The following is a 52,370-nucleotide window of genomic DNA, read 5'->3' as shown; positions in this document are numbered from 1 at the left end:
CCGGGGCGCCGCCCCCGCGGCCGCCGCGGAAGCGCCCGCGGAGGCCCGGCCCCTCTCCCGCGTCGAGGCCCGCCGCGCCGCCCGCGCCGCCAAGGACAGCGTCGGCGTCGTCGCCAGCCGGGTCGTCGGCGAAATCTTCATCACCCTCGGCGTCGTCATGCTCCTCTTCGTCACCTACCAGCTGTGGTGGACGAACGTCCTCGCCGGTCAGGAGACCGACCGGGCCAAGGCGCAGATCGAGGACACCTGGGCCAAGGGCGACGCCGGCAAGAAGAAGGACGACAGCAAGCCGGGGGCGTTCGAGCCCGGCGAGGGCTTCGCCATCATGTACATCCCCAAGCTGGACGTCGTCGCCCCCATCGCCGAGGGCATCAGCAAGGCCAAGGTCCTCGACAAGGGCATGGTCGGCCACTACGGCGAGGGCAAGCTGAAGACGGCCATGCCCGCCGACGAGCAGGGCAACTTCGCCGTCGCCGGCCACCGCAACACGCACGGCGAACCGTTCCGCTACATCAACCAGCTGAACCCCGGCGACCCGATCGTCGTCGAGACCCAGGACGCGTACTACACCTACGAGATGGCCAGCATCCTGCCGCAGACCTCGCCGTCGAACATCTCGGTCATCGAACCGGTCCCGAAGGGCTCGGGCTTCACCAAGCCCGGCCGCTACATCACGCTGACCACCTGCACCCCCGAGTTCACCAGCACGTACCGCATGATCGTGTGGGGCAAGCTGGTCGAGGAACGCCCGCGCAGCAAGGGAAAGCCGGAAGCGCTCGTAGGCTGAGACCCCACACCTCCGGACGGGACGACGGGACGACCTAGTGGCACGCGCGCGCAACCGGATCGCCGGGCTCATCAGCGCCTTCGGCGAACTCCTCATCACAGCGGGCCTGGTGCTCGGACTGTTCGTCGTCTACTCGCTGTGGTGGACCAACGTCCTCGCCGACCGTGTCGCCGACAAGGACGGCGCCCAGGTCCGCGACCAGTGGGCCGACCAGGGCCCCGGCGCGCTCGACACCAAGGACGGCATCGGCTTCCTGCACGTCCCCGCCATGGACGACGACGAGGTCCTGGTGAAGCGGGGCACCGGCACCGACGTCCTCAACCACGGTGTCGCCGGCTACTACACCGACCCGATCAAGTCCGCGCTCCCGCAGGACAAGCAGGGCAACTTCACACTGGCCGCGCACCGGGACGGGCACGGCGCCAAGTTCCACAACATCCACAAGCTGAGGACCGGGGACCCGATCGTCTTCGAGACCAAGGACACCTGGTACGTCTACAAGGTCTACAAGACCCTGCCCGAGACGACGAAGTACAACGTCGACGTCCTCCAGCCCGTCCCCACGGAGTCGGGCAGGACCAAGCCCGGCCGCTACATCACGCTGACCACCTGCACCCCCATGTACACCTCGGACTACCGCTACATCGTCTGGGGCGAACTGGAGCGGGCGGAGAAGGTCGACCGCGACCGCACCCCGCCGGCGGAGCTGCGCTGAGGGGACACCCCGGAGCCGCGCTGAGGGGACACCGGGACACCGGATTCCGAGGCACCGGGAGAACGCGCCGAACGGGAGAGCCCCGGCATCCGTCCTGGATGCCGGGGCTCTCCCGTTCGCGTGCGCGGGACGACCGTCAGGCCGTCGGCCGTCGGGCCGTGCGGCCGTCAGCCGAAGAAGCCGCCGCCGCGGTTGTCTCCGCCGCCGCCACCCATCGTGACGACGGTGATCGGGTCGGTGGTGTTGACCATCGACCCCTCCGGCGGGTTGGTGCCGATGACCATGGCGTCCTCCTTGTCGGAGCCCTGCTGGACGACCGTCAGGCCCATGCCCTGGAGCTGGTCCCTGACCTCCTTGAACTTCTTGCCGCTCAGGCCCGTGGGGATCTGGACCTGGGTCTGCTGCGGGCCCTTGGAGACGCGGAGCTTGACCTCGGAGCCCTCGGCGGCCTTGACGTTGCCGTCGGGGGTCTGGGAGAGGACCTGGTCCTTGGGCTGGTCGGAGTCGACGTACTCGGTGACCACGACGAACTTGAGGTCCTTGAGCTGCTGCTCGGCCTGGGCGAGCTGGTTGCCGACGACCGGCGGAACCGTGACCTGGTTCTGCTTCGCGACGGTGATCGTCACCTCGGAGTTCTTCTCCGCCTTGGTGTTGCTCTGCGGGTTCTGGCTGAGGACCGTGCCCGGGTCCTCCTCCGACTCCTGCTGCTCGACCTTGACCTTGAAGCCCTTGCTCTCCAGGCGCTCCCGGGCGCGGTCCTCGGACTGCTCGACGACGTCCGGGACCTCCACGAGGGGGGCGCCCTCGGAGACGTACACCTGGACCGTGCCGCCGACGTCCATCTTGGCCACGTTGTCCGCGACGGGGGTCTGCCGGCAGATCAGGCCCTTGGGCTGGTCGCAGCGCTCGGTGCCGGCCTGCTGGACCTTCACCTGGGCGTTGCCCACGAGAGTCGTCGCCGACTTCATGTCCTGGCCGACCAGCTGGGGCACGGTGACCTGCTGCGTGCCCTCCTGCTTGTCGAAGAGCGAGACGCCGATGAAGATCGCGCCGACGAGCACCAGGATGCCCGCGAGGACCAGCAGGATCGTCGAGGTGTTCGACTTCTTCTGGCCGCCGCGACGGCGGTCCGGGCGGTCGTCGTAGCCGTAGCCGCCGCCGTCGTCCGCGTTGATCGGGGGCATCATCGACGTCTGGCCGGCCGGGTCGGCCTGACGCAGGGCCGTGGTCGGCTGGTCCTCCGGCGGATAGCCGCCGTAGCCCCCGCCGTACGCGGGCGCGCCCGCCATGCCCATCCCCATGCCCATCGCGGCGGCCGCGGCGACCGGCTGGCCGTCGAGGCAGGCCTCGATGTCCGCGCGCATCTCGTCGGCGGACTGGTAGCGGTAGTCGGGGTCCTTGACCAGCGCCTTCAGGACGATGGCGTCCATCTCGGGCGTGATCTCGCCGTCGAAGTTGCTCGGCGGCTGCGGCTCCTCGCGGACGTGCTGGTACGCGACTGCGACCGGGGAGTCCCCGATGAACGGAGGCCGGACCGTGAGGAGCTCGTACAGCAGGCAGCCCGTCGAGTACAGGTCGGAGCGGGCGTCGACCTGCTCGCCCTTGGCCTGCTCGGGGGAGAGGTACTGGGCCGTGCCGATCACCGCGGCGGTCTGCGTCATGGTCATGCCCGCGTCGCCCATGGCGCGCGCGATGCCGAAGTCCATGACCTTGACCTGGCCGGTGCGCGTCAGCATGACGTTCGCCGGCTTGATGTCGCGGTGCACGATGCCGGCGCGGTGCGAGTACTCCAGCGCCTGGAGGATGCCGACCGTCATCTCGAGAGTGCGCTCGGGCAGCAGCTTGCGCCCGGAGTGCAACAGCTCACGCAGGGTCGACCCGTCGACGTACTCCATCACGATGTACGGGATGGAGACCCCGTCGACGTAGTCCTCGCCGGTGTCGTACACGGCGACGATCGCCGGGTGGTTCAGCGAGGCGGCGGACTGTGCCTCACGGCGGAACCGGGCCTGGAAGGACGGGTCGCGGGCCAGGTCGACCCGCAGCGTCTTCACGGCGACGGTGCGGCCGAGCCGGGTGTCCTGGGCGAGGTACACCTCGGCCATGCCACCACGGCCGAGCACCGAGCCCAGCTCGTACCGGCCGCCGAGGCGACGCGGCTCTTCCATAGCTAATCCAGCCCTCTCCGTCTGTCCCGACCGCACCCATGGGTGGTCCGGCGGTGTGTGCTGTTCGCGGATACGGTACCGGCCCCGGGAATGTCTTCCGCCCGGGGCCGCCAGCTGATACCCGACCGGTACCTGGCTCGTACCGCGTCCTGAGGTCAGCCCCGGCTCTTCACGACCGCCTTCATGACGGCCTTCGCGATCGGGGCCGCCAGACCACCACCGCTGATGTCCTCGCGGTCCGTGCCCGCCGAGTCCTCGACGATCACGGCGACCGCCACGGGGGAGCCCTCGGAGGTCTTCGCGTACGAGATGAACCACGCGTACGGACGCTTGGCGTTCTTCTCGCCGTGCTGGGCCGTACCCGTCTTGCCGCCGACCTTCACGCCGTCCATGTTCAGGTCGGCCTTGCCGCCGGTGCCGTTGGAGACGACGTTCTCCATCATCTCCTGGAGCAGCTGCGCGTTCTTCGGAGAGACCGGCTGGCTCATCTCCTCCGGCTCGTTCTTCTTGATCAGATCGAGGTTCGGGGCGCGCAGCTCGTCGATCATGTACGGCTTCATCAGCTTGCCGTCGTTCGCGATGGCCGCCGTGACCATCGCCATCTGGAGCGGGGTCGTCGCCGTGTTGAACTGGCCGATCGAGGAGAGCGCGTTGCCGCCGCGGTCGGCCTTCTTGTCGTAGACGGAGGCGGCGGAGCGGACCGGGGTGAACTGCTCGGCGTTGAAACCGAACTTCTCGGCCATCTCGACCATCTTGTCGCGGCCGACGTCGTCGCCGAGCTTCGCGAAGACCGAGTTGCAGGAGATCCGCAGCGCCTCGTTCAGGCTCGCGTTCGCACAGCCGCCGGAGTGGTTCTTCATCGGCTTGGTCGACAGCGGGATCTTCCAGCCCTCGGGGGTCTGGGTCGCCCCGTTGATGTCGGTGACCTTGCCGTTCTCCAGCGCGGCGGCGGCGGTCACGACCTTGAAGACGGAGCCGGGCGGGTAGATCTCACGGATCGCGCGGTTCAGCTTCGGCTTGTTCTTGTCGTTCTCCAGCGCGACCCACGCCTTCTCGTCCTTGCCGGAGTAGCCGGCGAACGAGGAGGGGTCGTACGACGGCGTCGACGCCATCGCCAGGATCTTGCCGGTCTTCGGCTCGATCGCCACGACGGCACCGGTCTTGCTCCCGAGACCCTCGAACGCGGCCTTCTGCGCCGCGCCGTTCAGGGTGGTGACGACGTCGCCGCCCTTCTTCTTCTCGCCGGTGAACATCGCCAGCGTCCGGTCGAAGAACAGCCGGTCGTCGTTGCCGGTGAGGATGCCGTCCTCGATCTTCTCGATCTGGTTGGCGTCGTAGGCCTGCGAGGCGTAGCCGGTGACGGGGGCCCACATGGGGCCGTTGAGGTAGGTCCGCTTGTACTTGTAGAACTTGTCGCCCGAGTCGGCGGAGCCCGTGACGGGCTTGCCGTCGACGATGATGTTCCCGCGCTCGTTCGAGTACCGCTCGATCTGCACACGCCGGTTCTTGGGATGTGCGTTCAGCTCATCGGCGCGAACGAACTGGAGCCAGTTGTCCCGCAGCAGCAGGGCGAGGACGAGCAGGCCGCAGAAGATCGCGACCCGCCGCAGCGGCTTGTTCACGGACGGACCACCTGGGTCATCTCGGCGTCGGGGGACGGGGCGGGCGCGGGCGCGGGACGGCGCGCGGTGTCGCTGATCCGGATCAGGATGCCGATCAGGGCCCAGTTGGCGATCACGGAGGATCCGCCGTACGCGAGGAACGGCATCGTCATACCGGTGAGGGGGATGAGGCCCATCACACCGCCGGCGACGACGAAGACCTGCAGCGCGAAAGCGCCGGAGAGGCCCATCGCGAGCAGCTTGCCGAACGGGTCGCGGGCCGCGAGGGCGGTGCGGACACCGCGCTCGATGATCAGCCCGTAGAGGAGCAGGAAGACCATCACACCGGCCAGACCGAGCTCCTCGCCGACCGTGGCGAAGATGAAGTCGGAGTTGGCGGCGAACTGGATCAGATCGGAGTTGCCCTGGCCGAGGCCGGTGCCGAGGATGCCGCCCGAACCGAACGACATCAGCACCTGCGTCATCTGGTCACAGGCGTTGAGCATGTTCTGGTCGGTGGCCGTCTCCAGGCAGCCGAACGGGTCGAGCCAGGCGGCGACACGGGACTGCACGTGGCTGGCCGTGGAGCCCACCACCACCGCGCCGGCCACGGCCATCAGCAAACCCATGACGATCCAGCTGGTCCGCTCCGTCGCCACGTACAGCATGATCACGAACATGCCGAAGAAGAGGAGCGAGGTACCGAGGTCGTTCTCGAAGACCAGGATGAGGAGGCTGACCGCCCAGATCGTGATGATCGGGCCGAGGTCACGGCCACGGGGCAGGTAGAGCCCCATGAAGCGGCGGCTGGCCAGGGCCAGCGCGTCGCGCTTCACCATCAGGTAGCCGGAGAAGAACACCGCGAGGACCAGCTTCGCGAACTCACCGGGCTGGATCGAGAAGCCGCCGACCCGGATCCAGATCTTGGCGCCGAAGACGTCCGCACCGAGGCCCGGGACGAGCGGCAGCAGCAGCAGGACGAGAGAGGCCGCCATGGAGATGTAGGTGTAGCGCTGCAGGACCCGGTGGTCCTTGAGCAGCAGCAGCACGCCCACGAACATGGCGACGCCGATCGCCGAGTACAGCATCTGGCTCGGGGCGTCCGGGCTGAAGGAGCCGTAGTTGCGCTTCGCCGCGGCGATCAGCCGCGGCGACTGGTCCAGGCGCCAGATCAGCACCAGGCCCATGCCGTTGAGCAGGGTGGCGAGGGGCAGGAGCAGCGGGTCGGAGTACGGGGCCCACTTGCGCACCACGAGGTGGGCGACGCCTGCGAGGAGTGCGAGGCCGAGGCCGTAGCCGAGCATGCCGGCCGGGACCTTGCCGTCGATGGCCAAGCCCACGTTGAGGTACGCGAACACCGGGATGATGACGGCGAAGCCCAGCAGCGCCAGTTCGGTGTTGCGGCGGCTCGGCGCCTCGATCGCGCCGATGGTGGTCGTGTTGGTGACAACGCTCATGGTGGTGAAAGGCCCCCTACGGGTGCTTACTGCTTGCCGCAGTTCGAGGCCAGCTTCTGCTCCTCGGCGGTGAGGCTGGGACCCGGGGAGGGAGCGGCTGTGGTGGGCTTGGAGTCGGGGGTGGCGGGCTCGCCGGGCTTCTGGGTCGGCGGCTTGGCCGCGCGGTCGGCGGCGGCCTTCTCGGCGGCCTCGCGGCGCTGCTCGGTCTTCTTGCAGGCCGTGGCCTGCACCGAGAGCTCGGCGATCTTCGTCTGGGCCTTGCCGAGGCTGCCGCCCGCGATCGTGTCCTCGACCTGCTTCTGCTGGTAGGCGGGCAGGTACTTGAGTTCGATCTCGGGGTGGTCCTTCTCGACCTTCGAGAGCGAGATCCACGCCAGGTCCTGGCTGATGCCCTGGTACAGCGCGACGTGCTGGTCCTTGGCGCCCACGAAGTACTGCGTCTGCGTCCAGCGCCAGCCGCCGTAGAGCCCGCCGCCGGCGACGGCGAGGATCAGGAGGAGGAAGAAGGAGCGCTTGAGCCACTTGCGGCCGGTGCGCGGCTTCTCGAAGTCGTCGTCCGTGTACGACTCGAAGGAGCCCTGCGGCGGCATGCCGCCGTACCCGTGGTCGTCTCCGCTGCCGGGCGGGCCGAAGCCGCCGGCGGGCGGCTGCTGGTGCGGGGCGGGGCGGCCGAGGCCGGAGGCGCGGCCGGCCGGGGTCTGCATGGCGCCGCCGTCGTTCAGCTGGGCGGCCTGGTTCTCGGCGACCGCGCCCACGATGACCGGGGTGTCGCTGAGGTGACCGGCGAGGGTGTCGCCGCCGTCGACGTCGAGGACGTCGGCGACGATCACCGTGATGTTGTCGGGGCCGCCGCCGCGCAGCGCGAGCTGGATCAGCTCCTGCACGGTCTCCTGGGGGCCCTGGTAGCTGGCGAGGGTGTCCTCGAGGGTCTGGTGCGAGACCACGCCGGACAGGCCGTCGGAGCAGATCAGGTAGCGGTCGCCGGCCCGGACCTCGCGGATGGAGAGGTCGGGTTCGACGTGGTCGCCGCTGCCGAGCGCGCGCATGAGGAGCGAGCGCTGCGGGTGGGTGGTGGCCTCTTCCTCGGTGATCCGGCCCTCGTCGACGAGGCGCTGGACCCAGGTGTGGTCCTGGGTGATCTGGGTGAGGACACCGTCGCGGAGCAGGTAGGCGCGCGAGTCGCCGACGTGCACGAGGCCGAGCCGCTGGCCCGTCCACAGCAGGGCGGTGAGCGTGGTGCCCATGCCCTCCAGCTGCGGGTCCTCCTCGACCATCATCCGGAGCTGGTCGTTGGCGCGCTGCACCGCCGTACCGAGCGAGGTGAGGATGTCGGAGCCGGGGACGTCGTCGTCGAGGGTGACCAGGGTGGAGATCACCTCGGAGGAGGCGACCTCGCCGGCGGCCTGGCCGCCCATGCCGTCGGCGATGGCGAGCAGTCGGGGCCCGGCGTAGCCCGAGTCCTCGTTGCCCTCGCGGATCATGCCCTTGTGCGAGCCCGCGGCGAATCGCAGGGACAGAGTCATGCGCACCTGCCCTGTCGACGCTGCATCGGGGTACAGCCGGTCTCGACCCACACTGCCCACCCTCCGGTCGCTCCGGTCACGCCGGTCGCTTCAGTCGCTCCGGTCGGGAGCGCGGCACGGCCTGTGGCGGGGACCGTCCCGGCTCGCTCGCTCCGCTCGTGCCTATTCATGATGTAGCACTACTTCCGAAGCTCGATGACGGTCTTGCCGATGCGGATCGGCGCGCCCAGCGGAATCGGCGTGGCGGTGGTGAGCCGGGTCCGGTCGAGGTAGGTGCCGTTCGTGGACCCGAGGTCCTCGACGATCCACTGGCCGTCGCGGTCCGGGTAGATCCGGGCGTGACGGCTGGAGGCGTAGTCGTCGTCCAGCACGATGGTCGAGTCGTGCGCCCGGCCCAGCGTGATCGTCTGGCCCTGGAGGGCGACGGTCGTGCCGGTGAGGGTGCCTTCGGACACGACCAGCTTGGTCGGTGCGCCGCGGCGCTGGCGGCCGCCCGCGCTCTGCTGGCCGCGCTGCTGCGGAGGAGCGGCGGCCTGGCGCGCGGCCTGCTGCGGCCGCGCCTCCTGGCGCCGCGAACCGCGCTGGGTGACCCGCGTACCGAAGAGGTCGCTGCGGATGACCTGGACGGCCACGATGACGAACAGCCACAGAACGGCCAGGAAACCCAACCGCATGACCGTCAGGGTCAGCTCTGACATTGCCCCCGCTTCACCCTTCGGCTTGCCGGTAAACGATGGTGGTGCTGCCCACGACGATCCGCGAGCCGTCGCGGAGCGTAGCGCGGGTGGTGTGCTGCCCGTCCACCACGATGCCGTTGGTGGATCCGAGATCCTGGATCGTCGAGGGCGTTCCGGTCCGGATCTCGCAGTGCCGGCGGGAGACGCCGGGATCGTCGATCCTCACGTCCGCGTCGGTGCTGCGGCCGAGGACCAGGGTCGGGCGGGAGATCTGGTGGCGGTTGCCGTTGATCTCGATCCAGCGGCGCGTCCCGGTGCCCGCACCGGTGCCGGGCACGGCGACGGGACCGCCCTGGGGGCGGCCGCCGGGCGCGGTCGGACGGTGGCCGGGAGCGGCGGGCGGCGGGGCGGCGGGCATGGGCGGGGCGCCGGCCGGGGGGTACCCGTAACCGCCGCGTCCCTGGCCCTGTCCCTGGCCCTGTCCCTGGCCCTGCTGCTGTCCCGCCGGGGGCTGCTGCTGTGACGTACTCGACGCCAGCGTGCGGCTCCGGACGCGGTACAGGCCGGTGTCGAGGTCCTCGGCCTTCTCCAGGTGGACCTTGATCGGGCCCATGAAGGTGTACCGCTGCTGCTTGGCGTAGTCCCTGACCAGGCCGGCGAGCTCGTCGCCGAGCTGGCCCGAGTACGGGCTGAGACGCTCGAAGTCCGGCGTGCTCAGCTCCACGATGAAGTCGTTGGGGACGACGGTCCGCTCGCGGTTCCAGATCGTCGCGTTGTTGTCGCACTCGCGCTGGAGCGCGCCGGCGATCTCGACGGGCTGGACCTCGGACTTGAAGACCTTGGCGAAGGTGCCGTTGACCAGACCTTCGAGGCGCTGCTCGAATCGCTTCAGGACTCCCATGGGGCACCTCCTCCGTCGTTGTCGTCCTGGTACTGCTTACTGATCGTATCCACGCGTCGGGAAATCGGCTGGTTCCCCTTCTCTGCCCTGTGGACGAGTGTCACCTCTCACAGGCTTCCCCCACGGATCGTAGAGGCGGCCTGTGGACAGTGTCCCGCACCCGGCGGCGGAACCGGGGCGCGGTCCCGAGGTCCGTGCGGGACGACGGTGCGGTCCATCCCCTTCGTCCCTCCTCCTCCACCCTTCTCCCCCGCCTCCCACGCCCGCTCCTTCCCTCCTTCCCCTCGTTCCTCCCTCCTCACCTTGTTCTGCACGAGCGGAGCCGAAACAACGGGTGTGAATCCACGGTCTCCGACGTGCTAATCTTCAGATGTCGCCAGGCACTCCCGCTGAAAAGCGAGAGGGTCCGGAGCACACCCAATGCGCGGGTGGCGGAATAGGCAGACGCGCTGGATTCAGGTTCCAGTGCCCGAAAGGGCGTGGGGGTTCAACTCCCCCCTCGCGCACCAGTCGAGACGGTCGGCATCGTGACACGATGCCGACCGTCTTGCTTTTTGCCCACAGGACGGGCCGGGGGTCTCCCGACCGAAGGACCTGCGGACCGAAGGCCCTTCAGGCCGTGAGGTGTGACGTACGCCGCTTCCGGTGCCCGCGAGGGCCAGGAGCGCGCCCCTGGCCCTCGGGAGTCCACCGGTGGTGCGGCGGGCCGTCAGACCGCCTCGGTGTCCACGTCCAGCTCGATGAGCGCCGCCGCGGCGAGGGCGTTGCGGTACGAGTCCTCCCGGGTCCCGCCCACGGCCTGGACGTAGCCGACCCGCTGACTGTTGCTGTGCACGTCGGCGCTGACGGCCTCGCCCGGCTCCACGTACATGCCGACGGAACGGCAGCCGGGGGCCGCCGCCGCCGCTTCGAGGCCCGTGACGCCGCGGAGACGGCCCGTCACGGGGGACGTGATGCGCAGCTCGGTCACCGCCCCGTCCGGAGTGAGGGCGGGGACGGCCGCGCCCGTCAGCTTCGCCACCACGACCTCGGCGGGGCGGAGACCGGACACGTAACCGATGGCCTGCTGCATGCCGGCGCCGACGAGGCGGGCGTTCGTCTCCAGGAGGCGGGGGCCGTCCTCGGTGAGGACGAACTCCAGGTGGAACGGTCCGAAGTCGTAGTCCAGCGCCCGCAGCGTGTCCCGTACGAAGTCCTCGGCGCCGGGGCAGGGGGGCTCGGCGGCGAAGCGCAGCGCCAGCTCCACGAAGTACGGCGGCTCGGTCATGACGCGGTCCGAGTAGCCGAAGACGGTCAGTTCGTCGGCGTCGACGAAGCCCTCCGCGCTGAACACCGGCCCGTTGAGGACCTCCTCGAACAGCAGGGTCCTGCGGGGGCGGACCCCGCGGCCGTACGACCGTGCCATGTGGTTACGGGCGACGGCGGCCACCTCCTCGTCGCTCTCGACCAGGGCGACGTCCCAACTCGACGCTCCGTCCACCGGCTTGACGACGCACGGATAGCCGATCGGCGAGGACGGGGCCTCCGCGTCGGCCGGCTGGGTGGCCCAGCGGACGTCCTCCACGCCCGCGCGTGCCATCGCGGCCCTGGCGGCGGACTTGTCGCGACGGATGGCCGCTCCGTCCGGGGCGGGCCCGGGGAGGCCGTACTGGCGGGCCACGCTCGCCGCGACGCCGACGAAGCTGTCCACGGAGCTGTGGACCGCGGCGACCTCGCCGCTCAGCGCCACGAGCATCCGGCCCACGTGCTCCGGGCTGCTGGTGTCCGTGATGAGCCAGGCGTCCACCAGGTCGTCGAAGGCCGATCCGTAGAACGAGCGGTCGGCCGCGACCACCGCGGTGCGGTGGCCACGCGCGCGTGCGGCGGCGAGGAACTGCTGACTCGGAGCGGTCAGCCGGTCGCCGGCCGACGCGAGCTCACGGGCGCCGCCGGGCAGGGTGTGGAGCTCGACTGAGACGAGCCATGAGTTTCCCACGAGAGGGTCCTTCTGGAGAGGGTGGGCGCAGGGCGCACCTGCGCCGTGGATGTGAACGCGGAGGGAAGGGCGCCGACGCGTGCGTCCGGCGCCGGTCATGCGAGGGCGAGCGGCAGCAGGGTGTCGGAGAGGGCGTCCGGGCGGTCCCCGAGCTGCGCGGCCGTCCGTTCCCACGCGTCGCGGTTGAGGACGGCCGCGGCCCCGTCGTCCGCGGCCGGCAGGCCCGCGCCCGTGACGAGGCCCCAGAGCAGCAGTACGCGCGCGCCCCGGCGGATCTTGGGCTGGAGGGTGCCGATGCCCAGGTGCACCTCGCGGACGCCCGCCGCGTACGCCTGCTCGATGGGCCGGTAGTAGAACAGCTCGAAGTACTCGGCGGCCGACGCGCCCCGGGAGTGGTCGAAGCCGTACGCCCGGGCGGCGATCTGGGTCGACGTGGTGAAGGTCAGGGCGCAGCCGACCATGGCGGGGCCGCGGCCGCAGGTGTGCACAGTGGCGTTGCGGCCGCAGGTCTCGGCCTGCTGCCGCATCAGCTCCGTCATCGCCTCGTCGGCGGCCTGGTGACCGTGGTGGCTCTGGTGGGAGGCGATCAGCGGGCCCATCGGGCGCCAGACGTCCCGGAACGCCTCGGCGCGGTAGGTGTAGCCGGCGTCGAGGAAGGTGCGCCGGTCCTTGCGGATCTGGCGGCGCTGGTTGCCGGTGGCGGCGGCCAGGTAGTCGTCGAAGCCGTCGCCGGGCAGGCTGATGGCGCAGTCGGCGGCGAGCAGTCTGGGCCGGGGCAGACGCGCGTACGGCAGCAGCCGCCGTGCGTCCTCCTCGCCGAGGTACAGCCACCACGCGTGGCCGCCGGCCTCGTCGGCCGCGAGTCGGTCGACCGCCGCGACCAGCTGGTCGAGCGCCCTGTCCGCGTGGGGATGGGCGCGGTCGAGCAGCAGCCGGTTGGCGTGGCCCCGCCGGTTCCCGACGAGCAGGACCGGTCCCTCAGGGGCGAGTCCGAGGTCGGGGAACACGGTGGAGGGCCGGTAGCGGCCGCTGCCCTCGCGCGCCACGAGATAGGCGCTCGCGGCGGCGACCAGCGCGCCCTCCTCGTCGCGGACGAGGACGTAGTACGCGCGCGCGTGCGGATCGAGTTCCTGGTAGGCGGCCCAGTCGTGTCCGGCGTAGAACGATCCGCCGGCGAGGGCGTCCCACTCGGCGAGCGGGACCTCCGCGAGGGTACGGGCCAGGGTGACGTTCATGCGGCGCACGCCCTCACCGGAGTGAGGACGACGGCGCGCCCCGTCCAGCTCGACCAGAAGCGCGCCGCGGGCACGGACGCGTGGTCGGCTCCCCAGCGCGAGGGATCGGCGAAGCCGGCGTACACCTCGCCGTCCCGTTCGAACTCGCCGGTGAACAGCACGAGATGGCCGCCCTTGCGGCCGTCCTCAGGGAAGCGGAACGAGCACGAGACGATCGACGGGGTGCCGGCCTCGGCGAGCTCCCGCAGGGGCTCGGGGTCGGTGAACGGCGAGGCGTGGCCCTGGAGTCCGTACTCGGCGGCCAGGCGGACCAGGCCCGCGTGCAGCCACCCCTTGGGGGTGTGCGCGCCGAGGGCGAGACCGTGGTGCAGCAGGGGGAGCCGGTCGGGCACGGCGAGGCCGTGGAAGTCGAGCAGCATGCGCAGGCACGCCAGCCCGCAGCACCGCTCCCCCCACTCGTGCGGGCCGTCCGACGGCCACACGGCGTCGGGATCCGCGATCTCCTCGGGGGTGAAGTGCTGTCCGAAGCGGCGCACGGCGAGCGGCTCCCGGAGGAGCGGTGTGCCCGGTGTGCGCGGGCGGTGGGGGGTCATGTGGCGCTCCCTGTGGCGGTCGGGGCGCCGACGGGAACTACCTCGTCGACGGGGTCGACCGGGGTGGACGGGTCGGTGGTCAGGCGGAGGCCGGCTCGGCGGGCGCAGGCGGCGGTGAGGACGCCGGCGACGGTGAACAGTGCGCCGAGCCAGAGCCAGCCGGCGGATCCGTGGTCGAGGACGACCAGGGAGAGGAGTCCCGGCGCGAGGCTCCGCATGATGCCCGGACCCAGTGCGAAGACGCTCTGGTAGGCGCCCTGCGCGGTGTCGGGGGCGAGTTCGAAGCCGAAGTAGAACCCGCTGGAGGACTGGGCCAGCTCGCCGAGCGTGAAGACGACGGCCCACAGGAGGAGGACCGGGACGACCGCCGTGACCGGGAGGTGCGCCGTCAGGAACATCAGGCCGCACGAGAGGGCGAGGAGCAGGCCGGCCCTGCGCGTCTGGCGGACGGCCGCGGGCAGCGTCGCCGCGCTGCGACCCGCTCTGACCTGCAGCAGCACGACGAGCACCGTGTTGACGAGCACCAGCAGCGAGACGGACCAGGCGGGGGCCTCGGTACGGGTGACGACCCACAGCGGAAGGGCGAAGGAGAGCGTGCTCACGTGCAGGGAGAGGAGCCCGTTCGCGGCGGTGACGGCCAGGTAGCCGCGGTCGCGCAGGGGGCGGGGCGCCCGCGCGGCGGCCGTCTCGGCGCCGGATCCGTCCCGCTTCAGCGGTGCCCGTGCGGGCACCCGGGAGATCAGCGCCGCGGCGACGAGGAAGAGCAGCGCGTTGCCCAGGATGAGGGTCCGGTACGCGGTCGGGGTGCCGAGGGACAGGGCGATGCCCGCGAGCAGGGTGCCGCAGCCGAGTCCGACGTTGGTGGCGGTGCGGAGCTGGGCGCGGGCGGTGAGCCGTTCGGCTGGCGGCGCGACGACGTGGATCAGGGCGCCGACCGTCCCCGAGATGCCCCGGTCGGCCACGCCGCTGATCACGGCGACCACCATGAAGCCCGTGAAGTCGTCCACGAACACGTAGCCCGTCATGGCCGCGGCCTGGAGGAGCAGCAGCCCCAGGTAGACCGGCTTGGCCCCGACGCGGTCCGCGAGCTTCCCGCACACCACCATGAGGGCGAGACCGACCGCCGTGGCGGTGCCGAGCCCGAGTGCGACCTGCCCCGAGGACAGGCCGATGACGCGGGTGAAGAAGAGGGCGCTTCCCGTGAGGTACAGGCCGCTGCCGACGGTGTTCACCAGGTTGGCCGCCGCGAAGCGCCGGAGTCCGGGGTCAGACGGCAGGAGTTCGAGGCTGCGCAGGGCGGCTCGCATCAGGACACGGTCCAGGGGGCGGGAGTCGCCCGCTTCACCGCCTCCGCCAGCAACCCGATCACGAGCTCGTCGTAGGAGATTCCCGCTTCGGCGCAGGAGACGGGAAGGTTGCTGTGGCGCTGGAGTCCGGGAATCGTGTTCGTCTCCAGCGCGTACGGGACGTCGTTCTCGTCGACCATGTAGTCGACGCGAATGGCACCCCGGCAGTCCAGGAACGCGTGCAGGGCTTCCGCGCCGCGGGCCATCTCCTTGACGGTGTGCGCCGGGAGGTCGTCGGGGACGCGGTACTCGATTTCCGGGGCGCCGGCGCCGCCGAGCTTGGTGGATTCGTCGTAGTACGCGGCGCTGGTGACGAATTCCAGCGGCGGCATGCACAGCAGGCCGTCGCCGGTGGGAATGACGCTGATCGTCATCGCCCGCCCGGTGATGAATTCCTCCAGGAAGCACCGGGTGAACCCGCGCTCCGTCATGTCCGCGAGGGCCGGGGCGAGTTCGTCGCTCCGCTCGATCAGGCGGAGTCCGACGCTGCTGCCGCCGTCCACGGCCTTCAGCATGGCGGGCAGCGGGAAGTCGGCGGCGACGACGGCGGTCCGCGGCGACAGGAGCTGCGAGCTGCGGGGCGTGGCGATGCCCAGGTGCGCGAAGACGGCCTTGGAGACCAGCTTGTCCATGCCGACGCTGCTGGCGAGGACACCGGACGAGGTGTAGGGCACCGAGAGGAAGTCCAGAAGACCCTGAATTCGGCCGTCTTCTCCGTAGGGACCGTGGACGTTGAGGAATGCCGCGTCGAATCCGGTGATCCGCGTGACGAAATCGGGGGCCGTCGGATCCAGGTGTTCGCAGTGCACGCCCGAGTCGGTCAGGGCTTCGAGGAGGGCGGTCAGCGACCACTGGGCCCGCGGCACCGTGCGCAGGTAGAGGGCGTCCTCCTGCGAAACCGGGCCGGCGACGACGGCCACACGTTTGCCGCGAAGCATCTCTCGGTCTCGGACAAGGTTCTGGGCAGGCATGAGGAAGTTCCATTCGATGCGCGTTGCACGTATCCGTTCCTCGCGAGTAAACCGCCTGGCCGGTCTCCTTCTCAAGATCAATACGGAGTGGGGGTGCGTTGCGCGTGAGTGTTCCGCGCACGGAGGGTGGTTGTTCGCCTCAAGTTCGGGCGGAGGGAGTCGACGGCGTCCTCGGGCGGCGGAATTCTCACGCTGCCCGTGGATGCGACGGTGAACTCGCTTTCCGTGCGCACGTGTTACGTCTCACCTGGAGCGTTGTCGCCCGGGAGGAGCGCCGGGCCGGCGGGAGGGCCTCGGTCGGTCCTGCGGGGGTCGCTCGGGTGGTGAGGGGTGAGGTGGCGATCGGCCGGAGAGGGTGGAGGCTTACCCAGTGTGACGATACGTAGTATGTCACGTCGGCTGTAACGGCACGCTTAGTCTGTTTTGACGCGGGATGCGACCCGTCCTGCGGGCCGCATCCCGCATGTCATGCGAGGGGCATGGTCAGGCCGCTCAGCGGCCCAGCGTCGCGTCGACCTGCGCCATGACGCGCTGGGTGTAACCCCGGGCGTCGGCGGCCACCTTCGGGTTCTCCTTCAGGAGGCGCTGCTGCCAGTCCGATTCGACCGTGTGCATCGTCTCCGAGACGGCGAAGGCGTTCCGGCAGGTCACATCCGCCGTGGCGGTCGCGATGGCCTCGGGCGACCTTCCGGCGCTCGCCGCCCAGCGCGGGTCGTCGTTCGCCGCCCACGGGTCCTTGTAGTCGAAGCCCTTGGTCTTCATGCACGAGGACCACTTGGCGAAGACCGCCAGCGTGCGCGGGTCGGTGAGCATGCTGTCCCAGGACCGGCGCTCCAGCTTGGTGATCGCGTCCTCGGAGGTGTCCAGGACGCCGGGCGTACGGGTACGTCCGACGAGCGCCTGATCGGTCTCCCCGGCGCAGCCCGCGGCGGGCACCGCCTTGCCGTTCACGGTGGGGGCCGCGGCCGTGCGGGCCGCCGCCTTCCCGGTCCGGCCGCCGGGGCCGTAGAGGGCCAGCTCGGCCTCCGGGCTCAGCTCCGCGTCGGCGCCGAGGGACCGGGCGCCCTGGGGGGCCGCCTGCGCGTCGTCGGGCCAGCCGTAGCCGTAGGCCGACACCTTCGCGAGGTCGTGGTCCCCGTACCGGACGTCCATGCCGTTCTTGGGCCCGGCGTGCGCGGCGGGCGCCGCCTCGGCCCACGACTGGGGGGCGGTGAACGGCGCCGCGACGCCGAAGCGGTCCAGGCAGGCCGCCGCCTTCTTGGCCTGGGCCGCGGAGAGAAGGGTGCGGTGAACGTCGTTGCCGTTCACCTGGTACGCGCGGATGGGCAGCGTCCAGGTGGACGGGTCCGCCGCCTTCGGGGCGACCTCCGGCGTCCGCCACAGCTCCGCCGCGGAAGCCGCGGCGACCTTCGGCGGCGTGGCGCCGAGCGCGCCCTCCTTCTCGTCGAAGGAGGCGATGGCGACGACCGAGGCACCGCTGAGGGCTGCCACGGCGAGTGCGGCGACGGTCGGCTTGAATGCCTTGCTCTTGCGCATGGACGAGGGCCTCTCGGTGATTTCCTGCTCGCTCAGCATCCCGAACCCATCCATTCGAACGAGGCGTTCTCGTTGTAGGTGTTCACCAGGTTCTTGTAGTTGTCCGCGGCGATGTCGTCGTAGATGCCCTTGAAGTAGCTGTTGAAGTGGACGCGGGCGATGCAGGCCCGCCCGTAGTCCTTGTGGTTGTGGGCCGACGCGGCGTTGTTCTTCACGCCCTGGTTGCTGCCGTCGCCGCGGTTCGGGCAGAAGAGGAACTTCAGGTAGCCGGGCGTGCCGTCATCCGCTCCGAAGTTCTCCTCGCTGTACCCGAACTTCGTCCACGAACCCTTGAAATTCGAGTGGTAGAACAGCTGGAACTTGAAGGTGTAGGCGTCCACGCAGTCATTGGGGGACACATTCCAGTCGTTCGCCTGGGCGGGGCTCGACATGAGTGCCGATGCGCAGGCGATCCCGATGGCGGCGGCGATGGACCGCTTTTTCAACTTGAGCAAGATTTCCCCCATTGACGGCAAACCGCCCTCCTCGTCGTATCGAGTGGGCGGAGATACGGGGGTCAATCTTTGATTCCTTATGCATCGATCGCCAGGAAGAAACCAGTCAACTCGCCGGGTGCGGTGACCGGAAACGATCATGGGGCGCGACTTTGGTCGTCGGGGGGCGCTACGAAAGAGAGGCGCCGGGGGCGGGGTCCGCTGCCTAAGGTGCGAGCGTGGACGAGATGGCGAAGTCGGGGAGTCGGGGTGCGGGCCGGATCGGGGCCCGGGTCGCCGACGTGTGGGCCTGGTTCCTGGTGCCCGGGCAGTGGTCGTGGCGCAGGACCACCGGGGAGGTGGCGCTCGCCGTGGTCGTGGCGCTGCTCGCCGCCGGGACCGAGGAGCTCCTGGGCGGCGAGGGGTGGCGGCTGGCCGCGGTCGCCGCCGGTGCAGCCGTGCTGTCGCTGGTGCGGCGGAGGCTCCCCGCGAGCACGCTGGTCGTGGCCGCCGGACTCACGCCCTTCGTGCCCGGTCTGGGGCCGCTGCTGCTGGTGGTCGGCTGGTCGTCCGGCCGGTACATCGTGGGTGCCGGGCACGCGCTGACCGCGTACATCGCCGCCTTCGTCCTGAACGTCGGGGGGACGCTCCTGGAGTCCTGGGACCGGCAGCGGATGCTCATCGTCGCCTTCCTCGCGACCCTCTACTACCTGGGCACCACGCTGGCCCCCGGGCTCGCCCACCGCTACTGGACCCAGCGGCGGACCCTGCTGCACGCGCTGCAGGAGCGCAACGCCCAACTGCTGCGCGAGCGGACCATGGTGGCCTGGCAGGCCCGGCTGTGGGAGCGGCAGCGGATCGCGCAGGACATGCACGACAGCCTCGGGCACCAACTGGCCCTGATCGCCGTGCACACGGGCGCCCTGGAGGTCGACCGGGAGCTCGGCGAGCGGCAGCGCGAGGTGGTCGGCGTCCTGCGGAACGCGTCGGTGACCGCGATGCACGAACTGCGGGAGGTCGTCGGGATACTCCGCGACGGCATCGAGGCCCCGAACGGCGCGGTGGCGCCCGCCCGGGTCGGGGACGAGACGGGCAGGGCCGCGCGGGGCATCGCGGGCATCGAGGGGCTCGTGGAGGCGGCGCGGGCGGCCGGCACCGCGGTCGGGCTGCGCCGGCTCGGGGAGGAGCGGTCCCTGGCGCCCGCCGCCGACCACGCCGCGTACCGGATCGTGCAGGAGGCCCTGACCAACGCCTACAAGCACGCGCCGGGGGCGTCGATCGGCGTCGAACTGCGCTACGAGCCGGACACGTTCGTCGTGGAGATCCTCAACGAGGAGCCGTCGGACGGGCCCGCCGCGGACGTGGTGAGCGGCGGCCAGGGGCTGACCGGGCTCGCCGAGCGGGCCCGCCTGGTCGGCGGCATGTGCCATGCGGGTCCGGCCGACGGCGGCGGGTTCCGGGTCGCCGGGATGTTGCCGTACGGGGCGGCGCCGGTCGCGGAGGCAGCGCCTTTGGTCGACGAGGCCGACGACTTCCGGCAGCAGACCACGAGGCCGCTCGCGGGGGATGGTCGTCCGGTCGCGGTCGGAACGGCCGACTGGACTGTCACGGAGCGGGAGTTGGCGATGGCGGTACGCGGGGGCAAGAGCAGCAGCACGGGCGGCGCGATCGCGCTGGGCTGCGGGATAGCGTTCGCCGCGCTGGTCCTGCTCGTGGTCGCGGCGGGCTTCGGCCTCTACTTCCTGATGGGGTCCGTGCAGGACGGGATGATGGACCCCGAGCAGTACGACGCGGTGGAGGTCGGGAGGCCCGAGAAGGAGGTCAGGGAGCAGCTGCCGTCGGGCGACTCGATAGCCACGGTCGGCCTGAACAAGGACGGGCCCGCGCGGCCCGAGGGTGCGTCGTGCCTCGTCCTGATGTCCTCGGAGGTCAGCGACAGCTTCGACAAGGAGCCCGTTTTCCGGTTCTGCTTCAAGGGCGGCAAGCTGATCGAGAAGAAGTCGTACGAGGTCACGGCGCGGTAGCGCTGATCGCCCGTACCGGAGCGGTGGGGGAGTAGCTGTGGCAGGGCAGCCGATCAGGGTCGTGATCGCCGACGACGAGCCTCTGATCAGGGCCGGGATCCGGATGATCCTCATCTCGGACCCGGAGATAGAGGTCGTCGCGGAGGCCGCCAACGGCCGGGAGGCGGTCGAGGCGGCGCGGGCGCACGCCGCCGACGTGGTGCTGCTCGACATCCAGATGCCGGTGCTCGACGGTCTGTCGGCGCTGCCGGAGCTGCGCCGGGCGGCGCCGGCGGCCCGGGTGATCGTCCTGACGACCTTCGGGGAGCGGGAGAACGTGCTGCGGGCGCTGGAGCACGGCGGTGCAGGGTTCCTGCTCAAGGACACGGCGCCGGCCGAGCTGATCGGGGCGGTGCGGGCGGCCGCGGCGGGTGACGCGTATCTGTCGCCGGCGGCGACCCGGCACGTCGTGGAGCGGCTCGCCACGAGCCGGGAGGCCGCCCGCGCCGAGCAGGCGCGGGGGCGGGTCGCGGCGCTGAGCGAGAAGGAGCGCGATGTGCTGGCGCTGCTCGGCGAGGGGCTGTCCAACGCGGACGCGGGCAGGCGGCTGCACATGAGCGAGGCCACGGTGAAGACGTATGTGAGCCGGATCCTGGCCAAGCTGGACTGCGAGAACCGCGTCCAGGCGGCGCTGCTGGCGCGGGACGCGGGGCTGTAGCCGCGGGACGCCGGGGCTGTAGGCGCCCGGCGGGGGTGCGTCAGCCCGGGGGGACGCCGGGGAGGCCGCCGGTGCCCGCGGCGTTGTAGCGGAGCAGGTAGGCGGCGAAGTGGGCGAGGTCGTCGGCCGACCAGTCCTTGAGGCGTTCCTGGTAGGCGGCGAGGCGGCTGGTCTGGGCCGAGGCGAGGATCCTGGAGCCCGCCTCGGTGGGGTGCAGGACGTGGACGCGGTGGTCGTCGGGGGCGGGGCGGCGCTCGACCAGGCCGAGCTTCTCCAGGCCGGCGACCTGGCGGCTGACCGTCGACTTGTCCAGCAGGTAGTGGGCCGCGAGGTCGGTGGCCCGGCAGCCGCGCTGCTCCTCGATGTGCGCGAGGAGCGTGTACGAGACGAGCGGGAGCTCGGGGTGGACCCGGGCCGCCGCGGCGCGGGCCCGGCGGGCGAAGGCCGTCAGTTCGCGCTGGATGACGTCCACGGACGCCTCGCGTGGTGGCTGTGTGTCGCCGCCGGTCATGATGCGCTCCCTTTGCCGTGGTCGGGGCGCTGTTCGCCCGTCACCACCCTCCAGTTGTATAGTACAACGGTTACTTAGTTGTAAAAGCCAACCATGGAGGTCTCGTGTCCGCAGGACCGAACACCACCGGTGCGTTGCGGCATGTCCTCGGACATCTGCTCACCCCCCTGCTGATGTGCGTCGGCATGGGACTCGCCTACCTCGGCGCCTTCCACGCCCCCGCCCCCCACGATCTGCGCGTCGACGTCGTCGGCTCGGGCCCCACCGCCCAGGTCCTCGCGCAGACCCTCCAGGACAAGGGCGCGGGCGCCCTCGACGTCCGTACCGTCGCCGACCGGGCGACCGCCGTCAGCGCCTTGCGCACACAGGACAGCTTCGGCGCCTACATACCCGGCGAGAAGCCCGAGCTGCTCGTCGCCTCGGCCTCCTCCGACACCAGCGCCATGGCCGTCGAGAAGGTGTTCACCAAGGTCGCGGCCGCCCAGGACGCCCCGCTCGAGGTCACCGACGTCGCCCCCGTCGCCTCCGGCGACCCCACGGGCCAGGGCGTCTTCTTCCTGCTCGTCGCCCTCAGCATCGGCGCGTACGCCTCGGTCGCCGTCATCGGCGGAGCCGGCGCCGTCCTGCCCATGCGGATCAGGGTCCTCCTCGCCGCCGGGATGTCCCTCGTCGTCAGCCTCGTCGGCACCCTCTTCGCCGGACCCGTCTTCCACCTCGTCGACCAGGGGCTCGGCGGGGTGTGGGCGATGTCCTGGCTGTACGCGGCGGGCATCCTGCTCGTCGGCGTCGGCCTGCACACCTTCCTGCGCCGCTGGACCACCCTCGGCGTCATGGTGCTCTTCGTCATGCTCAACTTCACGAGCTCCGGCGGCATCTACCGGCCCGAACTCCAGCCCGGCTTCTTCGGTGCGCTGCACGCCTTCTGGAACGGCGCCGGCTTCGTCGAAGGCGTCCGCGGCCACGTCTACCTCGACGGGCACGCGGTCGGCGGACACCTCCTCACCCTCTCCCTCTGGCTCCTCGCCGGCATCGCCCTCGTCATCACCGCCGGCCTCACGGAAGCCCGCCGGAAGCCGGTGGACAACCCGCACGTCCCGGCGGCGGTCCCGGCCGCGACCGAGGAGGAGATGGAGGAGGCGGTCGCGGTCTGAGCACCGCCCGCGCACGTTGTCCACAGGGCCCCGTCCACAGGGGGAGACGGCCGATCCGACGCGGCTGTACGGTCGGGGCCGAATGATGTTGGACCATCGCATCGGGGGAGGGCGTCCCATGGACGAGAACAGGGTCGTCGTACCAGGGCAGCGCGGTACGGACGGAGGGCCCGCGGGCTCCCGCGTCCCGCACGTACCGGGGTTCGCGCGCCGCACCGCCGCCGGCGCGGACGCGGGCGGCGGGACCTCCCCCAAGGAGCTGGGCAGGCGACTGCGCGAGACGGTCCCGCGCACCGCGCACGACCGGCCCGCCCTCGCCGCCGACCGCCCCGACGCCGTCCGCGCCGTCGAGGAGTCGAACCGGGGCCGGGTCCCCGAGCTGGCGCCGCTGCGCGTCGGCAGGATGGCGGCGAGCCCCTTCGCCTTCCTCCGCGGCTCCGCCGGACTGATGGCCCAGGACCTCGCCGGCACACCCGTCACCGGCATAGCCGCCCAGCTGTGCGGCGACGCCCACGCCGCCAACTTCGGCCTCTACGGCGACGCCCGCGGCCGACTCGTCATGGACCTCAACGACTTCGACGAGACCGTCGTCGGCCCCTGGGAATGGGACCTCAAGCGGCTCGCCACCTCCCTCGTCCTCGCCGGACGCGAGGTCGGCGCGAGCGAGGAGACCTGCCGGGCCGCCGCCTTCGACACCGTCGGCGCGTACCGGCGCACCATGCGCCTGCTCGCCCGGCTCCCCGCACACGACGCCTGGAACGCCATCGCCGACGAGGAGCTCGTCTCCCACACCGACGCCCGCGACCTCCTCGGCACCCTGGAGCGGGTCTCCGCCAAGGCCCGCAAGAACACCAGCGCCCGCTTCGCCGCCCGGTCGACCGAGGCCGTCACCGACGCGGAGTGCGGCGGCCGCCGGTTCGTCGACGCGCCCCCGGTGCTGCGCCGGGTCCCCGACGCCGAGGCGGCCGAGGTCGCCCTCTCCCTCGGCGCGTACCTGGAGACCGTGTCCGAGGACCGGCTGCCGCTCCTCGCGCGGTACGCCGTCCACGACGTCGCCTTCCGGGTCGTCGGCACCGGCAGCGTCGGCACCCGCTCCTACGTCGTGCTGCTCCTCGACCACCGGGGCGAGCCGCTGGTGCTCCAGGTCAAGGAGGCCCGGCCGTCGGCGCTGCTCCCCCACCTGCCCGCCGCCTTCCCCGCGCCCGACCCCGGCCACGAGGGCCGGCGGGTGGTCCTCGGACAGAAGCGCATGCAGGTCGTGAGCGACATCCTGCTCGGCTGGACCACGGTCGACGGGCGCCCCTTCCAGGTGCGCCAGTTCCGCAACCGCAAGGGCAGCGTCGACCCCGCCGCCCTCACCGCCGACGAGGTCGACGACTACGGCCGGATGACCGGCGCCCTGCTCGCCCGGGCCCACGCCCACAGCGCCGACCCGCGCCTGATAGCCGGCTACTGCGGGAAGAACGAGGAGCTGGACGACGCCATGGCGACCTTCGCGGTCGGTTACGCGGACCGCACCGAGGCCGATCACGCCGACCTCCTCACCGCGATCCGCACCGGTCGCACCGTGGCGGAGCGGGGCGTGTGAGGACCGTAGGCTGGACGGGACGAGGCGGAACGAGGACTGGGCGGGCGTGGACGTGAGCGTGGACCAGGGCAAGAACGAGGGACCCGGGGACGAGCGGCCCGAGGCGCGTCTCGAACAGGCCGTGCGGGTGGCCGAGCAGGCGCTGATCGAGTTCGAGATCGCCGTGGAGACCTTCCGGGTCGAGGTGGACAACTTCTCGCGGCTGCACCACCAGAAGCTCGGTCCGGTGTACGCGCGGCTCGACGAGCTCGACGCGCGGATCGCCGAGGCCCGGGCGGCGCGCAGCGGGGACCCGGAGGACCTGCGGAAGGCGCAGGAGGCGCGGGCCGCGGTCATGCCGATGCCGGGGGTGGAGGAGCTGTTCCACGACTGGATCGACTCCGACGGCCTCTCCCCCGAGGCCGCCGCGATGCTCACCGACCGTCCCGTGCAGTCGCCGAAGCGGGTCCGGCCCGGCGAGGAGGCGCGCAGGCTCTACCGCGAGCTGGCCCGCAAGGCCCACCCCGACCTGGCCCGCGAGGAGGACGAGCGGAAGCGGCGGGAGGAGTTCATCACCCGGGTGAACGCCGCCTACGCCCGGGGCGACGAGGCGCTCCTGCGCGAGCTGTCCGCCGAGTGGGAGGCCGGACCGGTGCCGGCCGAGCAGCGGCTCAGCGAGAGCGAGGAGCTGTACGCGCGCCTGGAGTGGCTGGCGGAGCGCAAGGACATGCTGTCGGCCCTGGCGCGGGAGCTGGAGGAGAGCGCGATCGGCGCGATGCTGCGGATGGCGCCGGACGATCCGGACCGGCTCCTGGAGGAGATCGCCGAGCAGCTGCTCGCGCAGGTTTCCGAGCGGGAGGCCCAGCTGGCGGGGCTGGTGGAGTAGGTTTTCCGTGCGCTCGAGACCGCTCGGGCGGTACTGACGAGAGAAGGCCGTTCCCATGAATTTCTCCCCGCTGCCCTCGGTGGACGCGGCTTCCGTGCCGGTCGATGCCCTGGTGCTGGACGTCAGGGAGGACGACGAGTGGGAGGCCGGTCATGTCGAGGGTGCGCTGCACGTTCCCATGAGCGACTTCGTCGCCCGCTTCGGTGAGGTGACCGAGGCCGTGGCCGAGCGCGGTCGCGCCTATGTGATGTGCCGGGTCGGCGGCCGTTCCGCCCAGGTCACGCAGTACCTGGTGCAGCAGGGCATCGACGCGGTGAACGTCGACGGCGGGATGCTCGACTGGGCCGGCGTCGGCCGCCCGATGGTGTCGGAGGACGGCGGCGCGGCCTTCGTCCGCTGACCCCGTGCCAGGGCCCGTCCGGCCCTGACCGAGCTGGCGGCCCCTCCGGGGGACTCCCGCCGATCGGGCCGGACATCCCCTAGCCGAGAGGGTGGGCGGCCAGGAGGTCGCCCAGGGCCTCCTCGTGGGCGGCGGCGGGGCCGAGGGACAGTTCGAGGTGCTTGGCCCAGGCGTGGTAGCGGTGCAGGGGGTAGTCGGTGTCGGCGCCGAAGCCCCCGTGCAGGTGCTGGGCGGTCTGCACCACGCGTCGTACGCCTTCGGACGCCCAGATCTTCGCGACGGCGATGTCCCCGGCGGCGGGGAGCGCCCCGTCGGCCCCGGTGGAGACGCGCCAGGCGGCCTGCCAGAGGGTGGCTTCCATGGCGCGCAGGTCGATGTAGCGGTCGGCGGTCTGCACGGCGACGGACTGGAAGGTGGCCACGGGGTGGCCAAACTGCTCGCGCTTGCCGGTGTACTGGCTCGTCATGGTGAGGACGGCCTCGCCGAGGCCGAGGGCGAGCGCGCAGGTGCCGGTGGTGAGGATCGCGCGCAGCTGTTCCCAGGCGCCGTCGGCGTCGATGACGTCGGCGGCCGTGAGGCGGACGTCGTCGAGCCGTATTTGGGCGAGGAGTTCGCCGCTGGTGGAGTACTGCTCGGTGAGGCCGAGGCCTTCGTGGGTCCGGGGCAGCAGGGCGACGACGGCGCGGCCGTCGGAGGTGTGTGCGGGGACGGCGATGAGGTCGGAGCCGTGGGCCCACGGGACGGCGGTCTGGAGGCCGTCGAGGAGCCAGCCGGTGCCGTCGCGGCGGGCGGTGACGGCAAGGTCGGCGGAGTCGTGGCCGGTGCGCCCCTGGGAGGCGGCGGTGAGGACGAGTTCGCCGCGCCCGACACGGGGGAGCAGGGCGGCGGCCGTCTCCGGGTCGGCGTACCGCTCGATGGTCATGGCGACCGCGCTGGTCTCCAGGAGCGGGACACGGGCCAGGACGCGGGCGGCCTCGCGCAGGACGAGGCAGAGCGCGACGGCGTCGAGGCCGGCGCCGCCGTGCTCGGGGGCCAGGACGAGGCCGAGCAGGTCGGCGGCGGCGAGGCGGGACCAGAGCGGCCGGTCGAAGTCGTCGGACACGGCACCCGGTGTGAGGGCGGGGCTGGGTACCGCGTCGGGTACGACGTCCGAGAAGACCGCCTTGGCCGCCTCGGCGGCCGCCTGCTGCTCTTCGGTGAAGGTGAAGTCCACTGCCCTGCCCTCCCGTTGCCGTACCCGCTGCCGAACCCGTCGCAGCCCTGGTGCTCCTGACGGACCGTCAAGATAGAACAGGTTCTAGGCGAAGGGAATGGCGGCGCAGGCACTTCACCGGCCACCGGAGTCGGCGGCCGGTGTCAGCGGTCGCCGGTCCCAACGGTCGTTGTCGGCGGGCGGGGTCGGCGGTCGTCGCCGGCGGCCGGTGTCAGCTGCCGGTGTCAGCGGTCGAAGTCCAGCTCCACGTCCGCGGTGACGGGGTGGGACTGGCAGGCCAGGACGTAACCGGCGTCGGTCTCGTCCGGTTCCAGGGCGAAGTTGCGGTCCATCCGCACCTCTCCGCCGACGACGAAGGCCCGGCAGGTGCCGCACACCCCGCCCTTGCAGGCGTACGGAGCGTCGGCCCGGGCCCGGAGCACCGTCTCGAGCAGCGTCTCGCCCCGGTCGACCGGCCAGGTGCCGGAACGGCCGTGGAGGGTCGCGGTGAGCGTGGCGTGCGCGGGGGCGTCGGCCGCCGGGGCCGCGGCCGGTGCGGAGCCGTCGTCGACGTGGAAGATCTCCTGGTGGATCCGGGAGCGGTCCACCCCGAGGCCGCGCAGGGCCTGCTCGGCGCCCTGGACGAGCCCGAACGGGCCGCAGAGGAACCAGCCGTCGATCTCGCCGACCGGCAGCAGCGCGGGCAGCAGCCCCGCCAGCCGCTCGCGGTCCAGGCGGCCGGACGGCAGACCCGCCTGCTGCTCCTCCCGGGAGAGCACGGTGACCAGCTGGAAGCGGTCCGGGTAGCGGTCCTTGAGGTCGGCGACCTCGTCGAGGAACATCGTGGACGCGGCGGTGCGGTCGCTCCGCACCAGGCAGAACCGGGCCTCCGGCTCACGGGCGAGCAGGGTGGCGGCCATCGAGAGGACCGGGGTGATGCCGCTGCCGCCCACGACGGCCGCGAAGTGGCCGGGGCGCGGCGCGAGCGTGAAGCGGCCCATGGGCTCCATGACCTCGACGACGTCGCCGACGGCCAGTTCCTTGAGCGCGTACGTCGAGAACGAGCCGCCGTCGACCAGCCGGATGCCGACGCGCAGGACGGGGGCTTCGCCGGCCGGGGCCGCGGGGGCGCAGATCGAGTACGTGCGCCGGATCTCCTCGCCCTGCTCGCCGGTGCGCCGCAGGGCGAGGTGCTGGCCGGGGAGGTGGCGGTAGGTGTCGTGGAGTTCGGGCGGGACCGCGAAGGCGACGGCCACGGAGTCGTCCGTGAGCCGCTCGACCCCGCTCACCCGGAGCGGCTGGAATCCGGCCCGCCCGGAGCCTGAGGACGCCATCTACAACTCCTTGAAATGGTCGAACGGTTCGCGGCAGGCGGTGCAGCGGCGCAGTGCCTTGCACGCCGTGGACGAGAAGCGGCTGAGCAGCTCGGTCTCGGTGGAGCCGCAGTGGGGGCAGCGGATCGCGAGGGTCAGCGGCACGGGGCCGCCCGCGGGGCCCTGGGGGCGGGGCGGGGCGATGCCGAACTCGGCGAGCTTGCGCCGGCCTTCCTCGCTGATGTCGTCGGTGGACCACGCGGGCGCGAGGACGGTGACGACGGAGACCTCCGGCACGCCGTGCTCGTGGAGCGCGCGCTCGATGTCGGAGGACATGGCCTCGATCGCCGGGCAGCCCGTGTAGGTCGGGGTGAGGGCGACCTCGACGCGGCCGGGGCCGAGGACCTGGACGCCCCGCATGACGCCGAGTTCCTCCAGGGTGAGGACGGGCATCTCGGGGTCGAGGACCGCGCCGGCGATGCGGCTCAGTTCCTCTTCCAGGGCGGTCGTGGTCACCACGACGCACCCGGGTGGCTGCGGTGCAGGTGCTGCATCTCGGCGATCATCCGGCCGAAGGACTCGGTGTGCAGGCCCTGTCGGCCCGCTCCGGCCGCCCAGGCGCCGGTGCGCGGCCCGCCGGGCACGGTGAGCGTGGCCCGGGCGAGGACGTCGGTGACCGAGGCGAGCCAGGCGCTCTCCAGTGCCGCGTGGTCCAGGTCGAGGCCGTCGACGGGCTGGAACAGCTCGCCGGTGTACCGCCACAGGGCGTCGCACGCGCGCTGCATCCGGTCGTGGCTCTCGGCGGTGCCGTCGCCGAGGCGCAGGGTCCAGTGCTCGGCGTGGTCCTGGTGGTACGCGACCTCCTTGACGGCCTTCGCGGCCAGGCCGGCGAAGGGGCCGTCGCCGGCGGCCAGCTGTCCGTACAGGAGCCGCTGGTAGGTGGAGAAGTACAGCTGCCGGGCGATGGTGTGGGCGAAGTCGCCGTTGGGCTGTTCGACCAGCTGGACGTTCCGGAAGGAGCGCTCCTCGCGGAGGTACGCGAGTTCGTCCTCGTCGCCGGCGAGCGAGAGCAGGACGCGGGCCTGGCCGAGGAGGTCGAGGGCGATGTTGGCCAGGGCGACCTCCTCCTCCAGGACGGGGGCGGCGCCGGCCCACTCCCCCAGGCGGTGGGAGAGGACGAGGGCGTCGTCGCCGAGGGCGAGGGCGGCACCGGTGAACGAGGCGGACGCGTGCGTCGTCGGGGTGCTCACAGGTGCTTCACCCCCTCCGGGATCTCGTAGAAGGTCGGGTGGCGGTAGGGCTTGTCCGCGGAGGGCTCGAAGAAGGGGTCCTTCTCGTCCGGCGAGGAGGCGGTGATCGCCGCGGAGGGGATGACCCAGATCGACACGCCCTCGCTCCTGCGGGTGTACAGGTCGCGGGCGTTGCGCAGGGCCATCTCCGCGTCGGGCGCGTGGAGACTGCCCGCGTGGGTGTGGGACAGTCCGCGGCGGGAGCGCACGAACACCTCCCACAGCGGCCAACCGTCGCTCGTCATGCCTGTGCCTCTCCGTGCGTGCCGGTGTGCTTCTCCGCGTAGGCCGCGGCTGCTTCCCTGACCCAGGCGCCGTCTTCGTGGGCCTGGCGCCGCTTGCTCAGCCGCTGGTCGTTGCAGGGGCCGTTCCCCTTGAGGACGTCCCAGAACTCGGTCCAGTCGATCGGTCCGAAGTCGTAGTGCCCGCGCTCCTCGTTCCACCGCAGCTCGGGGTCCGGGAGGGTGAGTCCGAGGGCCTCCGCCTGGGGCACGGCGATGTCGACGAACCGCTGGCGCAGCTCGTCGTTGGTGTGGCGCTTGATCTTCCAGTCCATCGCCTGGGCGGTGTGGGTCGACTCGGCGTCCGGCGGGCCGAACATCATCAGCGAGGGCCACCACCAGCGGTCCACCGCGTCCTGCGCCATGGCGTGCTGCGCCTCGGTGCCGCGGGAGAGGGCGAGCAGGGCCTCGTACCCCTGTCGCTGGTGGAAGGACTCCTCCTTGCAGACGCGGACCATCGCGCGGGCGTACGGCCCGTAGGAGCAGCGGCACAGCGGGACCTGGTTGGTGATCGCGGCGCCGTCCACCAGCCAGCCGATGGCGCCGACGTCGGCCCAGGTCAGCGTGGGGTAGTTGAAGATCGAGGAGTACTTCTGGCGGCCGGAGTGGAGCTTGTCGAGCAGCTCGTCGCGGCTGGTGCCGAGGGTCTCCGCCGCGCTGTACAGGTACAGGCCGTGGCCGGCCTCGTCCTGGACCTTGGCCATGAGGATCGCCTTGCGCCGCAGCGAGGGCGCGCGGGTGATCCAGTTGGCCTCCGGCTGCATGCCGATGATCTCGGAGTGGGCGTGCTGCGCGATCTGCCGGACGAGCGAGGCGCGGTACGCCTCGGGCATCCAGTCGCGCGGCTCGATCCGCTCGTCGGCGGCCACGGCGGCGTCGAACACGGCCTCGTAAGCGGCCTGCTCCGCCGCCACGGCCGCGTCCGAGCCACCGGGCGTGCCCGTGCTCGCTGCCGTCCCTGCCGTCACTGCGGTCATCGAACCCCCTACCGACCGATCGTTCGGTTGAATCTCTTCAATGGTGAGTCGGCGGCCCGTATGGTGTCAACCCTGTGATGGACCGAGGTGGGCCGTTGGGGGTCGGATCGGGATGGACCCGTACGTGGAAATGGACGCGGTCGAGGCGGGCGACGACCGGCCCGGACCCGAGGAAGCGGAACACCGGGGAGAGGGCGCAGGGGCCGGGCACGGCACCGGGATCGCGGCCCTGTCGCTGCCGTACCAGGTCGCGGTCGCCGTGGCGCTCGCCGTCGTCGGGGTGTTCGCCCTCGTCCACCTGGCGATGGTGTTCCTGCACGTGGCGCCGTCCAACACGCTGACCCAGCGGCACGGCCAGGCCGTCGACGACTGGATCTACCCCGAGTTCGAACAGAACTGGAAGCTCTTCGCCCCGAACCCGCTCCAGCAGAACCTCTCCGTGGAGGTGCGCGCCGAGATCGCCGGCGAGGGTGGGGAGCTCCGCACCACCGACTGGATCGACCTGACCGCCCAGGACATCACGGCGATCCGCCACAACCCGGTCCCCAGCCACGCGCAGCAGAACGAGCTCCGCCGGGCGGTGGACTTCTACCGGGGCTCGCACACCGACGACAACCGCCCCAACGGGCTGCGCGGCCGCCTCTCGGAGCGGTACATCCACCGGATCGCGTTGCTCCGCCTGGACTCCGTCCCGTCGCTCCAGGGCTCCGACGTGCGGCGCGTCCAGCTGCGCACCGTCACCCGCCCCGTGCCTGCCCCCGAGTGGAGCACCGAGAAGACCGACGCCACCCCGTCCCACCGCGACCTCCCGTGGTGGCGGGTCACCGACGCCGACCGGCCCGCCGGAACCGACCGAAGCCGCACGGAGGCGGGCCGATGAACGAGCCGACGCCGGTGAACGGGCCGAACCCGGTGAGCGGGACGACGCCGGTGGGCGGGACGACGCCGACGAGCGGGCCGAACCCGGTGAGCGGGACGACGCCGGTGGGCGGGACGACGCCGATGAACGAGCCGAAGCCGGTGAACGGGCCCGCGGGCGCTTCCCCCGCCACGCGCGCGCGTACGGGGGAACCCTTCGACCGGCGGCTCGCCCGGGCCGTCCAGACCGTCACGGGCCGTTCCCTCGGCCCGTACCAGACCGCGATCGTGCGGATCGGCTTCGCGCTGACCTGGCTGTTCTTCCTGCTGCGCGAGATTCCGCACCGGCAGGAGCTGTACGGGCCCGACGGCCCGTGGTCCTGGGACATGGCCCGCCGACTCCTGTCCGGCAACCACGCCTTCACCGTGCTCATGTGGTCGGACGGGCGGATCTGGTTCGAGGTGGTCTACGGGCTCGCGGTGCTCTCCGCAGGCCTGCTCCTGGTGGGCTGGCGCACCCGGGCCGTGTCCGTGGTGTTCATGGCCGGGGTGCTCTCGCTGCAGAACCGCTCCGTCTTCGTGGGCGACGGCGGCGACAACGTCCTCCACCTCGTCGCGATCTACCTCGTGCTGACCCGCTGCGGCCAGGTCTGGTCCCTCGACGCCCGTCGGGCGGCCCGCGAGGCGCGGGCGGCCGCGGCCGGCGAACCCGAGCGGCGCGACCTCGTCGGTCCGCTGCTGTGGACCGTGCTCGGCGGTTTCCTCCTGGCCGCCACCTGGTTCGCCGACGTCACCGGCGAGTGGTGGCTGCTGGTGCTGATGTGGGTGCTGTGGCTCGGGAACGCGCTCTGGTGGGTGGTGTGCCGGAATGCGCCGGGGGAGCCGCGCGTCCTGCTCGACGCCCTCGCGCACCTCGCGCACAACGCCGCCCTCGCCGTGATCATGGCCGAGGTCTGCCTGATCTACGCCACGGCCGGCTGGTACAAGATCCAGGGCTCGCGCTGGCAGGACGGCACCGCGCTGTTCTACCCGCTCCACCTCGACTACTTCTCACCGTGGCCCGCCGTCTCCGGCCTGCTCGGCGCCAGCGGGGTCATGGTGATGCTGCTGACCTACGGCACGGTGATCGTCCAGGTCGCCTTCCCGTTCACGCTCTTCAACCGCAAGGTCAAGAACGTCCTGCTGGTCGTGATGATGCTGGAGCACGCCGGGATCGCCGTGCTCCTCGGGCTGCCGGTCTTCTCGCTCGCGATGATCTCCGCCGACGCGGTGTTCCTGCCCACGGCCTTCCTGGTGGCACTCGGCGGCCGGGCGGCACGGGGCAGGGACCGGCTCCTGAGGCGGCTTCCCGCGAAGGCGGTGCCCGAGCAGCGCCGTACGGGTGAGGAACACGGTCCCCGTACCCTCGTCGGGTGAGCACCACCGAAGAGCAGCCAGGAGCCGAGCCGGCCGCGCGGGCCGAGACCGCCGAGCCGGTCCAGTACGACGAGGGGTTCGGCCCCGAGGTCGGCGTCGGGCCGCACCCGCGGCCGTGGCCCGAGGGCGAGCGGTACGACCCCGAGCTGCTCGCCGGAGGCGACCGGCGCAATGTCGTGGACCGCTACCGGTACTGGACGCAGGAGGCGGTGGTCGCCGACCTCGACACCCGGCGCCACGACTTCCACGTGGCGGTCGAGAACTGGGGCCACGACTTCAACATCGGGTCGGTGGTGCGGACCGCCAACGCGTTCCTGGCGAAGGAGGTCCACATCGTGGGCCGGCGGCGCTGGAACCGGCGCGGCGCCATGGTCACCGACCGCTACCAGCACGTGCGGCACCACCAGGACACCGAGTCGCTGACCTCGTGGGCGGCTGCCGAGGGCCTGCCCGTCATCGGGATCGACAACCTGCCCGGCGCCGTGCCGCTGGAGCGGACCGTGCTGCCCCGCCGCTGTGTGCTGCTCTTCGGGCAGGAGGGCCCCGGTCTCACCGAGGAGGCCCGCGCGCACGTGGAGATGGTCTGCTCGATCGCCCAGTTCGGTTCGACCCGGTCGATCAACGCGGGGGCCGCCGCCGCCATCGCCATGCACGCGTGGGTGCAGCGGTACGCGGAGATCGAGACCCCCTGAGGGGGGTGCGGAGGCCCTGAGGGCCCCCGCACCGGCCGCCGGGTCAGGCCTGGCGGCGGACCTCCACCACCCGGAAGCGGTTGGAGACGAAGGCACCGTCGCACAGCGCCGCGTTCGCCGCCGGGTTGCCGCCGGAGCCGTGGAAGTCGGAGAACGCGGCCGTCTGGTTGACGAACACGCCGCCCGTGAGGTTCAGCGACAGTTGCGCCGACTCCTCCAGGCAGACCTCCTCCACCGCGCGCTCGGTGTCCGCCGAGGTCGTGTAGGCGCCGACGGTCATGGCGCCCTTCTCGCGGACCGTGCGGCGGAGCAGCTCCAGGGCGTCGGCGGTGGAGTCCACCGAGACGGCGAAGGAGACCGGGCCGAAGCACTCCGAGAAGTACGCGGCCTGGGCGTCCGGCTTGGAGCCGTCCAGCTTCACGATGACCGGGGTGCGGACCACGGCGTCCGGGTACTCCGGGTTGACCACCTCGCGGGAGGCGAGCGCCACCTCGCCGAGACCGGCGGCGGCCTCGAGGCGGGCCTTCACGTCCGGGTTGACCAGGGCGCCGAGCAGGCCGTTCGCCCGGGCGTCGTCGCCGAGCAGGCCGCCGACCGCGGTCGCGAGGTCGGCGACGACCTCGTCGTACGACTTGGGGCCCTGGTCGGTGGTGATGCCGTCGCGGGGGATCAGCAGGTTCTGCGGGGTGGTGCACATCTGGCCGCTGTACAGGGACAGCGAGAACGCCAGGTTGGACAGCATCCCCTTGTAGTCGGCGGTGGAGTCGACCACGACCGTGTTGACGCCGGCCTTCTCGGTGTAGACCTGCGCCTGGCGGGCGTTCTCCTCCAGCCAGTCGCCGAACTCGGTCGAGCCCGTGTAGTCGATGATCCGGATCTCCGGACGCACGGCCAGGGTCTTGGCGATGCCCTCGCCCGGGCGCTCGACGGCGAGCGCCACCAGGTTCGGGTCGAAGCCGGCCTCGGCGAGCACCTCGCGGGCGACCCGGACGGTGAGCGCGAGCGGCAGGACCGCGCGCGGGTGCGGCTTGACCAGGACCGGGTTGCCGGTCGCGAGCGAGGCGAACAGGCCCGGGTAGCCGTTCCACGTGGGGAAGGTGTTGCAGCCGATCATCAGGGCGATGCCGCGACCGACCGGGGTGAACTCCTTGCTGAGCTCCAGGGGGTCGCGCTTGCCCTGAGGCTTGGACCAGCCGGCCCGGCCGGCGGGGGTGCGGGTCTGCTCCGCGTACGCGTACGCCACGGCCTCGAGGCCGCGGTCCTGGGCGTGCGGGCCGCCGGCCTGGAACGCCATCATGAACGCCTGACCGCTGGTGTGCATGACGGCGTGGGCGAACTCGTGGGTGCGGGCGGAGATCCGGGCGAGGATCTCCAGGCAGACCAGGGCACGGGTCTCGGCGCCGGCGTCCCGCCAGGCGGCCATGCCCGCGCGCATGGCGGGGAGCAGCACGTCGATGTCGGCGTGCGGGTACTCGATGCCCAGGGACGGGCCGAACGGCGAGGTCTCGCCACCGGTCCAGCCGTCCGTGCCCGGCTGGTCGAGCTCGAAGCGGGTGTTCAGCAGGGCCTGGTGGGCGGCGAGGCCGGCCGCGGCGTCGAGCGAGCCGTCCGCGCCGTACGCCTTCGGGTGCTCGGGGTGCGGCGACCAGTAGGCACGACTGCGGATGGTGTCGAGTGCCTGGTCGAGCGTGGACCGGTGCTTCTCGGCCAGACGGTCGGTGGTCAGCTGAGCGATGGCCATGGGATGGACCAACTCCTCGTCGAGCTGGGCAGGGAGACGCGTACGGAGTTAGAGTAACCGAACGATCGGTCGGGACAAGGGGGTCCGTCGATCCTGTGGAAAACCCATCGGGGAGGATCACTCCTATGAGCGCCAACGTGACCGTCAGGGGGAGCGACGACGTGACCGCCAGTGAGACCGCCGCCGTGGGCCGGGACCGCACCGTCGCCGTGGTCGGCACCGGAACCATGGGCCAGGGCATCGCCCAGGTCGCCCTGGTCGCGGGCCATCCCGTGCGCCTCTACGACAGCGCCCCCGGCCGGGCCGCCGAAGCCGTCGCCGCCCTGACCGCGCGCCTGGACCGGCTCGTCGAGAAGGGGCGCCTCGACGCCGCCGCGCGCGAAGCGGCCGTCGGCCGGCTGTACGCGGCGGAGGACCCCGCCGAGCTCGCCGACTCCGCCCTCGTGATCGAGGCGATCGTCGAGAACCTCGACATCAAGCAGCGGCTCTTCGCCGACCTGGAGAAGATCGTCGGCGACGACACCGTCCTCGCCACGAACACCTCCTCCCTCTCCGTCACCGCCATCGCGGGAGGGCTGCGCCTCCCCGGCCGGTTCGTCGGACTGCACTTCTTCAACCCCGCGCCGCTGCTCCCCCTCGTCGAGGTCGTCAGCGGCTTCGCCACCGACGCGGACGTCGCCACGCGCGCGTACGAGACGGTGCGGGGCTGGGGCAAGACGCCGGTGCGCTGCGCGGACACCCCGGGCTTCATCGTGAACCGGGTCGCCCGCCCCTTCTACGCGGAGGCGCTGCGGGTGTTCGAGGAGGGCGCGGCCGACCCCGCCACCATCGACGCCGCCCTGCGCGAGTGCGGCGGCTTCCGCATGGGCCCGTTCGAGCTGACCGACCTCATCGGCCAGGACGTGAACGAGGCCGTCACCCGCTCGGTCTGGGAGTCCTTCTACCAGGACCCCAAGTTCACGCCCTCGCTCGCGCAGCGGCGGCTCGTCGAGTCGGGCCGGCTCGGCCGCAAGACGGGCCACGGCTGGTTCTCGTACGCGGAGGGAGCCGAGCGGCCCGAGCCGCACACGGCGCCGCCGGCGGAGGCGCCCGAGAAGATCGTCGTGTCCGGCGACCTGGGGCCCGCCGAGCCGCTGGTGGGGCTCTTCGAGGAGGCGGGGATCAAGGTCCGTCGCATGAAGGGGGACGGGCACATCAAGCTGCCGGGCGGCGGCCTGCTCGGTCTCGCGGACGGCGAGAGCTCCTTCGAGTACTCCCCCGAGGAGATCGTCTACTTCGACCTCGCCCTCGACTACGCGCGCGCGAGCCGGATGGTGCTCTCCACCGGCCGGCGCACCGCGCCCGAGACCCTCGCCGAGGCCGTGGGGCTCTTCCAGGCGCTGGGCAAACAGGTGTCGGTGATCGGCGACGTGCCCGGCATGATCGTCGCCCGTACGGTCGCGATGCTGGCCGATCTGGCGGCCGACGCGGTCGACCGGGGCGTCGCCACCGCCGAGGACGTGGACACGGCGATGCGGCTCGGGGTCAACTACCCGGCAGGCCCACTGGAGTGGGCGGAGAAGCTGGGGCCCCGGCGCGTCTGCGACCTGCTGTCGGCGCTGCACGAGCGCTACCCGACGGGCCGGTACGGGCCGAGCCGGGCGGTCGCCCGCCGGTGCGCCGAGGCCGACGAGGAGGACTCTCGATGACCACGGCGAAGCGCGACACGTACACCCCCGAGACGCTGCTCTCGGTCGCGGTGCGGATCTTCAACGAGCGCGGCTACGACGGCACGTCCATGGAGCACCTGTCCAAGGCCGCGGGGATCTCGAAGTCCTCGATCTACCACCACGTGTCCGGCAAGGAGGAGCTGCTGCGGCGGGCGGTCAGCCGGGCGCTCGACGGGCTCTTCGCGATCCTCGACGAGCCGGGGGCATCGAGCGGCCGGGCCGTCGAGCGGGTCGAGCACGTGACGCGGCGGACCGTCGAGGTGCTGATAGCGGAGCTGCCGTACGTGACGCTGCTGCTGCGCGTGCGGGGCAACACCGCGACCGAGCGGTGGGCGATGGAACGGCGCCGCGAGTTCGACCACCGGGTGGCCGACCTGCTGAAGGCCGCCGCCGCCGAGGGCGACCTGCGGGCGGACGTGGACATCCGGCTCGCCACCCGACTCCTCTTCGGCATGATCAACTCGCTGGTGGAGTGGTACCGGCCGCACCCGGACTCGGTCGCGGAGCGCGACCAGCTCGCCGAGACCGTGGCGCACCTGGCCTTCGACGGGCTCCGCGCGACCCGCTGACCTGCCGTACGGCCGCCGGCGCCGGAATACGGGCCTGCCGGGGCTGTGGTGCGGGCCGCCGGTGCCCTACGGGCCCGCCTGGCCGCCGTGCGTGCCGCAGACCTTCGTACGGGCCGCCGGCCCCGTCGTACGGGCCGCCGGCGCCCGTGGGCGGGCCCGGGCCCTGTTCCCGCCCCGCCGTGGCCCCCGCGCGCCCGCTGATCACCCGTACGGCCCTGTGGGGGCCGTCAGCGGCTCCGGTCGCGGTGGTCGGGGTCGAGGTCGGTCTCCTCGAAGACCAGCAGGGTCCGGGTGGAGAGGACCTCGGGGATCGACTGGAGCTTGGTGAGCACCAGCTCGCGCAGGGTCCGGTTGTCGGGAGTGTGGACCAGTAGCAGGACGTCGAAATCGCCGCTGACCAGGGCGATATGCGCGGCTCCCGGCAGCGCCTGGAGCTGCTCGCGCACGGTCCGCCAGGAATTCTGGACGATCTTGAGCGTGATGTAGGCGGAGGCGCCGTGCCCCGCCCGCTCGTGGTTCACGCGCGCGCTGAAGCCGCGGATCACCCCGTCGTCGATGAGCCGGTTGATCCTCGCGTACGCGTTGGCCCGGGAGACGTGCACCCGCTCGGCCACGGAGCGGATCGAGGCGCGACCGTCCGTCTGCAGGATGCGCAGGATGTCGCGGTCGATGGCGTCCAGGGGGCGCGCCGGAGGCCCCGGGAGTCCCGTCGCCGGTCCCGGCGCGACGATCTGCTCCCAGTCCTCGGCCATTTGTTCATCCGCCATGTGCCCCCGCCTCTCTCCGGTGGACGACCTGCCCTTATCCCAAGCTGTGGAGAACCGTTTGTCCACAGGCTGGAGGTGCCTGTAGCCAAAATGCCTCCACGACCGAACAATCGGTAGGTGAGGCGCGCCACACTCGCGCCACCCGCCTTCGGGTCTTATGCCCGCTCCCACGAGGAGGTGGACTCGTTGCAACAGCGCAGTTCGACAGTCCAAGAGCCGCCCGCTGCCGTCGACGCCTACCGGCCCACCCCGCCGCCGGCGTGGCAGCCGCGTACCGACCCCGCCCCGCTGCTGCCCGACGCCGAGCCGCTGCGCGTGCTCGGCACGGACGCCGTGGCCGACGCCGACCCCGCGCTGCTGCTGCGGCTGTACGCGGAGCTGATCCGCGGCCGCCGGTACAACACGCAGGCCACCGCGCTCACCAAGCAGGGCCGGCTCGCCGTGTACCCGTCCACCACCGGCCAGGAGGCGTGCGAGATCGCCGCCGCCCTCGCCCTGGAGGAGCGGGACTGGCTCTTCCCCTCGTACCGCGACACGCTGGCGGCCGTCGCCCGCGGCCTCGACCCCGTACAGGCGCTGACCCTGCTGCGCGGCGACTGGCACACCGGGTACGACCCGCGCGAGCACCGCATCGCGCCGCTCTGCACCCCGCTCGCCACCCAGCTCCCGCACGCCGTGGGCCTCGCCCACGCCGCCCGGCTCAAGGGCGACGACGTCGTCGCGCTCGCCATGGTCGGCGACGGCGGCACCAGCGAGGGCGACTTCCACGAGGCCCTGAACTTCGCGGCCGTCTGGCAGGCCCCCGTGGTCTTCTTCGTCCAGAACAACGGCTTCGCGATCTCCGTGCCGCTCGCCAAGCAGACCGCCGCCCCCTCCCTCGCCCACAAGGCCGTCGGATACGGGATGCCGGGCCGGCTCGTCGACGGAAACGACGCGGTCGCCGTCCACCAGGTGCTGACCGAGGCTGTGGCCCGCGCCCGGCGCGGCGGCGGCCCCACCCTGGTCGAGGCCGTCACCTACCGGATCGACGCCCACACCAACGCCGACGACGCCACCCGCTACCGGACGGCCGGCGAGGTCGAGACCTGGCGGGCACACGACCCGATCCTGCTCCTCGAACGGGAACTGACCGAGCGCGGCCTGCTCGACGAGGACGGCCGGCGCGCGGCGGCGGAGGCCGCCGAGACGATGGCGGCGGAGCTGCGCGAACGGATGAACGCCGACCCGGTGCTCGACCCGATGGAGCTCTTCTCCCACGTGTACGCCGAGCAGACGACGCAGCTGCGCGAACAGGCGGCGCAGCTGCGCGCCGAGCTCGAAGCCGAGGGTGAGGCGTGATGACGACCGCGACGACCGGCCCCGCGGCGGCCAAGGCCGCCGGGAAGGCCAAGCCGGCCACGATGGCGCAGGCGCTCCAGCGCGCCATGCGCGACGCGATGGCCGAGGACCCGACCGTCCACGTGATGGGTGAGGACGTCGGCACCCTCGGCGGCGTCTTCCGGGTCACCGACGGGCTCGCCAAGGAGTTCGGCGAGGACCGCTGTACGGACACGCCGCTGGCCGAGGCCGGCATCCTCGGCGCGGCCGTCGGCATGGCCATGTACGGCCTGCGGCCGGTCGTCGAGATGCAGTTCGACGCCTTCGCCTACCCGGCGTTCGAGCAGCTGCTCTCGCACGTGGCGAAGATGCGCAACCGCACCCGCGGCGCGCTGCCGATGCCGATCGTCATCCGCGTCCCGTACGGCGGCGGCATCGGCGGCGTCGAGCACCACAGCGACTCCTCCGAGGCCTACTACACGGCCACCCCGGGGCTGCACGTCGTCACCCCGGCCACCGTCGAGGACGCCTACGGGCTGCTGCGCGCGGCCATCGCCTCCGACGACCCGGTGGTCTTCCTGGAGCCCAAGCGGCTCTACTGGTCCAAGTCCGACTGGTCCCCCGAGGCGCCCGCGCCCGTCGAGCCGATCGGCAAGGCCGTCGTACGGCGCCGGGGCACCGGCGCCACCCTGATCACCTACGGCCCCTCGCTGCCGGTCTGCCTGGAGGCCGCCGAGGCCGCCCAGGCCGAGGGCTGGGACCTGGAGGTCGTCGACGTCCGCTCCCTCGTGCCCTTCGACGACGAGACCGTCTGCGCCTCGGTGCGGCGCACCGGCCGCGCGGTCGTCGTCCACGAGTCGACCGGCTTCGGCGGCCCCGGCGCGGAGATCGCCGCCCGGGTGACCGAGCGCTGCTTCCACCACCTGGAGGCACCGGTGCTGCGGGTCGCGGGCTTCGACATCCCGTATCCGCCGCCGATGCTGGAACGGCACCACCTGCCCGGCGTGGACCGGGTCCTCGACGCGGTGGCGCGGCTGCAGTGGGAAGCGGGGAACTGATGGCCCAGGTGCTGGAGTTCAAGCTGCCGGACCTCGGTGAGGGACTCACCGAGGCCGAGATCGTGCGCTGGCTGGTCGCCGTCGGCGACGTCGTCGCCATCGACCAGCCGGTCGTCGAGGTCGAGACGGCCAAGGCCATGGTCGAGGTGCCCTGCCCGTACGGCGGTGTCGTCACCGCCCGGTACGGCGAGGAGGGCACCGAACTGCCCGTCGGCGCGCCGCTCCTGACGGTTGCCGTCGGCGGCACGGGCGCGCCCGAGGAGCTCGCGGAGGCGGCTCCCGAAGCGGCTCCCACGGCCGCCGAGGCCGTCTCCTCGGAGTACTCGGGCAACGTGCTGGTCGGGTACGGCACGGCCGAGCCCGCCGCCCGCCGCCGCCGGGTCCGGCACACGAACCCGGTCGCCGCACAGCAGCCGGTCGGCGCCCAAACGCCGGTCGCCGCTCCCGTCGCCGCTCCGGCGCCCGTGGCCGTCCCGGCCCCTGTGTCCGACGGGCACGCGGGCCCGGTGCCCGTCATCTCGCCGCTCGTGCGGAAGCTGGCCAGGGACCGGGGGATCGACCTGCGCGAGGTGCGCGGGTCGGGTCCCGAGGGGCTGATCCTGCGGGCCGACGTGGAGCTCGCCATCGCGGCCCTCGAACGGCCGGTCGCCGCCCCGGCGCCCGCCCCGAGCCCGGTCGCGGCTCCCGTCGCGGCGGCCGGCGAGCGGATTCCGCTGCGCGGGATCCGGGGCGCGGTGGCGGACAAGCTGTCCCGGAGCCGTACGGAGATCCCGGACGCGACCTGCTGGGTCGACGCCGACGCGACCGAGCTGATGGCGGCGCGGGCGGCGATGAACGCGGCGGGCGGGCCGAAGATCTCGCTGCTCGCGCTCCTCGCCCGGATCTGCGTCCACGCCCTGGACCGGTTCCCCGAGCTCAACTCCACGGTGGACACCGCCGCCCGGGAGATCGTCCGGCTGCCGTCCGTGCACCTCGGCTTCGCCGCCCAGACCCCGCGCGGCCTGGTCGTCCCCGTGGTCAAGGACGCGGGGCGGCGGACGGCCGAGTCGCTGACGGCCGAGTTCGCCCGGCTGACGGAGGCCGCCCGGCAGTCCGCGCTGACCCCGGCCGATCTGACCGGCGGCACGTTCACCCTGAACAACTACGGGGTGTTCGGGGTCGACGGCTCCACGCCGATCATCAACCACCCCGAGGCCGCCATGCTCGGCGTCGGGCGGATCATCCCCAAGCCCTGGGTGCACCAGGGCGAACTGGCCGTCCGTCAGGTGGTGCAGCTCTCGCTCACCTTCGACCACCGCGTCTGCGACGGCGGCACGGCGGGCGGCTTCCTGCGGTACGTCGCGGACTGCGTCGAACAGCCCGCGGTCCTGCTCCGTACGGTCTGACGGATCGTCCGGCCCGTCTCCCTCCGTGGGACGGGCCGGACGTCCATGGCCCCTCGGCCCATACTGCTGGGGTGACCACCGCATACGACGCCGTCGTGCTCGCCGGGGGAGCCGCCCGGCGTCTCGGCGGTTCCGACAAACCCGGGGTACGGGTCGGGGGCCGGACGCTGCTCGACCGGGTGCTCGCGGTCTGCTCCGACGCCGGCCGGACCGTGGTCGTCGGAGACCCGCGCCCGACCGTCCGTCCGGTCCGCTGGACCAGGGAGGACCCTCCCGGCGGTGGCCCGCTGGCCGCCCTCGACGCCGGGGCGCGGCAGACGGAGGCCGACGTCCTCCTCGTCCTCTCCGCGGACCTCCCCTTCCTCGACGCCGCCACCGTCCTGCACCTCCTCGACGCCCTCGCCGCGGCCCCCGAGGCCGAGGTCGCCCTGCTCGCCGACGCGGAAGGCCGGGACCAGCCGCTGGTCGCCGCCTACCGGTCCGGCCCGCTCCGCCGCGAACTCGCCCGGCTCACCGCGGACCACGACGGCCTCGCGAACCTGCCGCTGCGCGGACTCACGCGCGCCCTCCGCCCCACCCGGGTCCCTGCGGGGCCCCTGGCCTCCTTCGACTGCGACACCTGGGAGGACATCGCCATCGCCCGGGCCCGCATCAGGGAGCATGGGACCGTGCTGGACGAATGGATCACCGCAGTCAAGAACGAACTGGGCATCGAGCTGGACGTCGACACCGGCGCGCTGCTCGATCTCGCCCGTGACGCCGCGCACGGCGTGGCCCGCCCCGCCGCACCCCTGACCACGTTCCTGGTCGGGTACGCGGCGGCGCTCGCCGGCCCCGAGGGCGGCCCGGAGGCGGTCGCCGAAGCCGCACGCAAGGCCGCGGCGCTGGCCCAGCGCTGGGCCGCCGAACAGGACGAGGCCGGATGAGTCCGACGGAACCCGTCCCCCTGGCGGAACAGCCCGCCGCGACCTCAGAGGCCTCCGCGACCTCAGAGGCCTCAGAGGACTCCGGTGCCGGTGCCGGCTCCGACGCGCCGGTGAAGGCGGAGCGGCCGCACCGCGCCACCCCCTGGCCGGAGGCGCGAGCCGCCGCCGTCCTCGCCGGGAGCGCCGTCCGCGCCGGGGCCGACCGGGAGCCGGTGGCCGTCCCGCTCGGGCAGGCGCTCGGGCGGGTCATCGCCGAGCCGCTCGCGGCCCTCACCGATCTGCCCTCCTTCGACACCTCCGCCATGGACGGCTGGGCCGTCGTCGGTCCCGGCCCCTGGGCCGTACGCGAGGAGGGCGCCGTCCTCGCGGGGCACGCGCCCGTCGTCGTACCGGCCGAGGGCGAGGCCGTACGGATCGCCACCGGCGCCCCCGTCCCGCCCGGGACCACCGCCGTCATCCGCAGCGAGCACGCCAGGACCGAGCGGCCCGGCAGGCTCGTCCTGCATGCCCTTCGCGAGGTCCTGGCGGGGCAGGACATCCGCCCCCGGGGCCAGGAGTGCCGGGCCGGGGACGAGCTGCTTCCGGCGGGCAGTGCCGTGACGCCCGCCGTGCTGGGCCTCGCCGCCGCCGCGGGCTACGACGAGCTGCGCGTACGACCCCGCGCGAGGGTGGAGATCCTGGTCCTCGGCGACGAGCTGCTCACGGCGGGGCTCCCCCGCGAGGGCCTCATCCGGGACGCCCTCGGCCCGATGCTCGGCCCCTGGCTGGAGGCGCTCGGCGCCGAGGTGCTCGGTACCCGCCGGCTCGGCGACGACGCCGAGGCGCTGTACGCGGCCGTCACCGGATCCCCCGCCGACCTGGTCGTCACCACCGGCGGCACCGCCGCGGGCCCGGTCGACCACGCCCACCAGGTGCTCGACAAGGCGGGGGCGACCTTCCTGGTCGACGGCGTGAAGGTCCGGCCGGGCCATCCGATGCTCCTGGCGGCCCTGGGCGGCGATCGTCACCTCGTCGGACTCCCCGGCAACCCGCTCGCCGCCGTCTCCGGGCTCCTCACCCTCGCCGAGCCGCTGCTCGCGGCCCTGGCCGGGAACGCCCTCGCCGAGCACCGCTCCCCCGTGGCGGACGAGGTGCACGGGCATCCCCACGACACCCGGCTCGTTCCGGTCGTCCGCCACGGCGGGCGGGCCGTTCCCCTCCACTTCAACGGACCGGCCATGCTCAGGGGCATCGCCGCGGCCGACGGCATGGCCGTCATCCCGCCGGGCGGCGCGCGGCCCGGCCAGGAGCTGACCGTCCTCGATCTTCCGTGGCCGGCGGCGGGGGCCGTTCCGGCCCAAGGAGCGTGTTTCACGTGAAACTACCCAGCCGTGACGTGATGGCCCGCCACGCCGACGAGAGGATCTCCGGCCCGCAGGTCAGGCTGCCCCGGCGGGTCGTCGAGAAGCCGCTCCGCCAGGTCGGCAAGAGGCTCCTCATGGCGCTGGGCGTGCTGATGCTGACGGTCTTCATCGTCTACATCGACCGCGCGGGCTACCACGACAACGCCGACGAGACGGTCGACTTCCTGGACAGCGTCTACTACGCGACCGTCACGCTCTCCACCACGGGATACGGCGACATCGTCCCGTACAGCGACTCGGCACGGCTCGCCAACATCCTGCTCGTCACGCCCCTGCGCGTGCTCTTCCTGATCATCCTGGTCGGCACCACTCTCGAGGTCCTCACCGAGCGGACCCGGGAGGAGTTCCGGCTGAACCGCTGGAGGTCCACCTTGCGCGACCACACCGTCATCGTCGGCTTCGGGACGAAGGGGCGGTCCGCGATCCAGACCCTCTGCGCCACGGGGCTCCGCAAGGAACAGATCGTCATCGTCGATCCCTCCACCAAGGTGATCGAGACGGCGAACGCGGACGGCTTCGTCGGCGTCATCGGCGACGCGACCCGCAGCGACGTGCTGCTCCGCGCCGAGGTGCAGCGGGCCCGTCAGATCGTCATCGCCACCCAGCGCGACGACACGGCCGTCCTGGTCACCCTGACGGCCCGGCAACTCAACCGGGGCGCGAAGATCGTCGCCGCGGTCCGCGAGGAGGAGAACGCGCCGCTGCTCCGCCAGTCCGGTGCCGACGCGGTCATCACCAGCGCCAGCGCCGCCGGGCGCCTGCTCGGCCTCTCCGTCCTGAGCCCCAGCGCGGGCACCGTGATGGAGGACCTGATCCAGCAGGGCTCCGGCCTCGACCTCGTCGAACGCCCGGTGACCAAGAGCGAGGCCGGCAAGAGCGTGCGGGAGACCGAGGACCTGGTGGTGAGCGTGCTCCGCGGCCACCGGCTGCTCGGCTACGACGACGCCGCCGCCAGCCCGCTCCAGCTCACCGACCGGGTGATCACCATCGTCCGCGCCGCACCGGTGACGCCGCTCTCCACGCCGCCGGAGGACTGAACACGGCGGCCTGCGGGAGCCGCGGGAGTAGCCTCGCCGCCATGTATGCGATCACGATTCCGGAACCCGGTGGTCCCGAGGCCCTCGTCTGGGCCGAGGTGCCCGATCCCGTACCCGGCGAGGGCGAGGTCCTCGTCGAGGTGGTGGCCAGCGCGGTCAACCGCGCCGATCTGCTCCAGCGCCAGGGCTTCTACAACCCGCCGCCGGGCAGCTCCCCCTACCCCGGCCTCGAGTGCTCGGGCCGGATCGCGGCCGTCGGCCCCGGGGTGTCGGGCTGGTCCGTCGGCGACGAGGTCTGCGCCCTGCTCGTCGGCGGCGGTTACGCGGAGAAGGTCGTGGTCCCGGTCGGCCAGCTCCTTCCGGTGCCGGAGGGCGTCGACCTGGCCACGGCCGCCGCGCTCCCCGAGGTCGCGTGCACGGTCTGGTCCAACATCTTCATGATCGCGCACCTGCGGCCGGGCGAGACGCTGCTCGTGCACGGCGGCGCGAGCGGCATCGGCACGATGGCGATCCAGCTGGCGAAGGCGGTCGGTGCGCGGGTCGCGGTCACGGCCGGCGGTCCGGAGAAGCTGGCGCGCTGCGCCGAGCTGGGGGCGGACATCCTCATCGACTACCGCGAGCAGGACTTCGTCGAGGAGCTGGCCAAGGCGACGGACGGGGCGGGCGCGGACGTCATCCTGGACATCATGGGCGCCAAGTACCTGGAGCGGAACGTGAAGGCGCTGGCCCTGAACGGCCGGCTGGTGATCATCGGCCTCCAAGGCGGGGTGAAGGGCGAGCTGAACATCGGGGCGCTGCTCGCCAAGCGCGCGGCCGTCATGGCGACCACGCTGCGCTCCCGGCCCGTGGAGGAGAAGGCGGCGATCGTCGCCGCCGTCCGCGAGCACGTCTGGCCCCTGGTCGGCGCGGGCACGGTCAAGCCGGTCGTCGACCGTACGGTGCCGATGCCGGAGGCCGCCGACGGGCACCGGGCGCTGGACTCCGGCGGTCACGTCGGCAAGGTGCTGCTGCTCGCCCCCCGGGGCTGACGCCCGCACGGCGAGGACGACGAAGGGGCCCGGCACACGCACGGTGCCGGGCCCCTCCTCGATGGCCGGCGGGACCTGCGGACCAGGTCCCGGGCGGGCGCCGCGCCGGGCCCCTCCTGCGTACGAGCGGATCTACAGGTACGGTCCCGAGCGCACCGCGTGGCCGTGGCCGCGGTCGTCGTCGTCCTCGTCGTGGGACGCGCCCGGCGGGAGGGCGCGCCGCATCTGCTCCAGCTGGGCACGGGCCGCCATCTGCTGGGCGAACAACGCCGTCTGGATGCCGTGGAAGAGGCCTTCCAGCCAGCCCACCAGCTGGGCCTGCGCGATGCGCAGCTCCGCCTCGGAGGGGATCGCCTCGTCCGTGAAGGGCAACGAGAGCCGCTCCAGCTCCTCGACCAGTTCGGGCGCGAGCCCGTCCTCCAGCTCCTTCACCGAGCTGGCGTGGATGTCCTTGAGCCTGACCCGGCTGGCCTCGTCGAGAGGTGCCGCGCGTACTTCCTCCAGGAGCTGCTTGATCATGCTGCCGATCCGCATGACCTTCGCAGGCTGCTCGACCATTTCCGTCACCGGGACCTCGCGGGGTTCGTCGTCGCCCTGAGTGCCGCCGAGCGCCATCCCGTCCTGTCCCACGATGAGGACCTGGGGGCTCTCCTGCGACCTGTCATTCCTCGGCATCTCCATGCCGCCATTCTCTCGTACACATCGCGTCACCCACTGGTGTGCCCCTGTACGGGGGTGATCCACCCTCGTACAGGGGCACGGGTCGGCAACGAGGTCCGTCAGGTCGCGGCGCGCCGGGCCATCGCGCCGCGCGAGCGGGTGACGAGGGCGGCGAGCAGGGCGGCGCCCAGCGGGACGGCGACGAGCAGGCCGGCCAGCGTCTCCCAGGGGACGATGATCGGCAGGTCGGGCGGGGTGGCGTCGCCGCTCCAGCCCTGGGCGAGGCTCTCCTCGTAGTAGTGGAGCTGCTCGCGTTCCTGGGTGAGCAGGAGGCCCACGGCGGGCAGCAGTCCGGCTGCCGAGCCGAGGATCACGCCCATCGCGGCGACGACTCCGCACTGGAACCCGCTGAGCGTGCGGCGGACCCGGGGCGGGGCGCCCACGGCGGCGAGCGTCTTCAGGTCGGCCTCGGCGTCGGCCTGGGCGAGCCCGGTGGCGATGCCGGCCGCGCCGATGGTGACCAGGCCGGCGAAGACGGCCAGCGCGATGAGGATGATGCTGTCGCGGTTGACGAATCCTTCCTCCAGGTGGAACTCGACGGCGCTGCCGAGCTTGGCGATGTCGCCGTCGAGCTTCTGGCGCTGCTCGCTGTCCGGGAGCCGGTCGGTGCTCACGTACACGCCCATCGGCACCGTGGCCAGGCCGGCGGCCTTGGCGGTGGCCGGGGTCATGAGGGCCTGGAGGCCGTACGACTGCTTGTCGCCGGGCACCAGGTAGGCGGGCAGGGAGCCGACCTTGCCGGGGACGGGGAGGTTCTGATCGGCGGCCTTCTGGGCGGCGGTGACGTCGGTGATCTGCTTGATCCCGAGGGTGCCGTTCTTGTCGACGAGGGAGCGGTTGAAGACGACGACCTTGCCGTCGGCGAGGGCCTTCACGGTCGCGGGGTCGTCGACGCCGAGGATCCGGAGCACGGCGGCGTCGCCGACGAGCAGGCCGCCGTCGGTGATGTACATGCCGCTGCTCGCGGACTCCTTGCACCGCCAGTCGTCGCTGAGCATCTTCCGCCGCTGCTCGGGCGTGTACTTCTCCGCGGGGTCGCCGCCGTCCGGGGCGAACGCGTACAGCGGGCATTCGTTCGCCCGGGGGACGACGACCTCGTAGCGGCCGCACTCGGGGCCCTCGTCCCAACGCGCGCAGCCGGGGTTGCCGACCGAGATCCGTTCGACGTCGGCGCTGACGTCGACGGGGAAGGCGCGCTGGATGGCCTCGCGGACGGCGGGGACGTCCCGGCCGCCCTCCTCGGGGACGAACGCGGAGGCGACGCCGTACGGCAGCAGGGGCACGTAGTCGGCCCTGTTCTGCGCCTCGCTGCTGGCCATGTAGGTGGAGACGGCGACCGTGCCCGCGACGGCGGCGAGGACGGCGGCGACGGCCGGCGCCGTACGGCCCCGGTTGCGGACGGCGTCCCGCAGCGCGAGGCGCGGGGAGAGCGGCAGCCAGCGGCCGGTCCGCCCGAACAGGCCCACCAGGGCCGGGGTCATGGCGACGACGCCCAGCTCGGCGATGGCGGAGCCGCCCGCCACGATGATGAACTGCCGGCTGACGAGCGAGCCGAAGAGGGCGATGGCGCCGCCGACCAGGACGGCAGCGAGGCCGACCAGGGGCAGCACCCGGCTGCTGCGGCGGACCCCGCGCCGGCCGGTGAGCGAGGCGAGCACGGTTTGCCGGGAGGCGGTGACGGCCGGGACGATCGCGGCGAGCAGGCCGGTCAGGACCGCGAGCAGCGCGATGCCGAGCAGTTCGGCCGGCCGGACGTCGAAGGCCCCGAACCGCTGGCCCATGGTGTCTTCGAGGACCGGCTGGAGCAGCAGGGTCAGGAGCACGGCGAGGACGGTGCCGGTGACGGCGGCGGCGACGCCGATGACCAGACCGCCGCTCAGCACGATGGCCCGGATGTGGCTGCGGGCACCGCCGTTGGCACCGACCAGACCGAGCTGGCGGCGCGAGCGGCGGGCGCCGACGGCGAACGCGGGTCCGGCGAGGAGGCAGATCTCCAGCATGGCCAGGCCGACGACGGTGCCGAGGGCGGCGAGGTCGGCGGCGTCGGCCGCCGCGCTGGACTCGTAATCGCCGTAGCCGCCCTTCTGGAACAGCGGCACCTCGGCCTTGGCGGGCGGGTCGAGCAGCACGGCGCGCGAGACGACGGTGACGCCCTTGGTGTTGATCTGCTGCACGGTGTTCCACGTGAAACCACCGGGCTTGCGCACCAGGTACGAGACGGAGGTGTCGGGCGCGGGCAGACCGGCCTTCTCGACGGCCTTCCCGTACGGCGCGAGGAACGCTCCCGGCAGCGCGTTGACCTGGTCGGCGTCGAGCGAGTCGGGAAGTTCGTAGGAGCCGACGATCCGATACGGGCGATCGAAGTTGCGGGCGGAAAGGGTCGAGCCCACCGACAGACCGCTGGTCTCCAGGAAGTGCGAGGTGGCCATGACCTCGTCGCCCTTCTCCGGGAAACGCCCGTCGAGGAGCGTCATGATCCCCCGGGCGACGGGGTCGGACGCCTTGAGCTCGCGCACCTCCGTCATGAGCAGGCCGTGGACGGTCGTCATCTTCGCCGAACCGGCCCCGTCCGTGAGGACGGTGGAGCCGGCGGGGACCGCCTCGGCGACGTCGGTGGAACCGCTCGGCCAGGTGCCCTTCCCGGGGTCCTTGGCCGGCGTGCTCATCTCTCCGGTCGGGTCCTGGAGGATCGGGACACCGCCCGTCTGGGCGTCTCTGAGGCGCGCGTCGGCCGCGCCGATCGACCGCTCCACCCGCTCGGCGGGGGAGAGTTCGGAGCTGCGGTAGGTCAGGTCGAGGGCGCTGACGCCCAGGATGGGAAGGGCGATCATCGCGAGGACGAGGGCGCTGCGGCCCTTGGAGCGCCAGGCGTCGCGCCGGGCGATGCGGATGGCGGCCCGCCAGGAGTGGAGCCAGGTCTTCACGCCTCGGCCACCTGGCCCGACAGGAGCGAGTCGGCGTCGCTGCGCACGGTCTGGTCGACGATGGCGCCGTCCCTGAGGAACACGACGCGGTCGGCCCAGGCCGCGAACCGGGGCTCGTGGGTGACGAGGACACCGGCGGCGCCCGCGTCGCAGCGCGAGCGGAGCAGGGCGAGCACGGATTCCCCGGTCTCGGAGTCGAGGGCGCCGGTCGGCTCGTCGGCGAGGACGAGCCGGCGGTCGCCGACGAGGGCGCGGGCGATGGCCACCCGCTGCTGCTGGCCGCCCGACATCTCGTCGGGGAAGCGGTCGGCGAGGTGGCCGAGCCCCATCTCCTCCAGGGCGGCCACGGCCTCGACGCGCGCCTTGCGGGCGGAGGTCCCGTCCAGCTCGCGGGGGAGGGCGACGTTCTCGGCGGCGGTCAGGGCCGGGATGAGGTTGTAGTCCTGGAAGACGTAGCCGATGCTGCGGCGGCGCAGTGCGGCGAGCTGCTTGACGTTCGCGGTGGTGATGTCGGTGTCCTCGACGATCACCCGGCCCGAACTGGGGGTGTCGAGGCCGCCCGCGATGGTGAGCAGCGTGGACTTCCCGGAGCCGGACGGGCCCATGACGGCGACGAGTTCGCCCGGGTACACGGCGAGGTCGATCCCGCGCAGGGCGTGCACCTCGGTGGCGCCGGAGCCGTGGACACGGGTCAGGTTCTGGAGTTGCAGCACGGGCTGCTGTGTGGACATCGAGGGGTCCCCCCTTGGGACGTACCCGGCGCACGGCCGGGCACGGAGCGTGCGGTGGACGGTGGTGGGTCGGCGGTACGGGCGGAGCGCGAGCGTGCGGTCAACGCGCTCCGGGCGCACCGGTGGTCGGCGTGCCGGCCGCGTCCGGCGCCCGCGGTGCGGCCGCGGTGCCGGGGTCGGCCTGAGCCGTCGGCGCGGTCGCCGACAGGCGGATCAGCCGGGACTCGCAGTGGTCGAGCCAGCGGGCCTCGGCCTCGGTCTGGAAGATCAGCTGCTCCAGGACGAGCAGCCAGGCCACGTCGTCGCGCTCCCGGGCGCCGCCGCTCTCGAAGGCGGCGAGTGCCTGGGCCTTGAGCCGCGTGTAGTCCTGCATGGCCTTGACGGTGTGCCGGCGCTGGGACTGGATGACGTCGCGGATGTCGACGGACGGCGCGCCCACGGCCATGGCGAGCTTGATGGCCAGCTCGTCACGGGCGGGGCTGGTGCGGTCCACCGGCTTCTCGAACCAGGTCCTGAGCTCGGTGCGACCGTCGTCGGTGATCGCGTAGAGCGCGTGCCCGGCCGCGTCCTCGCCGCTCTGCGCGACCATCCCGTCGCGTTCCAGACGGTTGAGGGTCGTGTAGACCTGGCCGACGTTCAGCGGCCAGGTGGCACCGGTGCGGGACTCGAACTCCGTACGGAGCTGGGAGCCGTAGCGCGGGCCGCGTTCGAGGAGGGCGAGGAGCCCATGGCGGATCGACATACTCAGTATGTATACCGGGTATGTCGTCGCCGACAACCGTCTTGAGGCGGAAGCGGCAGCTCCGCCTCAAGGGGGACCGGGCGGCCCGCGGGGGCCTCAGCGGCGGCGCATCCGGAGGCCGAGGAAACCGATCCCGAGCCCCATCAGCGCCAGCCCCGCACCCAGGGTGAGGACGGGAATCCGCTGGTCGCCGAGGGTGGGCGAGGCCTCGGTCGCCAGCCGGGAACCGGCGGCCGGCAGGGTGGCCGGCGCCGTCTCGGGCAGCACCGGGTCCTCCTCGGGTACCGCTTCCGGCTCCTCCTCGGCGGCCTCGTGCTCGCTTTCGTCTGTAGCGGTTTCGGTACGAGAGGGGTCCGGCGACGGGTCCGTCGCACTGTCCGAAGCCGGCTCGGAACGTCCGGGCCGCGGCCGCCCCTCCCCGGCCGGTCGGCCCGCCAGCGAGGCGGACCCGCTCGGCGTGGGAGCGTCACTCGGCCCGGCGCCCGGCCCTGCCGGGGAGCCCGAGAGGGAGGCGGTGCCGCTGCCGGTGCCCGTGGGCGCGGGTGCCGGGGGCGCGGGCGTGCCGGCTCCTCCGGTACGCCCCGGCGTGGCGGTGCCCGTGCCGGGGCCCGAGGCCGGAGCGGTCGCGGACGGCGCGGTGGAGGAGGGTGACGCGGAGGGCGCAGCCGGGGTGGTGCCGGTCGGCGAGGGCGTCGGGGCCGTGGTGCCCACCGCGGTGTGCGGAGGGTCGGCCGGATGGGCGAGGGGTGCGGCGTACAGGCCGCACGCACCGACGAACACGCAGGTGAGCGCGGGGCCGAGAGCCCGCGCCCGTGCCCTGCGGAGTGCTGGAGTCACCGGGTGACCCCCTCCCGTGCCGAGCCGCCGAGGTAGTCAACTCAGCGTCACATGACGGGACGTTTCCGGCATCCGGGCGGGCGCGGCAGGGCGTACGGCGGATGCGGCAGGCGTACGGCGGGTGCGGCAGGGCGTACGGCGGGTGCGGGCGTGCGGCAATGGAGGCGGAGCGTACGGCGGTGGCGCCAGGCGCACGGCGGTGGCGGCCCGGCCACCGCCGTACGGGCGTCCGCTACTGCGGCGGGTTGCCCGTGGAGACCTTGA

General features: G+C 72.5%; 48 protein-coding genes and 1 tRNA gene (1 of these 49 cut by a window edge). 21 read left to right on the top strand and 28 right to left on the bottom strand.

Features of this window, described 5'->3' with window-relative positions; genetic code table 11:
• A partial coding sequence (locus MRBLMG1_RS12695; RefSeq protein ID WP_367823679.1) for a class E sortase occupies window positions 1–787 on the top strand: 787 nt, incomplete at its 5' end.
• Between the two features lie 37 nt (window positions 788–824).
• Window positions 825–1,502 carry a class E sortase gene (locus tag MRBLMG1_RS12690; RefSeq protein ID WP_367823678.1) on the top strand — a complete coding sequence of 226 codons (678 nt, stop codon included), beginning with the start codon at window positions 825–827 and terminating at the stop codon, window positions 1,500–1,502.
• Between the two features lie 167 nt (window positions 1,503–1,669).
• On the opposite strand, the gene pknB is transcribed toward MRBLMG1_RS12690, so the two are convergent.
• From pknB to MRBLMG1_RS12660, 6 genes are all read right to left on the bottom strand, one after another.
• A complete protein-coding gene (gene pknB / locus MRBLMG1_RS12685) occupies window positions 1,670–3,670 on the bottom strand; it encodes a Stk1 family PASTA domain-containing Ser/Thr kinase (RefSeq protein ID WP_367823677.1) in 2,001 nt (666 codons plus the stop codon).
• A gap of 155 nt (window positions 3,671–3,825) precedes the next feature.
• A complete protein-coding gene (locus tag MRBLMG1_RS12680; protein WP_367823676.1) occupies window positions 3,826–5,292 on the bottom strand; it encodes a peptidoglycan D,D-transpeptidase FtsI family protein in 1,467 nt (488 codons plus the stop codon).
• Entirely contained in the window at window positions 5,289–6,728 is a 1,440-nt protein-coding gene (locus tag MRBLMG1_RS12675; protein ID WP_367823674.1) for an FtsW/RodA/SpoVE family cell cycle protein, read from the bottom strand. The genes MRBLMG1_RS12680 and MRBLMG1_RS12675 overlap by 4 nt, the downstream gene beginning before the upstream one ends.
• Before the next feature lie 26 nt (window positions 6,729–6,754).
• A complete protein-coding gene (locus MRBLMG1_RS12670) occupies window positions 6,755–8,251 on the bottom strand; it encodes a Stp1/IreP family PP2C-type Ser/Thr phosphatase (RefSeq protein ID WP_367823672.1) in 1,497 nt (498 codons plus the stop codon).
• 179 nt (window positions 8,252–8,430) lie between these two features.
• The gene (locus MRBLMG1_RS12665; RefSeq protein ID WP_033201477.1) at window positions 8,431–8,949 is read right to left on the bottom strand and encodes an FHA domain-containing protein FhaB/FipA; all 519 of its coding nucleotides are present in this window, start codon (window positions 8,947–8,949) and stop codon (window positions 8,431–8,433) included.
• A gap of 10 nt (window positions 8,950–8,959) precedes the next feature.
• Window positions 8,960–9,829, bottom strand: a complete 870-nt coding sequence (locus MRBLMG1_RS12660) for an FhaA domain-containing protein (protein ID WP_367823670.1) — start codon at window positions 9,827–9,829, stop codon at window positions 8,960–8,962.
• 422 nt (window positions 9,830–10,251) lie between these two features.
• On the opposite strand from MRBLMG1_RS12660, the gene MRBLMG1_RS12655 reads away from it, so the two are divergent.
• A tRNA-Leu gene (locus MRBLMG1_RS12655) sits at window positions 10,252–10,338 on the top strand.
• Window positions 10,339–10,538: 200 nt separating this feature from the next.
• Here MRBLMG1_RS12655 and MRBLMG1_RS12650 read toward each other — a convergent pair.
• The 7 genes from MRBLMG1_RS12650 to MRBLMG1_RS12620 all read right to left on the bottom strand — a co-directional run bounded on the left by MRBLMG1_RS12650 (window position 10,539) and on the right by MRBLMG1_RS12620 (window position 17,979).
• A complete protein-coding gene (locus MRBLMG1_RS12650) occupies window positions 10,539–11,804 on the bottom strand; it encodes an ATP-grasp domain-containing protein (protein WP_367823669.1) in 1,266 nt (421 codons plus the stop codon).
• Between the two features lie 95 nt (window positions 11,805–11,899).
• On the bottom strand, window positions 11,900–13,039 hold the full coding sequence (locus MRBLMG1_RS12645; RefSeq protein WP_367823667.1) for a peptidogalycan biosysnthesis protein: 1,140 nt from the start codon (window positions 13,037–13,039) through the stop codon (window positions 11,900–11,902).
• Complete coding sequence (locus MRBLMG1_RS12640) at window positions 13,036–13,632, bottom strand: hypothetical protein (RefSeq protein WP_367823665.1); 597 nt, start codon at window positions 13,630–13,632, stop codon at window positions 13,036–13,038. The genes MRBLMG1_RS12645 and MRBLMG1_RS12640 overlap by 4 nt, the downstream gene beginning before the upstream one ends.
• On the bottom strand, window positions 13,629–14,939 hold the full coding sequence (locus MRBLMG1_RS12635) for an MFS transporter (RefSeq protein WP_367823663.1): 1,311 nt from the start codon (window positions 14,937–14,939) through the stop codon (window positions 13,629–13,631). The genes MRBLMG1_RS12640 and MRBLMG1_RS12635 overlap by 4 nt, the downstream gene beginning before the upstream one ends.
• Window positions 14,939–15,898 carry a D-alanine--D-alanine ligase family protein gene (locus tag MRBLMG1_RS12630; protein WP_367823661.1) on the bottom strand — a complete coding sequence of 320 codons (960 nt, stop codon included), beginning with the start codon at window positions 15,896–15,898 and terminating at the stop codon, window positions 14,939–14,941. The genes MRBLMG1_RS12635 and MRBLMG1_RS12630 overlap by 1 nt, the downstream gene beginning before the upstream one ends.
• A gap of 543 nt (window positions 15,899–16,441) precedes the next feature.
• Window positions 16,442–17,485, bottom strand: coding sequence for a hypothetical protein (locus MRBLMG1_RS12625; RefSeq protein ID WP_367823659.1), 1,044 nt, complete (start codon window positions 17,483–17,485; stop codon window positions 16,442–16,444).
• 32 nt (window positions 17,486–17,517) lie between these two features.
• Window positions 17,518–17,979: a hypothetical protein gene (locus tag MRBLMG1_RS12620; RefSeq protein ID WP_367823657.1), complete on the bottom strand. Its 462-nt coding sequence runs from the start codon at window positions 17,977–17,979 to the stop codon at window positions 17,518–17,520.
• 227 nt (window positions 17,980–18,206) lie between these two features.
• On the opposite strand from MRBLMG1_RS12620, the gene MRBLMG1_RS12615 reads away from it, so the two are divergent.
• Both MRBLMG1_RS12615 and MRBLMG1_RS12610 read left to right on the top strand, forming a co-directional pair.
• Complete coding sequence (locus tag MRBLMG1_RS12615; RefSeq protein WP_367823714.1) at window positions 18,207–19,982, top strand: sensor histidine kinase; 1,776 nt, start codon at window positions 18,207–18,209, stop codon at window positions 19,980–19,982.
• Window positions 19,983–20,019: 37 nt separating this feature from the next.
• Window positions 20,020–20,679, top strand: a complete 660-nt coding sequence (locus MRBLMG1_RS12610; RefSeq protein ID WP_367823655.1) for a response regulator — start codon at window positions 20,020–20,022, stop codon at window positions 20,677–20,679.
• 40 nt (window positions 20,680–20,719) lie between these two features.
• Here MRBLMG1_RS12610 and MRBLMG1_RS12605 read toward each other — a convergent pair whose 3' ends face one another.
• Window positions 20,720–21,190 (bottom strand): MarR family winged helix-turn-helix transcriptional regulator, encoded by a 471-nt coding sequence (locus MRBLMG1_RS12605; RefSeq protein WP_367823654.1) that lies wholly within the window; start codon window positions 21,188–21,190, stop codon window positions 20,720–20,722.
• 104 nt (window positions 21,191–21,294) lie between these two features.
• Here MRBLMG1_RS12605 and MRBLMG1_RS12600 point away from each other — a divergent pair, with 104 nt between their 5' ends.
• The 4 genes from MRBLMG1_RS12600 to MRBLMG1_RS12585 all read left to right on the top strand — a co-directional run bounded on the left by MRBLMG1_RS12600 (window position 21,295) and on the right by MRBLMG1_RS12585 (window position 25,194).
• Window positions 21,295–22,341 (top strand): hypothetical protein, encoded by a 1,047-nt coding sequence (locus MRBLMG1_RS12600; protein ID WP_367823652.1) that lies wholly within the window; start codon window positions 21,295–21,297, stop codon window positions 22,339–22,341.
• Window positions 22,342–22,459: 118 nt separating this feature from the next.
• Window positions 22,460–23,929: a DUF2252 domain-containing protein gene (locus MRBLMG1_RS12595; protein ID WP_367823650.1), complete on the top strand. Its 1,470-nt coding sequence runs from the start codon at window positions 22,460–22,462 to the stop codon at window positions 23,927–23,929.
• 46 nt (window positions 23,930–23,975) lie between these two features.
• A complete protein-coding gene (locus MRBLMG1_RS12590; RefSeq protein ID WP_367823648.1) occupies window positions 23,976–24,794 on the top strand; it encodes a hypothetical protein in 819 nt (272 codons plus the stop codon).
• A 55-nt stretch (window positions 24,795–24,849) separates the two neighbouring features.
• Window positions 24,850–25,194, top strand: coding sequence for a rhodanese-like domain-containing protein (locus tag MRBLMG1_RS12585; RefSeq protein WP_367823646.1), 345 nt, complete (start codon window positions 24,850–24,852; stop codon window positions 25,192–25,194).
• A gap of 79 nt (window positions 25,195–25,273) precedes the next feature.
• On the opposite strand, the gene MRBLMG1_RS12580 is transcribed toward MRBLMG1_RS12585, so the two are convergent.
• The 6 genes from MRBLMG1_RS12580 to paaA all read right to left on the bottom strand — a co-directional run bounded on the left by MRBLMG1_RS12580 (window position 25,274) and on the right by paaA (window position 30,246).
• Window positions 25,274–26,407 carry an acyl-CoA dehydrogenase family protein gene (locus MRBLMG1_RS12580; RefSeq protein ID WP_367823644.1) on the bottom strand — a complete coding sequence of 378 codons (1,134 nt, stop codon included), beginning with the start codon at window positions 26,405–26,407 and terminating at the stop codon, window positions 25,274–25,276.
• Window positions 26,408–26,631: 224 nt separating this feature from the next.
• Window positions 26,632–27,720 carry a 2Fe-2S iron-sulfur cluster-binding protein gene (locus MRBLMG1_RS12575; protein WP_367823643.1) on the bottom strand — a complete coding sequence of 363 codons (1,089 nt, stop codon included), beginning with the start codon at window positions 27,718–27,720 and terminating at the stop codon, window positions 26,632–26,634.
• Entirely contained in the window at window positions 27,721–28,218 is a 498-nt protein-coding gene (gene paaD, locus MRBLMG1_RS12570; protein WP_367823642.1) for a 1,2-phenylacetyl-CoA epoxidase subunit PaaD, read from the bottom strand.
• Window positions 28,212–28,949, bottom strand: coding sequence for a 1,2-phenylacetyl-CoA epoxidase subunit PaaC (gene paaC / locus MRBLMG1_RS12565; RefSeq protein ID WP_367823640.1), 738 nt, complete (start codon window positions 28,947–28,949; stop codon window positions 28,212–28,214). Before paaC ends, paaD begins: the two co-directional genes overlap by 7 nt.
• The gene (gene paaB, locus MRBLMG1_RS12560; protein WP_367823639.1) at window positions 28,946–29,233 is read right to left on the bottom strand and encodes a 1,2-phenylacetyl-CoA epoxidase subunit PaaB; all 288 of its coding nucleotides are present in this window, start codon (window positions 29,231–29,233) and stop codon (window positions 28,946–28,948) included. Before paaB ends, paaC begins: the two co-directional genes overlap by 4 nt.
• Window positions 29,230–30,246, bottom strand: a complete 1,017-nt coding sequence (paaA, locus tag MRBLMG1_RS12555) for a 1,2-phenylacetyl-CoA epoxidase subunit PaaA (protein WP_367823637.1) — start codon at window positions 30,244–30,246, stop codon at window positions 29,230–29,232. Before paaA ends, paaB begins: the two co-directional genes overlap by 4 nt.
• Before the next feature lie 130 nt (window positions 30,247–30,376).
• Here paaA and MRBLMG1_RS12550 point away from each other — a divergent pair, with 130 nt between their 5' ends.
• The 3 genes from MRBLMG1_RS12550 (at window position 30,377) to MRBLMG1_RS12540 (ending at window position 33,212) form a co-directional block, all read left to right on the top strand.
• Entirely contained in the window at window positions 30,377–31,126 is a 750-nt protein-coding gene (locus MRBLMG1_RS12550) for a DUF5819 family protein (protein WP_367823712.1), read from the top strand.
• Between the two features lie 122 nt (window positions 31,127–31,248).
• The gene (locus MRBLMG1_RS12545) at window positions 31,249–32,520 is read left to right on the top strand and encodes an HTTM domain-containing protein (RefSeq protein ID WP_367823710.1); all 1,272 of its coding nucleotides are present in this window, start codon (window positions 31,249–31,251) and stop codon (window positions 32,518–32,520) included.
• Window positions 32,517–33,212, top strand: a complete 696-nt coding sequence (locus tag MRBLMG1_RS12540; RefSeq protein WP_367823635.1) for a TrmH family RNA methyltransferase — start codon at window positions 32,517–32,519, stop codon at window positions 33,210–33,212. Before MRBLMG1_RS12545 ends, MRBLMG1_RS12540 begins: the two co-directional genes overlap by 4 nt.
• A gap of 43 nt (window positions 33,213–33,255) precedes the next feature.
• Here MRBLMG1_RS12540 and paaN read toward each other — a convergent pair whose 3' ends face one another.
• Window positions 33,256–34,953, bottom strand: a complete 1,698-nt coding sequence (gene paaN / locus MRBLMG1_RS12535) for a phenylacetic acid degradation protein PaaN (RefSeq protein WP_367823634.1) — start codon at window positions 34,951–34,953, stop codon at window positions 33,256–33,258.
• 125 nt (window positions 34,954–35,078) lie between these two features.
• Between paaN and MRBLMG1_RS12530 the strand changes: the two genes are divergently transcribed.
• Both MRBLMG1_RS12530 and MRBLMG1_RS12525 read left to right on the top strand, forming a co-directional pair.
• A complete protein-coding gene (locus MRBLMG1_RS12530; protein WP_367823632.1) occupies window positions 35,079–36,641 on the top strand; it encodes a 3-hydroxyacyl-CoA dehydrogenase in 1,563 nt (520 codons plus the stop codon).
• Window positions 36,638–37,231 carry a TetR/AcrR family transcriptional regulator gene (locus MRBLMG1_RS12525; protein ID WP_367823630.1) on the top strand — a complete coding sequence of 198 codons (594 nt, stop codon included), beginning with the start codon at window positions 36,638–36,640 and terminating at the stop codon, window positions 37,229–37,231. Before MRBLMG1_RS12530 ends, MRBLMG1_RS12525 begins: the two co-directional genes overlap by 4 nt.
• Before the next feature lie 227 nt (window positions 37,232–37,458).
• Here the strand turns inward: MRBLMG1_RS12525 and MRBLMG1_RS12520 are convergent, their stop codons facing one another.
• Window positions 37,459–37,998 (bottom strand): Lrp/AsnC family transcriptional regulator, encoded by a 540-nt coding sequence (locus tag MRBLMG1_RS12520; protein ID WP_414721567.1) that lies wholly within the window; start codon window positions 37,996–37,998, stop codon window positions 37,459–37,461.
• Between the two features lie 177 nt (window positions 37,999–38,175).
• On the opposite strand from MRBLMG1_RS12520, the gene pdhA reads away from it, so the two are divergent.
• From pdhA to MRBLMG1_RS12485, 7 genes are all read left to right on the top strand, one after another.
• Window positions 38,176–39,336 (top strand): pyruvate dehydrogenase (acetyl-transferring) E1 component subunit alpha, encoded by a 1,161-nt coding sequence (pdhA, locus tag MRBLMG1_RS12515; protein WP_367823628.1) that lies wholly within the window; start codon window positions 38,176–38,178, stop codon window positions 39,334–39,336.
• The gene (locus tag MRBLMG1_RS12510) at window positions 39,336–40,373 is read left to right on the top strand and encodes an alpha-ketoacid dehydrogenase subunit beta (protein WP_367823627.1); all 1,038 of its coding nucleotides are present in this window, start codon (window positions 39,336–39,338) and stop codon (window positions 40,371–40,373) included. Before pdhA ends, MRBLMG1_RS12510 begins: the two co-directional genes overlap by 1 nt.
• Window positions 40,373–41,758: a dihydrolipoamide acetyltransferase family protein gene (locus MRBLMG1_RS12505; protein ID WP_367823625.1), complete on the top strand. Its 1,386-nt coding sequence runs from the start codon at window positions 40,373–40,375 to the stop codon at window positions 41,756–41,758. The genes MRBLMG1_RS12510 and MRBLMG1_RS12505 overlap by 1 nt, the downstream gene beginning before the upstream one ends.
• Before the next feature lie 71 nt (window positions 41,759–41,829).
• Window positions 41,830–42,684 carry an NTP transferase domain-containing protein gene (locus MRBLMG1_RS12500; RefSeq protein WP_367823624.1) on the top strand — a complete coding sequence of 285 codons (855 nt, stop codon included), beginning with the start codon at window positions 41,830–41,832 and terminating at the stop codon, window positions 42,682–42,684.
• On the top strand, window positions 42,681–44,042 hold the full coding sequence (locus tag MRBLMG1_RS12495; RefSeq protein ID WP_367823622.1) for a molybdopterin molybdotransferase MoeA: 1,362 nt from the start codon (window positions 42,681–42,683) through the stop codon (window positions 44,040–44,042). The genes MRBLMG1_RS12500 and MRBLMG1_RS12495 overlap by 4 nt, the downstream gene beginning before the upstream one ends.
• Window positions 44,039–45,124 (top strand): potassium channel family protein, encoded by a 1,086-nt coding sequence (locus tag MRBLMG1_RS12490; protein ID WP_367823620.1) that lies wholly within the window; start codon window positions 44,039–44,041, stop codon window positions 45,122–45,124. The genes MRBLMG1_RS12495 and MRBLMG1_RS12490 overlap by 4 nt, the downstream gene beginning before the upstream one ends.
• Window positions 45,125–45,165: 41 nt before the next feature.
• Entirely contained in the window at window positions 45,166–46,152 is a 987-nt protein-coding gene (locus MRBLMG1_RS12485) for an NAD(P)H-quinone oxidoreductase (RefSeq protein ID WP_367823618.1), read from the top strand.
• Between the two features lie 132 nt (window positions 46,153–46,284).
• Here MRBLMG1_RS12485 and MRBLMG1_RS12480 read toward each other — a convergent pair whose 3' ends face one another.
• From MRBLMG1_RS12480 to MRBLMG1_RS12455, 6 genes are all read right to left on the bottom strand, one after another.
• Complete coding sequence (locus MRBLMG1_RS12480) at window positions 46,285–46,833, bottom strand: bacterial proteasome activator family protein (protein ID WP_367823616.1); 549 nt, start codon at window positions 46,831–46,833, stop codon at window positions 46,285–46,287.
• A gap of 98 nt (window positions 46,834–46,931) precedes the next feature.
• Window positions 46,932–49,796, bottom strand: a complete 2,865-nt coding sequence (locus MRBLMG1_RS12475) for an FtsX-like permease family protein (protein WP_367823614.1) — start codon at window positions 49,794–49,796, stop codon at window positions 46,932–46,934.
• Window positions 49,793–50,527 carry an ABC transporter ATP-binding protein gene (locus MRBLMG1_RS12470; protein WP_367823612.1) on the bottom strand — a complete coding sequence of 245 codons (735 nt, stop codon included), beginning with the start codon at window positions 50,525–50,527 and terminating at the stop codon, window positions 49,793–49,795. The genes MRBLMG1_RS12475 and MRBLMG1_RS12470 overlap by 4 nt, the downstream gene beginning before the upstream one ends.
• A 100-nt stretch (window positions 50,528–50,627) precedes the next feature.
• Entirely contained in the window at window positions 50,628–51,269 is a 642-nt protein-coding gene (locus tag MRBLMG1_RS12465; protein ID WP_367823610.1) for a PadR family transcriptional regulator, read from the bottom strand.
• A gap of 96 nt (window positions 51,270–51,365) precedes the next feature.
• Entirely contained in the window at window positions 51,366–51,536 is a 171-nt protein-coding gene (locus MRBLMG1_RS12460; RefSeq protein ID WP_367823609.1) for a hypothetical protein, read from the bottom strand.
• 802 nt (window positions 51,537–52,338) lie between these two features.
• On the bottom strand, window positions 52,339–52,370 hold the end of the coding sequence (locus MRBLMG1_RS12455; protein WP_367823607.1) for a protein kinase domain-containing protein. Its footprint extends 1,633 nt past the window's final position; only the last 32 of its 1,665 coding nucleotides appear in the window; its start codon lies beyond the right edge, outside the window; the stop codon is at window positions 52,339–52,341.

The organism is Streptomyces sp. LMG1-1-1.1, assembly GCF_040815545.1.
Taxonomy (GTDB): Bacteria; Actinomycetota; Actinomycetes; order Streptomycetales; family Streptomycetaceae; genus Streptomyces.
The sequence above is the reverse complement of the archived record's forward strand: the minus strand, read 5'-3'. Positions and strand labels throughout refer to the sequence as shown.

Excerpts from the sequence above, each read along its gene's own strand:
- MRBLMG1_RS12675 (WP_367823674.1), bottom strand. The coding sequence starts at position 6,728 with ATGAGCGTTGTCACCAACACGACCACCATCGGCGCGATCGAGGCGCCG.
- paaA (WP_367823637.1), bottom strand. The coding sequence starts at position 30,246 with ATGACCGCAGTGACGGCAGGGACGGCAGCGAGCACGGGCACGCCCGGT.
- MRBLMG1_RS12625 (WP_367823659.1), bottom strand. The coding sequence starts at position 17,485 with ATGCGCAAGAGCAAGGCATTCAAGCCGACCGTCGCCGCACTCGCCGTG.
- MRBLMG1_RS12470 (WP_367823612.1), bottom strand. The coding sequence starts at position 50,527 with ATGTCCACACAGCAGCCCGTGCTGCAACTCCAGAACCTGACCCGTGTC.
- MRBLMG1_RS12640 (WP_367823665.1), bottom strand. The coding sequence starts at position 13,632 with ATGACCCCCCACCGCCCGCGCACACCGGGCACACCGCTCCTCCGGGAG.
- MRBLMG1_RS12495 (WP_367823622.1), top strand. The coding sequence starts at position 42,681 with ATGAGTCCGACGGAACCCGTCCCCCTGGCGGAACAGCCCGCCGCGACC.
- MRBLMG1_RS12605 (WP_367823654.1), bottom strand. The coding sequence starts at position 21,190 with ATGACCGGCGGCGACACACAGCCACCACGCGAGGCGTCCGTGGACGTC.
- MRBLMG1_RS12505 (WP_367823625.1), top strand. The coding sequence starts at position 40,373 with ATGGCCCAGGTGCTGGAGTTCAAGCTGCCGGACCTCGGTGAGGGACTC.
- MRBLMG1_RS12525 (WP_367823630.1), top strand. The coding sequence starts at position 36,638 with ATGACCACGGCGAAGCGCGACACGTACACCCCCGAGACGCTGCTCTCG.
- MRBLMG1_RS12480 (WP_367823616.1), bottom strand. The coding sequence starts at position 46,833 with ATGGAGATGCCGAGGAATGACAGGTCGCAGGAGAGCCCCCAGGTCCTC.
- MRBLMG1_RS12545 (WP_367823710.1), top strand. The coding sequence starts at position 31,249 with ATGAACGAGCCGAAGCCGGTGAACGGGCCCGCGGGCGCTTCCCCCGCC.
- MRBLMG1_RS12520 (WP_414721567.1), bottom strand. The coding sequence starts at position 37,998 with ATGGCGGATGAACAAATGGCCGAGGACTGGGAGCAGATCGTCGCGCCG.
- MRBLMG1_RS12530 (WP_367823632.1), top strand. The coding sequence starts at position 35,079 with ATGAGCGCCAACGTGACCGTCAGGGGGAGCGACGACGTGACCGCCAGT.
- MRBLMG1_RS12510 (WP_367823627.1), top strand. The coding sequence starts at position 39,336 with ATGACGACCGCGACGACCGGCCCCGCGGCGGCCAAGGCCGCCGGGAAG.
- MRBLMG1_RS12665 (WP_033201477.1), bottom strand. The coding sequence starts at position 8,949 with ATGTCAGAGCTGACCCTGACGGTCATGCGGTTGGGTTTCCTGGCCGTT.
- MRBLMG1_RS12550 (WP_367823712.1), top strand. The coding sequence starts at position 30,377 with ATGGACGCGGTCGAGGCGGGCGACGACCGGCCCGGACCCGAGGAAGCG.
- MRBLMG1_RS12645 (WP_367823667.1), bottom strand. The coding sequence starts at position 13,039 with ATGAACGTCACCCTGGCCCGTACCCTCGCGGAGGTCCCGCTCGCCGAG.
- pknB (WP_367823677.1), bottom strand. The coding sequence starts at position 3,670 with ATGGAAGAGCCGCGTCGCCTCGGCGGCCGGTACGAGCTGGGCTCGGTG.
- MRBLMG1_RS12595 (WP_367823650.1), top strand. The coding sequence starts at position 22,460 with ATGGACGAGAACAGGGTCGTCGTACCAGGGCAGCGCGGTACGGACGGA.
- MRBLMG1_RS12585 (WP_367823646.1), top strand. The coding sequence starts at position 24,850 with ATGAATTTCTCCCCGCTGCCCTCGGTGGACGCGGCTTCCGTGCCGGTC.
- paaN (WP_367823634.1), bottom strand. The coding sequence starts at position 34,953 with ATGGCCATCGCTCAGCTGACCACCGACCGTCTGGCCGAGAAGCACCGG.
- MRBLMG1_RS12660 (WP_367823670.1), bottom strand. The coding sequence starts at position 9,829 with ATGGGAGTCCTGAAGCGATTCGAGCAGCGCCTCGAAGGTCTGGTCAAC.
- MRBLMG1_RS12615 (WP_367823714.1), top strand. The coding sequence starts at position 18,207 with ATGGCGAAGTCGGGGAGTCGGGGTGCGGGCCGGATCGGGGCCCGGGTC.
- MRBLMG1_RS12575 (WP_367823643.1), bottom strand. The coding sequence starts at position 27,720 with ATGGCGTCCTCAGGCTCCGGGCGGGCCGGATTCCAGCCGCTCCGGGTG.
- MRBLMG1_RS12635 (WP_367823663.1), bottom strand. The coding sequence starts at position 14,939 with ATGCGAGCCGCCCTGCGCAGCCTCGAACTCCTGCCGTCTGACCCCGGA.
- MRBLMG1_RS12670 (WP_367823672.1), bottom strand. The coding sequence starts at position 8,251 with ATGACTCTGTCCCTGCGATTCGCCGCGGGCTCGCACAAGGGCATGATC.
- MRBLMG1_RS12465 (WP_367823610.1), bottom strand. The coding sequence starts at position 51,269 with ATGTCGATCCGCCATGGGCTCCTCGCCCTCCTCGAACGCGGCCCGCGC.
- MRBLMG1_RS12485 (WP_367823618.1), top strand. The coding sequence starts at position 45,166 with ATGTATGCGATCACGATTCCGGAACCCGGTGGTCCCGAGGCCCTCGTC.
- paaB (WP_367823639.1), bottom strand. The coding sequence starts at position 29,233 with ATGACGAGCGACGGTTGGCCGCTGTGGGAGGTGTTCGTGCGCTCCCGC.